This window comes from Kitasatospora sp. NPDC058046 (genome assembly GCF_042885595.1).
GTDB lineage: Bacteria > Actinomycetota > Actinomycetes > Streptomycetales > Streptomycetaceae > Kitasatospora.
This window is the reverse complement of record NZ_JBHVRS010000006.1, coordinates 166,648-224,318: the sequence shown is the minus strand read 5'-3', so window position 1 is coordinate 224,318 and position 57,671 is coordinate 166,648. Positions and strand designations below refer to the sequence as shown.

General features: G+C 74.9%; 35 protein-coding genes (2 of these 35 only partly in view). 19 read left to right on the top strand and 16 right to left on the bottom strand.

Annotated features, from left to right (window positions below):
• The 4 genes from ACFVU7_RS15555 to ACFVU7_RS15540 form a co-directional block, all read left to right on the top strand.
• Window positions 1-19,413: the 3' portion of a non-ribosomal peptide synthase/polyketide synthase gene (locus tag ACFVU7_RS15555; RefSeq protein WP_388045400.1), read on the top strand. 456 nt of this gene lie to the left of the window's left edge; only the last 19,413 of its 19,869 coding nucleotides appear in the window; the start codon falls outside the window, past its left edge; it ends in the stop codon at window positions 19,411-19,413.
• An 80-nt stretch (window positions 19,414-19,493) separates the two neighbouring features.
• Window positions 19,494-19,697: an MbtH family NRPS accessory protein gene (locus ACFVU7_RS15550; protein WP_049649584.1), complete on the top strand. Its 204-nt coding sequence runs from the start codon at window positions 19,494-19,496 to the stop codon at window positions 19,695-19,697.
• Between the two features lie 93 nt (window positions 19,698-19,790).
• Window positions 19,791-20,303: a GNAT family N-acetyltransferase gene (locus ACFVU7_RS15545; protein WP_375873067.1), complete on the top strand. Its 513-nt coding sequence runs from the start codon at window positions 19,791-19,793 to the stop codon at window positions 20,301-20,303.
• An 81-nt stretch (window positions 20,304-20,384) separates the two neighbouring features.
• Window positions 20,385-22,445, top strand: coding sequence for a DUF2264 domain-containing protein (locus ACFVU7_RS15540; RefSeq protein WP_388045399.1), 2,061 nt, complete (start codon window positions 20,385-20,387; stop codon window positions 22,443-22,445).
• Window positions 22,446-22,482: 37 nt separating this feature from the next.
• Here ACFVU7_RS15540 and pip read toward each other — a convergent pair whose 3' ends face one another.
• Window positions 22,483-23,442, bottom strand: a complete 960-nt coding sequence (gene pip / locus ACFVU7_RS15535) for a prolyl aminopeptidase (protein WP_380775505.1) — start codon at window positions 23,440-23,442, stop codon at window positions 22,483-22,485.
• Window positions 23,443-23,531: 89 nt separating this feature from the next.
• Window positions 23,532-23,975: a hypothetical protein gene (locus tag ACFVU7_RS15530; RefSeq protein ID WP_380775507.1), complete on the bottom strand. Its 444-nt coding sequence runs from the start codon at window positions 23,973-23,975 to the stop codon at window positions 23,532-23,534.
• Between the two features lie 363 nt (window positions 23,976-24,338).
• Between ACFVU7_RS15530 and ACFVU7_RS15525 the strand changes: the two genes are divergently transcribed.
• Window positions 24,339-25,394: a hypothetical protein gene (locus ACFVU7_RS15525; protein ID WP_143204548.1), complete on the top strand. Its 1,056-nt coding sequence runs from the start codon at window positions 24,339-24,341 to the stop codon at window positions 25,392-25,394.
• Between the two features lie 321 nt (window positions 25,395-25,715).
• Here the strand turns inward: ACFVU7_RS15525 and ACFVU7_RS15520 are convergent, their stop codons facing one another.
• On the bottom strand, window positions 25,716-26,906 hold the full coding sequence (locus ACFVU7_RS15520) for a lipase (protein WP_074002746.1): 1,191 nt from the start codon (window positions 26,904-26,906) through the stop codon (window positions 25,716-25,718).
• A gap of 167 nt (window positions 26,907-27,073) precedes the next feature.
• On the opposite strand from ACFVU7_RS15520, the gene ACFVU7_RS15515 reads away from it, so the two are divergent.
• Together ACFVU7_RS15515 and ACFVU7_RS15510 are read left to right on the top strand one after the other, a co-directional pair.
• Window positions 27,074-28,225, top strand: coding sequence for a sensor histidine kinase (locus ACFVU7_RS15515; protein ID WP_388045398.1), 1,152 nt, complete (start codon window positions 27,074-27,076; stop codon window positions 28,223-28,225).
• Complete coding sequence (locus ACFVU7_RS15510) at window positions 28,222-28,911, top strand: response regulator (protein WP_388045397.1); 690 nt, start codon at window positions 28,222-28,224, stop codon at window positions 28,909-28,911. The genes ACFVU7_RS15515 and ACFVU7_RS15510 overlap by 4 nt, the downstream gene beginning before the upstream one ends.
• 122 nt (window positions 28,912-29,033) lie before the next feature.
• Here the strand turns inward: ACFVU7_RS15510 and ACFVU7_RS15505 are convergent, their stop codons facing one another.
• Complete coding sequence (locus ACFVU7_RS15505) at window positions 29,034-30,785, bottom strand: peroxidase family protein (RefSeq protein WP_074002744.1); 1,752 nt, start codon at window positions 30,783-30,785, stop codon at window positions 29,034-29,036.
• A 599-nt stretch (window positions 30,786-31,384) separates the two neighbouring features.
• Here ACFVU7_RS15505 and ACFVU7_RS15500 point away from each other — a divergent pair.
• The 4 genes from ACFVU7_RS15500 (at window position 31,385) to ACFVU7_RS15485 (ending at window position 33,264) form a co-directional block, all read left to right on the top strand.
• Window positions 31,385-31,621 (top strand): hypothetical protein, encoded by a 237-nt coding sequence (locus tag ACFVU7_RS15500; protein ID WP_143204547.1) that lies wholly within the window; start codon window positions 31,385-31,387, stop codon window positions 31,619-31,621.
• A 37-nt stretch (window positions 31,622-31,658) separates the two neighbouring features.
• Entirely contained in the window at window positions 31,659-31,973 is a 315-nt protein-coding gene (locus tag ACFVU7_RS15495; RefSeq protein WP_380738304.1) for a hypothetical protein, read from the top strand.
• Window positions 31,967-32,698, top strand: coding sequence for a hypothetical protein (locus ACFVU7_RS15490; protein WP_388045396.1), 732 nt, complete (start codon window positions 31,967-31,969; stop codon window positions 32,696-32,698). The genes ACFVU7_RS15495 and ACFVU7_RS15490 overlap by 7 nt, the downstream gene beginning before the upstream one ends.
• A gap of 269 nt (window positions 32,699-32,967) precedes the next feature.
• Window positions 32,968-33,264: a hypothetical protein gene (locus ACFVU7_RS15485; RefSeq protein WP_074002741.1), complete on the top strand. Its 297-nt coding sequence runs from the start codon at window positions 32,968-32,970 to the stop codon at window positions 33,262-33,264.
• 139 nt (window positions 33,265-33,403) lie between these two features.
• Here the strand turns inward: ACFVU7_RS15485 and ACFVU7_RS15480 are convergent, their stop codons facing one another.
• Window positions 33,404-33,553 carry a hypothetical protein gene (locus ACFVU7_RS15480; protein WP_198959359.1) on the bottom strand — a complete coding sequence of 50 codons (150 nt, stop codon included), beginning with the start codon at window positions 33,551-33,553 and terminating at the stop codon, window positions 33,404-33,406.
• A 106-nt stretch (window positions 33,554-33,659) separates the two neighbouring features.
• On the opposite strand from ACFVU7_RS15480, the gene ACFVU7_RS15475 reads away from it, so the two are divergent.
• On the top strand, window positions 33,660-34,745 hold the full coding sequence (locus ACFVU7_RS15475) for a DUF5937 family protein (protein ID WP_388045583.1): 1,086 nt from the start codon (window positions 33,660-33,662) through the stop codon (window positions 34,743-34,745).
• Between the two features lie 18 nt (window positions 34,746-34,763).
• Here ACFVU7_RS15475 and ACFVU7_RS15470 read toward each other — a convergent pair whose 3' ends face one another.
• The 5 genes from ACFVU7_RS15470 to ACFVU7_RS15450 are packed head-to-tail and all read right to left on the bottom strand — an operon-like array spanning window position 34,764 to window position 40,209.
• Complete coding sequence (locus tag ACFVU7_RS15470) at window positions 34,764-35,768, bottom strand: ABC transporter ATP-binding protein (protein ID WP_388045395.1); 1,005 nt, start codon at window positions 35,766-35,768, stop codon at window positions 34,764-34,766.
• Complete coding sequence (locus tag ACFVU7_RS15465; RefSeq protein ID WP_388045394.1) at window positions 35,765-36,787, bottom strand: ABC transporter ATP-binding protein; 1,023 nt, start codon at window positions 36,785-36,787, stop codon at window positions 35,765-35,767. Before ACFVU7_RS15465 ends, ACFVU7_RS15470 begins: the two co-directional genes overlap by 4 nt.
• Window positions 36,784-37,701 (bottom strand): ABC transporter permease, encoded by a 918-nt coding sequence (locus tag ACFVU7_RS15460; RefSeq protein WP_388045393.1) that lies wholly within the window; start codon window positions 37,699-37,701, stop codon window positions 36,784-36,786. The genes ACFVU7_RS15465 and ACFVU7_RS15460 overlap by 4 nt, the downstream gene beginning before the upstream one ends.
• On the bottom strand, window positions 37,688-38,656 hold the full coding sequence (locus ACFVU7_RS15455; protein ID WP_388045392.1) for an ABC transporter permease: 969 nt from the start codon (window positions 38,654-38,656) through the stop codon (window positions 37,688-37,690). Before ACFVU7_RS15455 ends, ACFVU7_RS15460 begins: the two co-directional genes overlap by 14 nt.
• Entirely contained in the window at window positions 38,653-40,209 is a 1,557-nt protein-coding gene (locus ACFVU7_RS15450) for an ABC transporter substrate-binding protein (protein WP_388045391.1), read from the bottom strand. Before ACFVU7_RS15450 ends, ACFVU7_RS15455 begins: the two co-directional genes overlap by 4 nt.
• 247 nt (window positions 40,210-40,456) lie before the next feature.
• On the opposite strand from ACFVU7_RS15450, the gene ACFVU7_RS15445 reads away from it, so the two are divergent.
• From ACFVU7_RS15445 to ACFVU7_RS15435, 3 genes are all read left to right on the top strand, one after another.
• Window positions 40,457-41,056: a TetR family transcriptional regulator gene (locus tag ACFVU7_RS15445; protein WP_388045390.1), complete on the top strand. Its 600-nt coding sequence runs from the start codon at window positions 40,457-40,459 to the stop codon at window positions 41,054-41,056.
• Window positions 41,057-41,166: 110 nt separating this feature from the next.
• Window positions 41,167-41,922: a tyrosine-protein phosphatase gene (locus tag ACFVU7_RS15440; RefSeq protein ID WP_388045389.1), complete on the top strand. Its 756-nt coding sequence runs from the start codon at window positions 41,167-41,169 to the stop codon at window positions 41,920-41,922.
• Entirely contained in the window at window positions 41,916-43,691 is a 1,776-nt protein-coding gene (locus ACFVU7_RS15435; RefSeq protein WP_388045388.1) for a glycoside hydrolase family 3 protein, read from the top strand. The genes ACFVU7_RS15440 and ACFVU7_RS15435 overlap by 7 nt, the downstream gene beginning before the upstream one ends.
• Before the next feature lie 53 nt (window positions 43,692-43,744).
• Here ACFVU7_RS15435 and car read toward each other — a convergent pair whose 3' ends face one another.
• The 3 genes from car to ACFVU7_RS15420 form a co-directional block, all read right to left on the bottom strand.
• Window positions 43,745-47,287: a carboxylic acid reductase gene (gene car, locus ACFVU7_RS15430; protein ID WP_388045387.1), complete on the bottom strand. Its 3,543-nt coding sequence runs from the start codon at window positions 47,285-47,287 to the stop codon at window positions 43,745-43,747.
• Window positions 47,288-47,380: 93 nt separating this feature from the next.
• Window positions 47,381-48,091, bottom strand: a complete 711-nt coding sequence (locus tag ACFVU7_RS15425; protein ID WP_049649562.1) for a FadR/GntR family transcriptional regulator — start codon at window positions 48,089-48,091, stop codon at window positions 47,381-47,383.
• A gap of 69 nt (window positions 48,092-48,160) precedes the next feature.
• Window positions 48,161-48,688 carry a hypothetical protein gene (locus tag ACFVU7_RS15420; protein ID WP_380780876.1) on the bottom strand — a complete coding sequence of 176 codons (528 nt, stop codon included), beginning with the start codon at window positions 48,686-48,688 and terminating at the stop codon, window positions 48,161-48,163.
• A gap of 112 nt (window positions 48,689-48,800) precedes the next feature.
• On the opposite strand from ACFVU7_RS15420, the gene ACFVU7_RS15415 reads away from it, so the two are divergent.
• Window positions 48,801-49,667 (top strand): GNAT family N-acetyltransferase, encoded by an 867-nt coding sequence (locus ACFVU7_RS15415; protein WP_387825240.1) that lies wholly within the window; start codon window positions 48,801-48,803, stop codon window positions 49,665-49,667.
• 120 nt (window positions 49,668-49,787) lie between these two features.
• On the opposite strand, the gene ACFVU7_RS15410 is transcribed toward ACFVU7_RS15415, so the two are convergent.
• Complete coding sequence (locus tag ACFVU7_RS15410) at window positions 49,788-50,627, bottom strand: helix-turn-helix domain-containing protein (protein WP_387825243.1); 840 nt, start codon at window positions 50,625-50,627, stop codon at window positions 49,788-49,790.
• Between the two features lie 231 nt (window positions 50,628-50,858).
• On the opposite strand from ACFVU7_RS15410, the gene ACFVU7_RS15405 reads away from it, so the two are divergent.
• The 3 genes from ACFVU7_RS15405 to ACFVU7_RS15395 all read left to right on the top strand — a co-directional run bounded on the left by ACFVU7_RS15405 (window position 50,859) and on the right by ACFVU7_RS15395 (window position 55,788).
• On the top strand, window positions 50,859-52,325 hold the full coding sequence (locus tag ACFVU7_RS15405; RefSeq protein ID WP_388045386.1) for an MFS transporter: 1,467 nt from the start codon (window positions 50,859-50,861) through the stop codon (window positions 52,323-52,325).
• 233 nt (window positions 52,326-52,558) lie between these two features.
• Window positions 52,559-54,547, top strand: a complete 1,989-nt coding sequence (locus ACFVU7_RS15400; protein ID WP_388045385.1) for a hypothetical protein — start codon at window positions 52,559-52,561, stop codon at window positions 54,545-54,547.
• Between the two features lie 356 nt (window positions 54,548-54,903).
• Complete coding sequence (locus ACFVU7_RS15395; RefSeq protein WP_388045581.1) at window positions 54,904-55,788, top strand: aminoglycoside phosphotransferase family protein; 885 nt, start codon at window positions 54,904-54,906, stop codon at window positions 55,786-55,788.
• Between the two features lie 54 nt (window positions 55,789-55,842).
• Here ACFVU7_RS15395 and ACFVU7_RS15390 read toward each other — a convergent pair whose 3' ends face one another.
• Window positions 55,843-56,520 (bottom strand): response regulator transcription factor, encoded by a 678-nt coding sequence (locus ACFVU7_RS15390; protein WP_049649771.1) that lies wholly within the window; start codon window positions 56,518-56,520, stop codon window positions 55,843-55,845.
• A protein-coding gene (locus tag ACFVU7_RS15385) for a sensor histidine kinase (RefSeq protein ID WP_074002941.1) crosses the window boundary here: on the bottom strand, window positions 56,517-57,671 show its 3' portion. The gene runs 120 nt beyond the window's last position; only the last 1,155 of its 1,275 coding nucleotides appear in the window; its start codon lies off the right edge, out of view; its stop codon occupies window positions 56,517-56,519. Before ACFVU7_RS15385 ends, ACFVU7_RS15390 begins: the two co-directional genes overlap by 4 nt.

The window sequence follows — 57,671 nt, the reverse complement described above, 5'->3', positions numbered from 1 at the left end:
TTCGACCTCGAACGGGGGCCGCTGCTGCGCGCCCTGCTGGTCGCCGAGGCGCCGCACGCCCACGTCCTGCAGCTGACCGCCCACCACATCGTCACCGACGGCTGGTCGATGGGCGTCGTCCTGGACGAGCTGTGCACCGCCTACGAGGCCCTGGCCCGCGGCGCCGACCCCGCACTGCCCGAAGTCGCCGCCCAGTACCCGGACTTCGCGGCCTGGCAGCGCGAGCAGCTCGCCGGTGACCGGCTGGAGCGGCAGCTCGCCCACTGGCGGGAGAAGCTGGCCGGCGCCGTGCCGTCCGACCTGCCGCTGGACCACCCGCGGCGCGGCGAGGAGGCCGGCCCCGGCGGCCTGCACACCTTCACCGTCCCCGCGCCGCTCACCGCCCGGCTGCGCGCCCTCGCGACCGAGCAGCAGGGCACCCTCAACACCGCGCTGGTGGCCGGCACCCAGGCGCTGCTCGCCCGCTGGTCCGGCCAGCAGGACGTCACCGTCGGCTCGCTGATGGCCGGGCGCACCCGCACCGAACTGGAACGGGCCGTCGGCTGCTTCGTCAACACGGTGGTGCTGCGCACCCGGGTGGCGCCCGACGCCTCCTTCCGCGAGCTGCTCGCCGCCGCCACCGAGACCGGCAACGACGCCCTCGCGCACGGCGACACGCCCTTCGAACGGATCGTCGAGGCGGTCGGCGCGCCCCGCGAGGCCGGCCGCAACCCGCTGTTCGACGTCCTGGTGCTGCTGCACCCCGCCCCGCCCACCGCCGGGGACCGGCCCGGACTCGCCACCGCCCCGGTCACCGTGCCCCGGCAGGCCGCCACCTTCGACCTCAGCGTGGAGTTCGTCCCCGACGGCGAGGCGCTCACCGGCGTCCTGGAGTACCGCGCCGACCTGTTCGACGCCCCCACCGCGGGCCGGATGGCCGAGCAGCTGCTGCGCCTGCTGGAGGGCGCCGCCGCCGAACCGGACCGCCCGCTCGCCACCCTGCCGCTGCTCTCCGCGCGGGAGACCGAGCAGGTCACCCGGGGCTGGAACGCCACCGAGCTGCCCGTCGAGGCCGTCAGCCTGCCGGAGCTGCTCCGGCGCCGGGCCGAACGGACCCCGCACGCCCTGGCCCTGGTCGCGGGGGAGGAGCGCCTCGACTACGCCGAACTGGACGCCCGCGCCGAACGGCTCGCCCGCCGACTGGCCACCACGGGCGCCGGCCCCGAACGGCTGGTCGCGCTGCGACTGCCGCGCACCGCCGACCTGGTGGTGGCCGTCCTCGCGGTCTGGAAGGTCGGCGCCGGCTACCTGCCGCTCGACCCGGCGCTGCCCTGGGAGCGGGTCGTCTACGTGCTCGAGGACGCCGGGCCGGCCCTGTTCCTGGACGAGGACACCCTGCGCGACCTGCTGGGCAACGACGACCCGGTCGACGTCGTCCTTCCCACGCCGGACCTCGCGACCCCCGCGTACGTGCTCTACACCTCCGGCTCCACCGGCCGCCCCAAGGGCGTCAGCGTCCCGCACCGCGCCCTGGCCCACCTGCTCGCCGCCCACCGGGCCGGCTTCGTCGCCGACGCGGGCGGCGGCCCGCTGAACGTCGCCCTGACCGCCTCCTTCTCCTTCGACACCTCGCTGGAGGGCCTGCTGCTGCTCGCGGACGGCCACCCGCTGCACCTCGTCGACGAGACCACCCGGATGGACCCGGCCGCCCTGGTCGAGTACGTCGTCCGCCACCGGATCGACTTCCTCGACCTCACCCCCTCCTACCTGCGCCAACTGCTGCCCGCCGGGCTGCTCGACGACCCCCGCCACCGCCCCCGGGTGCTGATGCTCGGCGGCGAGGCGGTCGCCCCCCGGCTCTGGCGCGAACTCGCCGCCCGCCCGGAGACGGCCGCCTACAACTACTACGGCCCCACCGAGTGCACCGTCGACGCCATCGCCTGCCGGATCGACGGCGGGGACCGGCCGCTGATCGGCCGCCCGCTGCCCAACGTCCGCGCCTACGTCCTGGACGGCCGGCTCCAGCCCGTGCCGCCCGGGGTCAGCGGTGAGCTCCACCTGGCCGGCGAGCAGGTCGCCCGCGGCTACGACGGCCGCCCCGGCCTGACCGCCGCCCGCTTCACCGCCGACCCGTACGGCCCGCCCGGCACCCGGATGTACCGCACCGGCGACCTGGCCCGCTGGACGGCCGACGGGCGCCTGGAGTACCTCGGCCGCGCCGACGACCAGGTCAAGGTGCGCGGCCACCGGATCGAACCCGGCGAGATCGAGGCGGCCCTGCTCGACCTGCCCGAGGTCCGCGCCGCCGCCGTGGCCGCCGTCCCCGACGCCCACGGCCACCACCGGCTGGCCGCCTACCTGGTCTTCGCCGACGGCGCCGCCCGCCCCGCCGCCGACCTGCGCGCCGCCCTGCGCCGGGTGCTGCCCGACCACCTGGTGCCGTCCTCCTTCACCGTGCTCGACGCCCTGCCGCTCGGCACCAGCGGCAAGCTCGACCGCCGCGCCCTGCCCGCCCCCGAAACCGACGTCCGGGAAGGGGAGTTCACCGCCCCGCGCACCCCCGAGGAGGAGACCCTCGCCGCCATCTGGGCCGAGGTGCTGGGCGTGCCCAGGGTCGGCGTCACCGACAACTTCTTCGAACTCGGCGGCGACTCGATCCTGAGCATCCAGGCCGTCTCCCGGGCCCGCGCGGCGGGCCTGCGGATCGGCTCCCAGGACGTCTTCCGCCACCAGACCGTCGCCGACCTGGCCGCCGCGGCCCGCACCGCCGAGCCGCCTGCCGCCCCCGCGCCGCGCCACCACCAGGACGGGCCCGCCCCGCTGACCCCCGTCCAGGAGTGGTTCTTCGCCGCCCACGGCCCGCTGCGGCACTTCACCATGTCGATGCTGCTCGACCTGCCGTACGGGCTGGACGAAGCCGCGCTGGACCGGGCGCTGGGCGCGCTGGTGGCCGCCCACCCGGCGCTGCGCACCCGCTTCACCCGTACCGGGGACGGCTGGCGGCAGGAGCCGGCCGCGGACGCCGGAGCGCTGCTGACCGCCCTCGACCCGGCCACCGACCCCGCCGACGAGCGGGAGGCGGAGCGGGAGGCGGCCGCCGAGGCCGCCCGCGCCGAGCTGGACCCGGCCACCGGGGCGCTGCTGCGCGCCGTGCTGTTCCGGCCCGCCGACGGCGCCCGGCCCCAACTTCTCCTGACCGCCCACCACCTGGCCGTCGACAGCGTCTCCTGGCGGGTCCTGCTCGCCGACCTGGCACAGGCCTACCGGCAGGCCGCCGAGGGCCGCACCCCCGACCCGGCGCCCGAGCCCACCGCCTTCACCGACTGGGCCCACCGGCTCGCCGAACTCGTCCGGACCGGCGGCCTGGACGCGGACCTGCCGTACTGGACCGCCGAGACCGCCGCCCCCGCCGGGCCGCTGCCCGTCGATCTGCCCGGCACCCCCACCGCCGGCTCGGTGCGCATCCTGCGCCACCGGCTCGACCGGGCCACCACCGAGGCGCTGCTGCGGAAGGTCCCCGAGGCCTACCGGACCCAGGTCAACGACGTGCTGCTCAGCGCGCTGGGCCGGGCCCTCGCCGACTGGACCGGCACCGGGCGGGTCGCCGTCGCCCTGGAGGGCCACGGCCGCGAGGACCTCTTCGACGGCCTCGACCTCTCCCGCACCGTCGGCTGGTTCACCACCCAGTACCCCGTCACCCTGGACCTGCCGGAAGGGACGGACTGGGCCGCCACCCTCAAGCGGGTCAAGGAGCGGCTGCGCGCCGTGCCCCGCCGGGGCCTGGGCTACGAGGCCCTCGCCCGGCTCGGCTCGGCCGCCGCGCTGAGGGACCGTCCGCTGCCGCAGGTCTGCTTCAACTACCACGGCCAGTGGACCGCCCCCGAGGGCGGCGACTTCGCCCCCGCCGGGCAGGCCCCCGGCCGCGACCTCGCTCCCGACGAGCCGCTGGACCACCTGCTCGACGTCTCCGCCGTCGTCGCCGACGGCGAGCTGGAACTCACCTGGCACTACAGCGACCGGGTGCACCGGGAGGAGACCGTCCGGGCCCTGGCCGAGGCCACCGCCGCCGCGCTCACCGGCATCGTCGAGCACTGCGCGAGCCCCGGCGCCGGCGGCCGCACCCCCTCCGACTTCCCGCTGGCCGGCCTCGACCAGGCCGCGCTGGACCGGCTGGTCGGCGACGGCCGGGACGTGACGGACCTGCTGCCGCTCACCCCGCTCCAGGAGGGCATGCTCTTCCACCGCCTGGTCGGCGGCGAGGACGACGTCTACCTCGACCAGGCCGCCCTGCTGCTGGAGGGCGTCGCCGACCCGCACGCCCTCGCCCTGGCCTGGCAGCGGGTCGCCGACCGCACGCCCGCGCTGCGCACCTCCGTGGTCTGGGAGGGCGTGCCCGCCCCGCTCCAGGTGGTGCGCCGGGGCGTCCGGCTGCCGGTGACCCACCTGGACCTGCGGGCCGTCGACCCGGCCGAGCGCGCCGAACGGCTGGAGCGGCTGAAGGCCGAGGACCTCGCCCTCGGCCTGGACATCGCCACCGCCCCGCTCACCCGGCTCACCCTGGTCCGGCTGCCCGAGGCCCGGGTCCAGCTGCTGTGGACCTCCCACCACCTGGTCCTGGACGGCTGGAGCCTCGCCCAGGTGCTCACCGACGTGTTCGCCGAGTACGCGGCGCTCACCACCGGTGGCGCCCCCGCCCCGGCGGTGCGCCGGCCCTTCGCCGACTACGTGCACTGGCTGGCCGGGCAGGACGCCGGGGCCGCCCGGGCCCACTGGCGGTCCGTCCTGGACGGCTTCGCCACCGCCACCCCGCTGCCCGCCGACCGGGCGCGGCGCGAGGCCCACCGGGCCCGCTCGGCGGGCAGCCTCAGCGCCGCCCTGTCCGAGCAGGTATCCGAGCAACTCGCCCGCACCGCACGGCAGTCCGGGCTGACCCTCGGCACCGTGGTGCAGGGCGCCTGGGCGCTGCTGCTGTCCCGCTACAGCGGCGAGCCGGACGTGCTGTTCGGCACCACCGTCTCCGGCCGGCCCGAGGAGCTGCCCGGCGTCGAGTCGATGATCGGCATGTTCATCAACACCCTGCCCACCCGGGTCCGGGTGGACGGCGAGCGCACCGCCGCCGACTGGCTGCGGGAGCTCCAGGCGGACCAGGCCGAGGCCCGCCGGCACTCGGCGGTCTCGCTCGCCGAACTCACCGGCTTCAGCGACGTCCCCGCCGGCAGCGCGCTGTTCGACAGCATCGTCGCCTTCGAGAACTACCCCTTCGACGACGCCCGCGCCGCCGGCACCGGGGTGCGCCTGGCCGAGGTCTCCTCCCGGGACGCCACCAGCTTCCCGCTGGTGCTGCGCGCCTACCAGGGCGGGCAGGTCGGCTTCGACCTCGCCTACGACCCGGAGCTGTTCGACGCCGCGACGGTGGACGCCCTCGCCGGGCGGCTGCGCCTGCTGCTCACCGAGCTGGCCGCCGGGCTGGACCGCCCGCTGCGCGCGCTGGCCTGGACCACCGAGGAGGAGCGCCGCCGGCTGCTGGTCGACTGGAACGGCACCGCGCAGGGCCGGCCCGCGCGCACCCTGGTCGACCTGTTCGAGGAGCGGGCCGCCCGCACCCCGCGGGCCGAGGCCGTCACCTGCGGCGGGGAGCACCTCGACTACGCCGAGCTGGACGCCCGGGCCGACCGGCTCGCCCACCGGCTGGCCGGGTTCGGCGCCGCCCCCGAGCGGTACGTCGCCCTGGCGCTGCCCCGCACCGCCGAGCTGGTGGTGGCCGTCCTCGCCGTCCTCAAGACCGGCGCGGCCTACCTGCCGCTCGACCCGGGCCTGCCCGCCGAACGCCGCGCCGAACTGCTGCGCGACGCCGCCCCGGTGGCCCTGGTCACCCTGGAGGCCCCGGCCGATCCGACCGGCGTCGAGGTGCCCGTCCTCGCCCTGGCCGACCCCGGGGTGCGCGCCGACCTGGCCCGCCGCCCGGCCGGCCCGCTCGGCGCCGGGCACCGCCCGCTGCCCGACAGCCCCGCCTACGCCATCTTCACCTCCGGCTCCACCGGCCGCCCCAAGGGCGTCGTGGTGCCGCACGCCAACGTGGTCCGGCTGTTCGAGCAGACCCGGGAGCTGTTCGACTTCGGCGCCGAGGACGTCTGGACGCTCTTCCACTCCTACACCTTCGACTTCTCGGTCTGGGAGCTGTGGGGCCCGCTGCTGCACGGCGGCCGGCTCGTCGTGGTGCCCGAGGACACCGCCCGCTCCCCGGAGGACTTCCTGCGGCTGCTCGCCGAGGAGCGGGTCACCGTCCTCAACCAGACCCCGTCCGCGTTCCACCAGCTGGCCCGCGCCGACGCCGAACTCCCGGACATATCCGCCCGGTTGGCGCTGCGCACGGTGGTCTTCGGCGGCGAGGCGCTGGACGTCACCCGGCTCGCCGACTGGTACCGGCGCCATCCCGAGGACGCGCCGCGCCTGGTGAACATGTACGGCATCACCGAGACCACCGTGCACGTCACCCACACCGCGCTGGACCCGGCGACCGCCACCGCCGGCGGCCCCGGCCCGATCGGCACCGGCATCGCCGACCTGCGGCTGTACGTGCTCGACGGCGACCTCGCCCCGGTGCCCCCGGGCGCCGTCGGCGAACTGTACGTGGCGGGCGAGGGGCTGGCCCGCGGCTACCTCAACCGGCCCGGCCTGACCGCCGGCCGCTTCCTCGCCGACCCCTTCGGCGCCCCCGGCACCCGGATGTACCGCACCGGCGACCGGGCCCGCTGGCAGGCCGACGGCACCCTGCGCTACCTGGGCCGCGCCGACCAGCAGGTCAAGATCCGCGGCTACCGGATCGAACCCGGCGAGATCGAGGCCGCCCTCCAGACCCACCCGGGCGTCGCCCTGGCCACCGTCGGCGTCCACGAGGACGCCACCGGCACCCGCCGGCTGGTCGCCCACCTCGTCGGGGAGGACCCGGCCCGGCCGCCCGGCGCCGCCGAGCTGCGCGCCCACCTGGAACGCCTGCTCCCCGCCTACCTGGTGCCCGCCGCCTACGTCCCGCTGGCCGCCCTGCCGCTCACCCCCAACGGCAAGCTGGACCGGCGCGCCCTGCCGGTGCCCGGCCCGGACGGCTTCGCGGCCGGCCGCGAGCGCACCGCGCCCCGCACCCCCGCCGAGCGGCTGGTCGCCGAGGCCTGGGCGGAGGTCCTGGACACCGGCGCGGTCGGCGCCGAGGACGACTTCTTCGCCCTCGGCGGGGACTCCATCCTCGCCGTACGGGTCACCGCCCGGCTGCGCGCCGCCTTCGGCGCCGCCGACCTCTCGCCCCGGGTGCTGTTCACCCACCCCGTGCTCGCCGACCTGGCCGAGGCGCTCGGCGCCCCGCGCCCCGGCGCCGCACCGGCCGTCATCCCCGCCGCCGACCCGGCGGCCGAGGCGCCGCTCTCCTACGCCCAGCAGCGGCTCTGGTTCCTCGACCGCTTCGAGCCCGGCAGCACCGAGTACACCTCGCTGTCCGTGCTGCGGCTGCGCGGCGCCCTCGACCGGGCCGCCCTGGGCGCCGCCCTGGACGCCCTGGTCGAGCGGCACGAGGCGCTGCGCACCACGTACGCCGAACGGGACGGCCGGGCCCGGCAGGTGGTGCGCCCGCCGCACCCCGTCGAGCTGCCCTGCGCGGACGTCCCGGCGGCGGAGCTGGACGCCCACCTGGAGCGGATCGCCACCGCCCCCTTCGACCTCGCCGAGGGCCCCGTGCTCCGCGCCCTCCTGGCCCGGACGGCCGCCGAGGAGCACGTCCTCGCCCTGGCGGTGCACCACATCGCCACCGACGGCTGGTCGATGGGCGTACTCGGCCGCGACCTCGGCGAGCTGTACGCCGCCGCCCTCGAACGGCGGAGCCCGCACCTGCCCGCGCTGCCCGTCCGGTACACCGACTACGCGGCCTGGCAGCGCACGCGCACCGCCGCCGCCGAGGCCGACCTCGACCACTGGCGCCGGGCCCTGGACGGCCTGGCCCCGCTGGAACTGCCCACCGACCGGCCGCGCCCGGCGGTGCGCACCCGTGAGGGCGCGCTGACGACCTTCACGCTGCCCGCCGAGCTGACCGCCCGGCTGCGCGAGCGCGGCCGCGAGGCCGACGGCACCCTCTACACCGTCCTGCTGGCCGCCTGCCAGGTGCTGCTGGCCCGCTGGTCCGGGCAGCGCGACGTCGCCGTCGGCACCGTCACCTCCGGCCGCGAGCAGGGCGAACTCCACGACGTGGTCGGCATGTTCGTCAACACCCTGGTGCTGCGCGGCGACATCCGCCCCGAACTGACCTTCCACGAGCTGCTGACCGCCGCCCAGCACACCGTGCTGGACGCCCTGGCCCACCAGGAGGTGCCCTTCGAACGGCTGGTGGACGCCCTCCAGCCGGAGCGCGACACCAGCCGCACCCCGCTGTTCCAGGTGATGGTGGCACTGCACAACCTCGGCGCCGAGACGCCCCCGCTGCCCGGCCTGACGGTCGAACCCGTCACCCCGCCGGTCCGCAGCGCCGCCTTCGACCTCTCCTTCGACTTCGCCGAGCACGACGGCGGCCTGACCGGCTACCTGGAGTACAGCACCGGGCTGTTCGACGCGCGGACCGCCGAGCAGCTGGCCCACCGGCTGACCACCCTGCTGGCGGCCGTCGCCGAGGCGCCTGGGACGGCCGTCGGCGAGCTGCCGCTGATGAGCGGGGACGAGCGGCGGCAGGTGCTGCGCCAGGGCCGGGGCGAGCCGCTGCCCGGGCCGGACACCACCTTCACCGCCCTGTTCGAGGAGCAGGCCGCCCGCACCCCGGACGCCACCGCGCTGGTCGCCCGGGACGCCACGCTGGACTACGCCGCCCTCAACGCCCGGGCCAACCGGCTCGCCCGCCACCTGACGGCCCTCGGCGCCGGCCCGGAGCAGGTGGTCGCCGTCCGGCTGCCGCGCACCTCCGACCTGGTGGTGGCGCTGTTCGCGGTGCTCAAGGCCGGGGCCGTCCTCCAGTTCGTCGACCCGGACCTGCCCGAGGAGCGGGCCGCCCTGCTGCTGGCGGACACCCGGCCGCGCACGGTGCTGACCGAGCGGGACCTGCGCGAGGTGCCCTGGGACGCCCTGCCCGGCCACGACCTGACCGACGCCGAGCGGACCGCCCCGCTGCTGCCCGGGAACGCCGCCTACCTGATCCACACCTCCGGCTCCACCGGCCGCCCCAAGGGCGTGGTCGTCGAGCACCGCCAGCTGGTCAACCTCTGCCGCGACCACCGGGAGGGGATGCTCGCCCCGCACACCGCCGACGGCGCCCGGCTGAAGGTCGCCCTCAGCGCCTCCCTCTCCTTCGACACCAGCTGGGAGGGCCCGCTGCTGCTGGTCTCCGGCCAGGAGCTCCACCTGATCGACGAGGACGTCCGGCTGGACCCGCAGGCCTTCTGCGCCAGGATCGTCGAGCAGCGGCTCGACGTCGTCAACGTCACCCCCTCCTACCTGCGCGAACTCACCGCCGCCGGACTGTTCGGCCCCGCCCCGCACCACCCCCGGCTGCTCCAGCTCGGCGGCGAGGCGATCCCCGCCGCCACCTGGCGGGAGCTGGCCGAGGCCCGGGCCCGACTCGGCGTCACCGTCTACAACCTGTACGGGCCCACCGAGTGCACCGTCGACGCCGCCTACGCCCGCTGCGCCGACCACCCCGGGCGCCCGGTGATCGGCCGGCCGGGCCGCGGCGTCACCGCCTACGTGCTGGACGGCGCGCTGCGCCCGGTGCCGCCCGGCATGCCGGGGGAGCTGTACCTGGCCGGTCGGCAGGTCGCCCGCGGCTACCTCGGCCGGCCCGGGCTCACCGCCGGCCGCTTCCTCGCCGACCCGTACGGCGCCCCCGGCACCCGGATGTACCGCACCGGCGACCTCGCCCGCTGGGACGCCGCCGGGCAGCTGGAGTTCCTCGGCCGGGCCGACGACCAGGTCAAGATCCGCGGCTTCCGGATCGAGCCCGGCGAGGTCGAGGCCGCCCTGCTGACCCACCCCGACCTCGCGGACTGCGCCGTCGCCGCCCGCGAACAGGGCGGCCGCACCCTGCTGGTCGGCTACCCGGTGCCGGCCGGCGACCGGGTGCCGCCCGCCGAGGAGCTGCGCGCCTGGCTGCGGCGCACCCTGCCCGACCACCTGGTGCCCACCGCCTTCGTCCCGCTCGCCCGCGTCCCGCGCACCACCAGCGGCAAGACCGACCGGCGCGCCCTGCCCGCCCCGCCCGCCCAGCCGGACCGCACCACCCCGTACGTCGCCCCGCGCCCCGGCACCGAGGAGCGGCTCGCCGCGATCTGGGCCGAGGTGCTGGGCGTGCGGCGGGTCGGCGCCCGGGACAACTTCTTCGCGCTCGGCGGCGACTCCATCCTCAGCATCCAGATCGTCTCCCGGGCCCGCGCCGCCGGACTCGCCCTCACCACCAAGGACGTCTTCCGCTACCAGAACGTCGCCGAACTCGCCCTCTGCGCCGGGGAGTCGACCGTACGGACGGAAGCGGACGAGGCCGAGCCCGCCGAGGCCCCGCTCACCCCGATCCAGCACTGGTACCTCGACGGGCGCCGCCCCGGCGAGGCGCTGCGCTTCACCATGACCCAGCGGCTGGTGCTGGCCCCGGACACCGACCCGGCCGCGCTGCGGCAGGCGGTGCTCGCGCTGGTGGAGCACCACCCGGCGCTGCGCACCCGCTTCCGCCACGGCGAGGGAGGCTGGCACCAGGAGGTCCGGGAGCAGGCACCGGACGGCGTCTTCACCCACCACCGGACCGTCCTGGAGACGGAGGTGCAGCGGGCCGCCGAGGAGGCCCAGCGCTCCCTCGACCCGCTCCAGGGCCGGATGCTGCGCGCCCTGTACTTCGACGGCGGCGCCGGCCGGCCCGGCCAGCTCGTGCTGACGATCCACCACCTGGCCGTGGACGGCGTCTCCTGGCGCATCCTGCTGGCCGACCTCGAAGCCGCCCACCACGCCGCCCGCGGCGGCGCGCCCGTCCGGCTGCCGGAGCCGGGCACCTCCTACACCCGGTGGGCCGCCCGGCTGGAGCGGCACACCCGCTCCGGCGCCCTGGACGGCGACACCGCGTACTGGGCCCGCACCGGCGAGGCCCCGGCCGGACTGCCCGCCGGGCGCCCGGGCGCCAACACCCACGGCGCCGCCGCCACCGTCACCGTGACGCTGGACGAGGCGACCACCGGGGCGCTGCTGCGCCGCGTCCCGGAGGTCTACCGCACCCAGGTCAACGACGTCCTGCTCAGCGCCCTCGGCCGCACCCTGGCCCGCTGGTGCGGCCGGGACACGGTGCTGATCGGGGTGGAGGGCCACGGCCGCGAGGACCTCTTCCCCGACCAGGACCTCTCCCGGACGGTCGGCTGGTTCACCGCCGAGTTCCCGCTCGCCCTGCGCGTCGACCCCGAGGCCGGCTGGCACCACACCCTGCGCTCGGTCAAGGAGCAGCTGCGCGCCGTCCCGCTGCGCGGACTCAGCCACGGCGCGCTGCGCCACCTGCTCCCGTCCGCCCTCCCGCAAGGCGCGGCCGCGCCGCAGGTCGGCTTCAACTACCACGGCCAGTGGGACACCCGCACCGGCGCCGACGGGCTGCTGCGCGGCTCGCTGCCCCCGGCCGGGCGCGACACCGACCCCGACGAGCCCCGCCCCTACCTGCTCGACGTCATCGGGGCCGTCCAGGACGGCCGGCTCGAACTGGGCTGGACCTACCCGGCGGAGGTCTACGAGGAGGCCACCGTCCGCGCCCTCGCCGAGCAGACCCTCCAGGCGCTGCGCGAGCTGGCCGAGCACTGCGCGGGCCCCGGCGCCGGCGGCCGCACCCCGTCCGACTTCCCACTGGCCGGCCTCGACCAGGAACGGCTGGACGGCCTGGTCGGCGACGGCCGCGAGGTCGCGGACCTGCTGCCGCTGACCCCGCTGCAGTCCGGCATGCTCTTCCACGGCCTGGTCGACGAGGACGGCGCCTACGTGGACCGGATCGCCGTCCGGCTGGCCGGCGTCGGCGACCCGGCGGCCTTCGCCGCCGCCTGGCAGCAGGTCGCCGACCGCACCCCGGCGCTGCGCACCGCCGTGCACTGGCGCGGCCTGCCGCACCCCGTCCAGCTGGTCGCGCGCCGCGCCGCCCTGCCCGTCCGCCACCTCGACTGGCGCGCCCTGACGCCCGAACGGCGGGCCGAGGAGACCGAGCGGCTGCTCGCCGAGGAGCGGGCCGCCAGCCTCGACCTGGGCACCGCGCCGCTCACCCGGCTCGTCCTGGCCGCGCTGCCCGGCGACGAGGTGCTGCTGCTCTGGTCCACCCACCACGTGATCCTGGACGGCTGGAGCACCGGCCAGCTGCTCACCGAGGTCTGCGAGGAGTACGCCGCGCTGACCGGCGGCCCGCAGGCGCCCCGCCCCGTCCGCCGCCCGTTCGCGGACTTCCTGGCCTGGCTGCGCGAGCAGGACGGGCGGGCCGCCGAGGAGCACTGGAGCGCCGCGCTCGCCGGGTTCACCGAACGGACCGCGCTGCCCTACGACCGCCGCCCCGCCGGCGCCCACCGGGCCCGCTCCACCGCCGCCGTCCACCGCGTCCTGGACGAGGCGGCCTCCGCCCGGCTGCGGGAGAACGCCGCCGCCGCCGGACTGACCGTCAACACCCTGGTCGAGGGTGCCTGGGCGCTGCTGCTGGCCCGCTACGGCGGCACCGCGGACGTCGTCTTCGGCACCACCGTCTCCGGGCGCCCGGCCGAACTGCCCGGCGTCGAGACGATGATCGGGCTGTTCATCAACACCGTGCCCGCCCGGGTCCGGATCCCCTCGGGCGGCGTGCTGCCCTGGCTGCGCGACCTCCAGGACCGGCAGAGCGAGGGCCGCGGCCACGACCACCTGGCGCTGACCCGGATCCAGGGCCTGAGCGAACTGCCCGCCGGGGAGCCGCTGTTCGACAGCATGCTGGTGTTCGAGAACTACCCCGTCGACGAGTCCGCCGCGGACCGCACCGGCGTCCGGGTGGTCGAGGTGCGCGCCGACGACGCCACCACCTTCCCCTGGTGCCTGCGCGCCCACCTGAGCGGACAGCTCGCCTTCGACCTGGCGTACGACCCCGCGCTCTTCGACCAGCGCACCGCCCGGGACGCCGCCGACCGCCTCGCCCAGCTGCTGACCGCCCTCGCCGACGGCCTGGACGGCGACCTCGCCGCACTGGACCCGCTCACCCCGGCCGACCGCGAGCTGCTCGCCTCCTGGCACGCCACCGCCCGCCCGCCGGAGCCGCGCAGCCCGCTGCGGATCTTCGCCGAACAGGTCCGCCGCACCCCCGACGCCCCCGCCGTGCGCGAGGGCGGGCGCGAGCTGAACTACCGCGGGCTGGACGACTGGTCCGACCGGCTGGCCGCCCGGCTGCTCGCCGACGGCCTGGCCCCCGAGGACCGGGTCGCGCTGGCGATGGACCGCGGCACCGAACTCGTCGTCGCCCAGCTGGCCGTCCTCAAGGCCGGCGGCGCCTACCTGCCCGTCGACCGGCGCGCCCCCGAGGAGCGCCGCCGCACCCTGCTGGAGCGGGCCGGCGCGGCCGCGACCCTGACCGCCGGACAGGTCGCCGCCGCCCGCGACGGAGCGGCCGCCCCGGACCTGCCGCCCGCCGACCCGGACCGGCTGGCGTACGTGATGTACACCTCCGGCTCCACCGGCGAGCCCAAGGCCGTCGCCGTCCGCCACCGCGACGTGGCCTCGCTCGCCACCGACAGCCGCTTCACCGGCGGCCGCTGCGCCCGGGTGCTGCTGCACTCGCCGGTCGCCTTCGACGCCGCCACCTTCGAGGTCTGGGCGCCGCTGCTGAACGGCGGCTGCGTCCTTGTCGCCCCCGACGGGCCGGTGGACGCCGCCCTGCTGCGCCGCCTCGCCGGCCCCGACGGGCCGACGGCGCTCTGGCTCACCGCCGGGCTGTTCCGGCTGCTCGCCCAGGACGCGCCGGACTGCTTCGGCGGCCTGCGGACCCTGTGGACCGGCGGCGACGTGGTGCCCGCCGCCGCCGTGCGGCGCGTCCTGGCGGCCTGCCCCGGGCTGACCGTGGTGGACGGCTACGGCCCCACCGAGACCACCACCTTCGCCACCGCCCACGCCCTGTCGGACGCCGCCGCGGTGCCCGACACCGTCCCGATCGGCCGCCCGCTGGACGACCGCCGGGCGCACGTCCTGGACGCCCGGCTGCGGCCCGTCCCGCCGGGCTGCGCGGGTGAGCTCTACCTGGCCGGCGAGGGCCTGGCCCGCGGCTACCTGGGCCGCCCCGGCGCGACCGCCGCCCGCTTCCTCGCCGACCCCGCCGGCCCGCCCGGTGCCCGGATGTACCGCACCGGGGACCTCGCCCGGCGCCGCCCCGACGGCACCGTGGAGTTCCTCGGCCGCGCGGACGACCAGGTGAAGATCCGCGGCTTCCGGGTCGAGCCCGCCGAGGTGGAGGCGGCCCTCGCCGCCCACCCGCTGGTCGCCGATGTCGCCGTGGTCGTCCGCGAGGACCGGCCCGGCGCCCGCCGGCTGGTCGCCTACGCCGTCGGCACCGACGGCGCCCCCGACCCCGGCGAACTGCGGGACTTCGCCGCCCGCGCCCTGCCCGACTACCTCGTCCCGGCCGCCTTCGTCCCGCTCGACGCCCTGCCGCTGAGCCGCAACGGCAAGGTCGACCGCGCCGCCCTCCCGGCCCCCGAGGAGCGGACCGGCGGGCGCCGCGAGCGGGTCGAGCCGCGCACCGCGGCCGAACGCCGCACCACCGAGCTCTTCGCCGAGGTCCTCGGCATCCGCCCGCCCGGCACCGACGAGGGCTTCTTCGACCTCGGCGGCGACTCCATCCTCAGCATCCGGCTCGCCGCCCGCCTCGCCGAGGCCTTCGGCACCGAGCTCGGCCCCCGCGCCGTCTTCGACCACCCCACCCCGGCCGGCCTGGCCCGGCTGCTCACCGAGGAGTCCGCCGCCCCGGCCCGCCCGCCCGTCGTCCCGGTGCCCCGCACGGGCGCCGCCCCGATGTCCCACGCCCAGCAGCGCCTCTGGTTCCTGGAGGAGTTCACGCCCGGCGTCTCCGAGAACGTCGCGCTCGCGCTGCGGCTGCGCGGCACCCTCGACACCGGCGTCCTCGGCGCGGCCCTGGACGCCCTGACGGCCCGGCACGAGTCGCTGCGCACCACCTTCGACAGCGTGGACGGCCACGGCGTCCAACTCGTCCACCCGCCGCACGCCGTGCCGCTGCCGCTGCACGACCTCTCCGGGCGGCCCGCCGACGAACGGCCGCGGGCCCTGCGCGACCTGCTCGCCGCCGACCGCGCCCGCCCCTTCGACCTGCGCCGCGGACCACTGCTGCGCGCCACCCTGGCCCGGCTGGCCGACCGCGAGCACGTGCTGGCGCTGACCCTGCACCACATGGTCACCGACGGCTGGTCCACCGGCGTGCTGCTCACCGACCTGGCCCACCTCTACCGCGCCGAACTCGGCTCCACCGAAGCCGAGTTGGCGCCCCTGCCGGTGCAGTACGCCGACTACGCCCACTGGCAGCGCACCGCCGGGGCGCCCACCGGGGAGCAGCTCGCCTACTGGAAGGGCCAACTGACCGGTGTGGTCCCGCCGCAGCTGCCCACCGACCGGCCCCGGCCCGCGGTGCGCACCGCCAACGCCGCCAACGCCGCCACCGTCCGACTGGAGCTGCCCGCCGACACCGCCCGCCGGCTGGCCGAGGTCGGCCGGCGGCGCGGCGCCACCCTGTTCACCACCCTGGTCGCCGCCGCCCAGGCCTACCTGGCCCGGCTCTGCGGGGACACCGACATCACCGTCGGCACCATCACCTCCGGCCGGCACCGGCCCGAGGTCCAGCGGCTCGTCGGGTTCTTCGTCAACACCCTGGTGCTGCGCTCCCGGGTCGAGCCCGGACAGCCCTTCGACGCCCTCCTCGCCGAGGTGCGGCAGACCGTCCTCGACGCCTTCGCCCACCAGGACGTGCCCTTCGAGAAGGTGGTCGACGAGGTCCAGCCGGTGCGCGACACCAGCCGCAGCCCGCTGTTCCAGGTCCACGTGGTGCTCCAGAACGCGCCGTCCGCCGAACCCGACCTCCCGGGCCTCGACGTGACCGGCATCGAGCCCGACGCCGTACGGACGCCCTTCGAGCTGGTGCTGGAGTTCGTCGAGACCGCGAGCGGCGCCCTGCACGGCCTGTTCACCTACGACACCGACCTGTTCGACCCGGCCACCGTGGAGCGGATGGCCGGCCAGCTCGCCACCCTGCTCACCGCCGTCGCCGAGGACCCGTCCCGCGCCGTCGGCGCGCTGCCGCTGGCCGGCCCGGAGGAGTCGCCCGCCGAGCCGCACGGCGGCTTCCGCCCCGTCCCCGAGGCGACCCTGCCCGAGCTGTTCGAGCGCCGGGCCGCCGCCACCCCCGGGGCACCGGCCCTGCTCGACGGCGAACGGGAGCTGAGCTACGCCGACCTCGACCGGGCCGCCAACCGGCTGGCCCACCAGCTCATCCGGCGCGGCGTCGGCCCCGAGCGGCTGGTCGCCCTCGCCCTGCCCCGCTCGGCGGCCATGGTCGTCGCCCAGCTCGCCGTCGCCAAGGCCGGCGGCGCCTTCCTCCCCGTCGACCCCGACTACCCGGCGCCCCGGCGGGAGTTCATGGTCCGCGACGCCGCCGCCCACCTGCTGCTCGACGACCCGGCCCAGGTCTGGGCCGCCGAGGGCCCGGACACCGCGCCCACCGACGCCGACCGCACCACCGCCCTCACCCCCGCCCACCCCGCCTACGCCGTCTACACCTCCGGCTCCACCGGAACGCCCAAGGGCGTCCTGGTCACCCACCGCGGCCTCGCCGTCTTCGCGGCCGCCGCCGCCGAGCAGTACGCCGTCGGCCCCGGCGACCGGGTGCTCCAGTTCGCCTCGCCCAGCTTCGACGCCTCCGTCCTGGAACTGTGCATCTCGCTGCTCTCCGGCGCCGCCCTCGTCACCGGCGAGGAGGGGCCGCTGGTCGGCGAACGGCTCGCCGAGGCCCTGACCGCCCGCCGGATCAGCCACACCCTGATCCCCCCGGCCGCCCTGGCCACCCTGGAACCGGAGACCGCCGCGGCCCTGACCGGGCTGCGCACCCTGGTCGTCGGCGCCGAGGCCTGCCCGGCCGACCTGGTCGACACCTGGGCCCCCGGCCGGCGCATGGTCAACTCCTACGGCCCCACCGAGGCCACCGTCGTCGCCACCTGGACCGGCCCGCTCGCCCCCGGCAGCGGCAGCCCCGCGATCGGCCGCCCCAGCGGCGCCACCCGCGCGTACGTCCTGGACACCGCCCTGCGGCCGGTGCCGCCCGGCGTCACCGGGGAGCTCTACCTGGCCGGCCCCGGCCTCGCCCGCGGCTACCTCGGCCGCCCCGGCCTCACCGCCCGGAGCTTCCTCCCCGACCCGTACGGCGCCCCCGGCGAGCGGATGTACCGCACCGGGGACCTCGCCCGCCGCGCCGCCGACGGCCAGCTCCGGTTCGCCGGACGCGCCGACGAGCAGATCAAGCTGCGCGGCTTCCGGATCGAACCCGGCGAGATCGAGAGCGCCCTGCGCCGCAGCCCCCTGGTGCGCGACGCCGTCGTCACCGTCCGCGCCGACGGCCCGGGCGGCGGCCGGCTGGTCGGCTACGTCGTCCCCGCCGACGCCACCGCCGGCGCCCCCGCCCTCGACCTGCGGCTCCACCTCGCCGAGTCGCTGCCGCCGCACCTCGTCCCCTCGGCCTTCGTCGCGCTGGAGCGGCTCCCGCTCACCCCCAACGGCAAGCTCGACCGGCGGGCCCTGCCCGACCCCGGTCCCGCCCAGGCCGCGGCCGGCCCCGGCCGGGCGCCGGAGACCGACCTCGAACGCCGGATCGCCCGGATCTGGGCCGACGTCCTCGGCCTCGACGAGGTCGGCGCCGACGACAACTTCTTCCTCCTCGGCGGCGACTCCATCCTCAGCATGCAGGTGGTCTCCCGGCTGCGCCGCGACGGCCTGCACCTGGCCACCCGCGACCTGTTCAGCCACCAGACCGTGGCCGAACTGGCCACCGTCGTACGCACCGCCACCGAGCGCGCCGACGACGGCCCGGTGACCGGCGGCGTGCCGCTCACCCCCATCCAGGAGTGGTTCCTGACCACCCCGCGCGCCGCCCACCACCACTTCAACCAGTCCACCCTGCTCGAACTCGTCGCCGACCCCGACCCGGCGGCGCTGCGCACCGCGCTCGACGCCCTGCTGGAACACCACGACGCCCTGCGGATGCGCTTCACCCGCGACGAGGCCGGCTGGCACCAGTTCAACCCGCCGCCCGCCCCCGCCGAGGAGCTCCTGGTCCACCACGACCTGACCGGGCAGGACGCCGGGGCCGCCGACGCGGCCATGGCCAAGGCCGCCGACGAGCTGCACGCCGGCTTCGACCTGGCCCGCGGCCCGCTGCTGCGCGCCGCCCTGTTCACCGGCCACCCGGAGCACCCGGCCCTGCTGCTCCTGGTCGCCCACCACCTGGTCGTCGACGCCGTCTCCTGGCGGGTGCTGCGCGACGACCTGGAGAGCGCCCACCGCCAGGCCGTCCAGGGCGGGCCGGTCACCCTGGGGGAGCGCGGCACCTCCTTCCGGGACTGGGCGCAGCGGCTCGCCGCCCATGTCGCCGAGGGCGGCCTGGACCACGAACTCCCGTACTGGGAGGAGGCGGTGAGCGCCCGGGCGGCCCTGCCCGGCAGCCCGTCCGGGACCGATGGTCCTTCCGGGACCGGCGGTGCCGAGACCGCGGCGGTCACCGTCGAACTCGACGAGGCCGACACCGAGGCGCTGCTGCGCGCCGCCCCCGCCGCCTACCGCACCCGGGTCAACGACGTGCTGCTGGCCGCCCTCGCCCTCGCCCTGGCCCGCTGGAGCGGGCAGCAGCGGATCGGCCTGGACCTGGAGGGGCACGGCCGCGAGGACCTGCTGGACGGCGTCGACCTGTCCCGTACGGTCGGCTGGTTCACCACCGTCCACCCCGTCACCTTCCACGTCCCCGACCCGGCCGAGCCCGGCCCGGACCGCGACTGGCGCGCCCTGGTGAAGTCCGTCCGCCGCCAGCTGCGCGCGGTGCCCGGCAACGGCCTGGGCTTCGGCGCCCTGCGCACCTTCGGGACGCCCGAGGTCCGCGAGCGCCTCGCCGCCGGCGGCCACGGCCAGGTGGTCTTCAACTACCTCGGCCAGTGGGACGCCCGGCCCGAGGCCGCCGGCGACGGCCTGGTCCGCGCCGAACTCGGCTCCTTCGGCCAGGACCACGACCCCCGGGACGGCGGCTCCCACCCGCTGGAGGTGGTCGGCGCGGCCCAGCACGGACGCCTCGCCTTCACCTGGCACCACCGGCCCGCCGTCCACGGCACCGGGGCCGTCCGCCGGGCCGCCGAGGACTTCGCCGCCGCCCTGCGGCAGATCGCCCGGCACGCCCGGGAAGGACGGTGACGACCCCGCCTACCCGTACCGAGCCCGCCCACCCGTACCGACCCCGCCGAGACCGACCGACGATGACGAAGGAGCCCGACATGGACGAGAACACCCGCTACCAGGTGCTGCGCAACGACGAGGAGCAGTACTCCCTCTGGCCCGCCGACCTCGACGTCCCGGCCGGCTGGCAGCCCGTCGGCACCGAGGGCACCGAGGCCGAGTGCACCGCCTACGTCGACGAGGTGTGGACCGACATGCGCCCGAAGAGCCTGCGCGAGCGCATGGAGAACGCCCGAGCCTGACCGGCCGCGGGGACGGGGCCGCCGGCCGCGCCGACCGGCCCCGCCCCACGGCTGCCGCACCACCGAACCACCACGACCCAAGAGGAGAGCGGCATGACCCCTCAGCTGCGCACCGAGCACCTGGAGTTCATCCCCTACCGGCCCGAGGACGAGGACGCCTTCGTCTCCCTGCTCCGCAACGCGGACGTGTGCCGCTGGATGGGCCAGGACCTGGTGCCCGAGCCGGACATCCGCACGCTGTTCCGCGCGATCCTGACCGACGTCTACCCGCAGCACCTCTTCGACATCTGGGGCCTCTGGCTGGACGGCGCGTACGCCGGCCACGCCGAGGTCAAGCGCACCGGGAACGTCGACGGCCACGAGCTGGTCACCGCGCTGGCCCCGGAGTTCTGGGGCCGGGGCCTGGGCGCCGAGGTGGTCCGCGGCCTGATCCGCTACGCCGGCGACGAACTGGGGCTCAAGGAGGTCTACGGCATGGTCGGCGCGGAGAACACCCCGAGCCTGGCGATGTGCCGGCGGCTCGGCTTCCGCCACCTGCGCGACGTGGTCGGGGACGACGGCTCGGTGACGAAGCTGCTCGCCGTCTCCACCGCCGACCCGGCCTGAGCCGCCCGGGCCCGCGGCGCGCCCGGCCGTACGGTGAGGGTGCCGGAGCCGCCGGCACCGTCGCCACCAGGAGGCCGCCGTATGCGGGACCGACCGACCGCGGGGCTCGACCTGCCGCCCGAGGACCGGGCGGGCGCGCCGGTGACGGGCTGGACCCGTCGGCACTGGATCGCCGTCGCGGACCACCTGCTGGCGTCCCTGCGGCCCTACCGCAGCCCGCTCGGGGCGCGGATCTCGCCACCGGGCCGCGGCAGTTGGTCGGGCGGCGACACCGACGGCCTGGAGGGCTTCGCGCGGACGGCGGTGCTGGCCGCCGTCCGGCTGGCGGCCGGGGACGAGCCGGCACGCGGCCGCCTCGGAGAGCTGGCCGACCAGGTCACCACCGGGCTGCTCGCCGGCACGGACCCCGGCGGGCCGGAGCGCTGGCCGGCCGTCACCGACTACTCCCAGCAGATCGTCGAGGCCGCGTCGCTCGCGGTGGCCCTGCACGAGTCCCGCCCGTGGATCTGGGAGCGGCTGACCCCCGGTCAGCGCGAGCAGGTGGCGGGCTGGCTCGGCGGGACGGTCGGCCGGGGCGTCCGGGAGAACAACCACGTGCTCTTCCAGGCGGTGGTCGGCGAGTTCCTCGCCTCCGTCGGCGCCGGGCACGACCGAGGCGAGATCGAGGACCGGCTGGACCGGATCGAGCCGTGGTACTCCGGCGACGGCTGGTACTTGGACGGGCCGGAGACCCGCCACGACTTCCGCTCGGGCGGCCCGCGGGAGTTCGCCGTCGGCCCGGAAGCGGCCTACGACGCCGGCCGCCGCTTCGACCACTACAACGCCTGGGGGTTCCACCTCTACCCGCTGCTCTGGGCGCGGATCGCCGGGGAACGCGCCGGGGCCAGGGCGGCGCTGTACCGCGAACGGCTGCACCGCTTCCTCGCCCAGTACCGCTGGCTGTTCGGGCCGGACGGCGCGGTGCTCCACCAGGGGCGGTCGCTGAGCTACCGCTTCGCCTGCCTGGCCCCGTTCTGGCTCGGGGCGCTGGACGGCGCGACCCCGCTCACCCCGGGGCAGACCCGCCGCCTGGCCTCCGGCGTGCTGCGGCACTTCACCGAGCGGGGCGCGCCCGACCCGCGCGGCCTGCTCCCGCTCGGCTGGTACGGGGAGCAGAGCGCGGCCGCCCAGGTCTACAGCTCGCCCGGCTCCCCGTACGCGGCGGCCATGGGGTTCCTGGGGCTGCTGCTCCCGGCCGGCCACCCGGTGTGGACGGCGCCCGAGGAGCCGCTCGCGGGGGAGCGCGCCGACCTGACGGCCGCGCTGCCCGTCCCCGGCTTCCTCGTCCACCGGACCGCCGCCGACGGGCTCGTCCGGGTGCTCAACCACGGCTCCTGCTACCTGACCGCCCCGCCGGCCGTCGAACGCGACGAGCCGCACTACGCCAGGCTCGCCTACTCGACCCGCACCGGGCCGGTGATCGGCCCGGAGGCGCCACGGATCGACAACCACCTGGCGCTGCTCCTGCCCGACGGCACCGCCACCCGCCGCGAGCGCATCCACCCGCTCGCCGTGACCGACCGGTACGCCGCCTCCTGGCACCGGCCGCTGCCCCCCGGCGGGCCCGTCCCCGGCGCGGCCCCGCCGCCCGTGGTGAGCGTCTCGGTGCCGGCCGGGCCCTGGGAGATCAGGGTGCACGGGCTGCGCCGGCCGCCCGGCTGGGGCCTGCGCGAGGGGGGTTACGCGCTGGCGGCCGAGGCGGAGCCGGAGACGGTCCTGCGGGAGCTTCCGGGCGCGGCCGTCCGGACGGCACCCGGCGCGAACGGGCCGGGGCTGGTCAGCGCGGTGCTCGGGCTGCACGGCTGGACGGCGGCGGAGGTGCACCGCCGCGAGCGGGCGAACGCCTTCGGCCACCGCTGCGCCGTGCCCCTCCTCGTGCTCCCGCCCGCTCCGGCACCGGTATGTGACGACTCGTCAGAACAGTTCGAGGTGGTGGTCGGCGCCGTGCTGCTGACCGGTGCGCCGGGGGCGCCCCCGGCACCGGAGGTGACGGTCCGGGTGGCGGGCACCGAGGTCCGACTGACGTGGCCGGACGGGCGGACACTGCTGGTCCGCCCGGTCCTGCCGTGGCAGGCTCCGGTCGACCGCGGTCCGGCGACCTGAGTTCGGGGCCGGCGAGGTCGCCTCCGAGGCCTGGGGGTCAGCGGTTCTTGAACTCCTCGATGGCGGTCCGGGTCGCCTGCCCCATCGCCTCGCTGCCGGCGTGCCCGGAGTCCTCGATGATGTGGAGCCGTGCCCCCGGCCACGCCTTCGCGAGCTCCCAGGCCGTCTGCACCGGGCAGCCCATGTCGTGCCGGCCGTGGACGAGCACACCCGGGATGCCGGCCAACAGGTGGGCGTCGCGCAGCAGTTGGTCCTCCTCCAGCCAGGCGCCGTGGCTGAAGAAGTGGGCGCAGATCCGGACGAAGGCGATCCGTTCGTCCACCTCGCGGTCGCTGTACATGCCGGGTGAACCGTTGGGCTCGTTGGAGACGACCGCGTCCTCCCAGGCGAGCCAGTCGGCGGCGGCCTTCTCCCGGACGGCGCGGTCGGGGTTCTCCATCAGCCGCGCGTACGCCGCCAACAGGTCGCCGTCCCGCTCCTCCTCCGGGACGCCGTCGCGGAACCGGTCCCACGCCTCCGGGTGGAACCGTCCGGCACCCCGGTAGAGCCAGTCGATCTCGGCCCGCCGGGCCGTCGTCACGGCCGGGATGACGATCTCGGTGACCCGCTCGGGATGCCGCTGCGCGTAGGCCAGGACGAGGGTCGACCCCCAGGAGGCGCCGTTCAGCAACCACCGCTCCACACCGAGGTGTTCGCGCAGCCGCTCCATGTCGTCGATCAGATGCCGCGTCGTGTTCAGGCTCATGTCCGCCGCCGGGTCACTGGCGTGCGGGGTGCTGCGGCCGCAGTTGCGCTGGTCGAAGCGGATCACCCGGTAGCGCTCCGGGTCCCAGGCCCGGGTCGGCCGTCGCGGCGCCCCCGCACCCGGGCCGCCGTGGACGTTCAGGGCGGGCTTGCCGTCCGGGTTGCCGAGCTGCTCGTAGTAGAGGCGGTTGCCGTCTCCGGTATCCAGGACCCCGGTGTCGTACGGCTCGGTCGGAGGATAGAGGTCAACCATGAGCGCCGATCGTACGCGGGGGCCGCAACGGGCGGAAGGCACCGCTGGCGCTCCGCCCCGGGGCCGGTTCGCACTCGACTGGCTTCGGGTCAGGTCCGCTTGCGGCTCGCGATCTCGTCGGAGAGCCGCTGCACGTGGGCGGGGTCCGCGTCCCGGGCAAGGGCGACGTAGTGGTCCATGACGGCCGGCCGGTAGCGCACGGGAAACGTCTGCCCCGGGGCGAGTCGGGCGATCTCGGTGATCGTGAGGTTCTCGTCCGCGATACCGCGGAACGAGATGCCGCCGATGGTCTCCACGTCGAGCATCAGGGCCACGCGTGGGCTGCCGCCGCTGCTGATCTCCCGCCAGTCGACGAGAACGCCGAGCGCGAGCGCCCCCGTGCGCAGTTCCGCATTGCGCTTCCGTGCGTCCCTGCTCAGGACCGGGTTCGGGGCGATGCCCGGGAAGTCCGGCCCGACGCCGAGCGCTTCCCGACTCAGGTCGGGCCTGAGCCGCGCCGCCATGTCGTTGAGCTTCTTCTCCGAACCGAACATCCTGTCCCCTCCCTCACGCCGGTGCCGGAATCCCGGCCTGGCGCTTCGTTTTCGCCGCGATTGTACGTCGCGGCCGTTCCCGGCCTCCGGCGCATCACCCCGTCCCGACGGGGTCACCGTGGACGCGACACATCAACATGCGAGCTCACCAGTCTCGACCCCCGAGGACCGGAGGCCTCAGCGGGGGCCGCATCGGCTCGCGGCCCTCGGCGAGGGGGCGCTGTCTGGTGACGGTGACCGGCATTCATCCGAACAGGTGGTTTGAATGTGCCGTGATCTAGTGGGCGGGGTTCCGCACCGCACACTCGACGAGCCCCCCGGCTAGGGAGGGCGTCGTTTTCAGTGGCACGTGAAGGGGCTCGAATGATGCACGGGATCCGCCTCGCCCTCGCAGGGGTGCTGGCAGCCGGCGCGGTGTTAGCGGCAGGGCCGTCCGCCGGGGCGGTGGACGGGCCCGCCCCGGCAGTGAAGATCGTGGCCTCCGCCTGGTCGCAGGACGGGTGGATCGCCAAGGCCACCTGTCCCAGCGGCTACGGCCTGGTCGGCGGCGGGCAGGACGCCAACCTCTACGCCAACGCGACCTTCAAGACGGTCGTCGACAGCGTCGAGGCCAACGGGCCCGCCCCCGACAGCGCCAACACCTGGATGGTCCAGGCCAGCAGGGGCCAGGCCCGCGCCTTCGCCGTGTGTGCCCAGGGCGCGCCCGTGCCCACCGTCGTCGCCTCCGACTGGTCCCAGGCCGGATGGATCGCCAAGGCCACCTGCCCGGCGGGCCAGCGTCTGATCGGCGGCGGCCGGGACACCCGGCTGGAGACACTGATCAACGGGGACGTCAACGACGACATCGAACTCAACGCCCCCGACGCGACCGTCTCCGACACCTGGTCCGCGCAGGCCAAGAAGGGCCAGGCACGCGCGATGGCGCTGTGTGCCGCCGGAGCCCCCGCGCTGACCATCGTCGCCTCCGACTGGTCCCAGGCCGGGTGGATCGCCAAGGCCACCTGCCCCAGTGGCTACGGGCTGGTCGGCGGCGGCCAGGACGCCCGCATCGGAACCAACTTCACCGGCGCGCTCAGCGACGGCGTCGAGGCCAACGGGCCCGCCCCCGACAGCGCCAACACCTGGATGGTCCAGGCCAAGAGCGGCCAGACCCGCGCCTACGCCATGTGCGCCCAGGGCGCGCCCGTGCCCACCGTCGTCGCCTCCGACTGGTCCCAGAAGGGCCAGGTGGCCCGCGCCACTTGCCCCCAGGGCACACAGATCGCAGGCGGCGGACGGGACAGCCGTCTGGGCCTCGACGGTTTCGGCGCCATCGACGACGAGATCGAGCTGGACGCCCCCGACCCGCAGAACGCCAACTCCTGGACAACCCGCTCCCACATCGGCCAGAGTCGCGCCCTGGTCATGTGCAGGGCCTGACCAAGCCCACCCTCCGCCCCTCTGTGACACCACTCCGTCAACAGGAGTGGCGCCGCAGAGGGGCGTTCCGGTGCGGAGGCGTAGCCACATCTCCGCCTCCGCGCTCAGCCGCCGCCTCGCCGCCCACCACATCCCCGTGAGGCCGGGTCGCACCACTGCGCTGGTCCAGCTCGCCCAGGACCTGCCCCCGACCGTCCTCGCCCCGACGCCGAAGCCGCCGGGCAGGCGTCCTTCCGGCACAAGGACTGACCCCGGCCCGCATTCGCCGCCCCGCGGGATTCCCCGGATCGTGATCCCCGTGCGAGGCCGGCGCCAAGGCGTTCACCGGGCGTAGTCGACCTCGGGGAAGTCGGGGGAGGGGCCGTCGAGCAGCCGCCCCTGGTCGCGGAGGTGGAGGTCGAAGAAGGCTCGCGGGTAGGCGCGTTGGAACGCCTGCGCCCGGTGCCCGGGAATCGTCCCGACGTCTTCCTCCAGATCGGACGCCGACCTGCCCAGGAGGGGGGCGATCAGCGGCAGGATCAGCACGTCGTCGCCGAACGACTGGTGCGCGGCTCCCCGTACGGTCAGGTGCAGGCGCCAGCCGCGCAGGTGCGACCAGAACGCGCGCAGGGCGGGGTTGTTCTCCATGCCGCCCTTGCCGGGGGTGTCCACGACCAGGAACGGACGGTCGAGCCCGGCGTCCACCACCGGGCCCGCCGCGCCCCCGTCCAGGCTCATGCCCGCCGTGATCCGCCCGTCGGTGAGCATCGTCGCGGCGGTGGTGGCGCCGCCCAGGGAGTGGCCGAGCATCCCGACGCGCCGCGGGTCGAGCGCCCCGCGCAGGCCGGCGGGCAGCGGGGTGCGGCAGACGCCGGGGTGGCCACCCGCGCGGAGGACGGCGAGCCGGTCCAGGACGAAGCGGATGTCGTCGGTACGGACCGCGAGGGCCTTGGCGTAGTCGCTGATCCCGCCCGTCGGGTTCGTCTCCACGCGTCCACCGGGGAAGGCGACCGCCGCCGCGTCGTAGGTGTGGTCGACGGTGACCACCACGAAGCCGTGGCTGGCGAGGTCCTCCACGACGCCGGTGCCGAACGACCGTGACGCGTCGGCGCCGGGGGAGTAGAGCACGACGGGCAGGGGGCCGGGTGGGCCGCCGACGGGAGCGCCCTCGTGGCCGTGGGTGGCTCCCAGCCGTACCCGGCCGGGAGGCAGGCCGAGGATGCTCAGGTACCGGTCGGCCGCCGCCGGAGGCATCCAGGGAACGGTGGGGCGGTCCGCGCGGCCGCGGGCGGGGTACCAGATGCTGATCATCAGCTCACGGCAGGGGCGGGAGGGCACCCAGGGGTCCGGCCGCGTGGTGTCGGCCAGGTGCAGCGCGACCGTACCCAGCGGGTACGGGCCGTTCGGGGCGGGCAGCTGGAACCGCACGGGTTCCTCCTGCCCCGCTTGCGCGACGGCCGCCGGCGCGAGCGGACCCGGGATCAGGGCGGCGGCCAGTGCGGCGCCCGAGGACAGCAGTGTTCTCCGATTCATGCGTTCCACTGTTCCGGCCGACGAGCCGGGCGGCTTCGCCCCCGGGGAGGAACCCGGTGTCAGCCCAGGAGGGTACGACGGGCATCGGTCGTGCGGATGACTCAGCCCGTGAGATGACGTCCTCCGGGCTGACGGGCCCTGGGCCCCGCTTGGATAGCGTGGCCGGCATGGGTGACGGTAAGTCACGGCCGCTGGTGGCCGGACGTCTGCGGGACGGACAGTGGCAGGGCGTGGACACGGTCGCGGCCGTGCTCCTCGCCCTGGCGTTCGGCGTGAGCGAGACGCTGAGCGGTGGCTGGGGCGCGGGGGCCGTGGCGGCGGTGGTCTGGCTGCCGGTCGCGGTACGGCGCAGGTGGCCCGTCCGGGTTCTGTACACGGTTCTGGCCGGAGCGGTCCTCGCCGTGTTGTCCACCGGATGGGAGGCGTCCTGGGTCCCGGTCGGGACCGCCCTGTACACGGTGGCGGCGCGGGAACCGCGGCGCCCGTCCGCGACGGCGCTCGGCTGCTCGCTGGGCGCCGTCGCGGCGGCCATGGCCCTCGGGCCGCGACCGGTCCCGGCCTCCGAGGTCGCGGGGGGCGTCGTCTTCGCGTCCCTGATGATGGCCCTGCCCTGGCTGGTGGGCACCGCGCTGAGGGAGCAGCGGTCGTACGCGGAACTCGCCGCCCGGCAGGCCGTGACGGACGAGCGCCTGCGGATCGCCCGCGAGCTCCACGACGTGGTGGCCCACCATCTGACCGTCATCACGGTCCGGGCCGAGGTGGCCCGCGCGGTGGCCTCCACCAACCCGGAGGAGACCGAGCGGACCCTCGCCCTGGTCGGGACGGCGGGCCGGACGGCGCTCACCGAGATGCGCCGCATGCTCGGCGTGCTGCGCTCACCCGGTGACGGAGCCGAGCTCGGGGCCGCCCCCGGTCTGGCGGACCTGCCCGCGCTCGCGGCCGGCGCGGGCCCGCGCGTGGAGCTGTCCGTCGACCCGGATCCACCGCTCCCCCCGGGGGTGGAACTGGCGGTCTACCGGATCGTCCAGGAGGCCCTCACCAACGTCGTCAGGCACGCGGGGGCGGCGGACTGCCGGGTGAGCCTGTCCCGGGTGGATCCCGAGGCGGTCGAGATCGAGGTCGTCAACGACGCGCCGGCCCGGCTCCCGTCTCAGCTCCCGTCCCGGTTCCCGTTCCGGCGTCTCGGCGGCGGGCACGGACTCGTCGGGATGCGGGAGCGGGCGGCCATGTGCGGCGGGACCCTCTCCGCCGGCCCCCTGGAGACGGGCGGGTTCCGGGTGCACGCGCGGCTGCCCTGCGGATCGGAGGCGGCACGGTGAACCCGCCGGTCCGGGTCCTCATCGCCGATGACCAGGCGCTGTTGCGGACGGGCTTCCGCCTGCTCATCGAGAGCGTGTCGGACCTCGCCGTCGCGGGCGAGGCCGCCGACGGGGAGCAGGCCGTCGAACTCGCCCTGCGGCTGCGGCCCGACGTCGTGCTGATGGACATCCGGATGCCCGGCATGGACGGTCTGGAGGCCACCCGGCGCATCTGCGCGGACCCGGACGCCGTCGGCACCCGCGTGCTGGTCCTCACCACCTTCGACCTGGACGAGTACGTGTACGCGGCACTCCGCGGCGGAGCCAGCGGATTCCTCCTGAAGGACATCCTCCCCGCCGACCTGCTGGCGGCCCTGCGGGTGGTCGCCGCCGGCGACGCCCTGCTCGCGCCCGCCGTCACCCGCCGTCTGATCCACGAGTTCGCCGGACGCCACGAGCCGCGCCCGCGGCTCGCCCGGGAGCTGGCGGGCCTGACCCCACGGGAACGGGAAGTCCTCCGACTGGTGGCCCGGGGACTGCCCAACCGCGGGATCGCCGACCATCTGGGGCTGAGCATCGCGACCGTCAAGACCCACGTCCGGCGGCTGCTGGCCAAGCTCGACGCCCACGACCGGGCCCAGCTGGTCGTCATCGCCTATGAGACGGGCGTGGTCACCGCGGGTGGGAACCCCCCGTCCACAGGCTGACGCCTCACCCGCCGGGACGGTGGACCTGATCTTCATCAAGAGCTCCGACCCGTTCCTCGCAGCCGACCACGAGCACCGTCGACGTGAGGACCTTCCCGGCGGCCGGGCCCGGGGGCCTGTCGTCACACGAGTCCGGCGATGCGCACGAGGTCCGCCATGTAGAACGTGCCGGGGTCCTTGCCGAACGTCGGCTTCCACGGGTTCGCCGAGTTCCTGCTGTTGTGGCTGAGGTACGAGCCCGGGTCGGCCTTGATCAGTGCGGCGATCACCTCGCCGACGATGGCGCTGCCCAGGGTGCCGAGTTTGAGGCTGCCCACGTCCGACTTCTCCTCGAGCGCGCCCTCGCCCAGGACGTAGTACCAGGGCGGTACGTGGTCGAAGTCCTGCAGCCCGAAGTCCTTCGGCGTGTAAGGATCGTGGCCTGAGCTGTACTTCGCGTACACCTCCTTGGCGAGGTCCTCCCCGGAGGGCAGCCCCTTGGTGCCGTCCTTGCGGACGAAGGAGTTCGCGCGGCGCAGGTTCCGAATGGCGATGGAGAGCAGCGGCGAGTAGAGCTGGCCCTGGTACGGGTTTCCGTCCGGGAGCCCTTCCTTCTCCGTGGAGTCCTCCAGCCACGTCAGGGGGCTGTCGATGGGCGGCGGCATCTGGAGGAAGGCGTGGATGATCTTCCGGTCGAACCTCTTCGCGTACTGGGGTTGCTGCGTGGCCCCCGGGATCACGAAGAACTGGTGCCAGTCGATGACCTGTTCGGTGCGCAGCGGTGAGAACGGTCTGCGGAAGTTGAAGAGGTGGCCGGTCGTGGTGTTGTTGAGGCGGTACTCCTCGACCGGCAGCGAGTGCAGCCGGTAGGCGGCGGTGGTGAATTCGAGGGGCAGTGCGACCGGCTTGTCCTGCGGGGGGTTGAAGAGGAGGAAGGGGGCTTCCTTGTTCTCGGCCACCGCCTTGACCTTCGCGTACACCGAGTCCTTCACGATCCTGGGAAGCCAGTCGTTGAGGATCATCCACTGGTAGTGCCAGACGACCTGTTGCTTGGCCGTGTCGAAGAGGGCGACGTCCGGGACCGAGCCCTTCAGCATGTCGACCACGGCGTTGTGGAACAGCATGAAGGCGTGGTGGATCTGGATCGAGATGATGGTGTTGTCGTTGCGCGGGTCGGCGATGACCGGGACGCCCTGGGGGTTGCGGGGCACGTCGTAGTCGCGGTTCGGGTCGATCCAGAACTTTCCGACGTCGAGGTTGTCGTAGAACGCGAACGACTGGGTCTTGGGACCGAGTCCGTAGACGTGGGAGAGGTCGACCCTGGCGCTGCGGAAGTTCGTCGTGTCCCCGATGGTGTTGCTGTCGAAGGTCACGTCGGCCTGGAAGGTGATGTTGTGGTCGAGGAACTGGCCGAGGTAGGTGTAGCCCGCCGGGATGCCGGCCTCGGCCGGGGCCGTCGACGGCTTCGGCGGCTTCGCCAGGTACTTGTCGTCGATCTTCTCGCCGAGTTCGGCGCACTGCCGCTTGTCGAACGGGAGCGGGGGGTTGAGGTCCATCTGGCCGCCGGGCGCGCCGAGTTCCTCGATCAGATCGTCGCCGGGCACGTACCCGTCCAGTGCGGGGAACAGCCACGTGTAGGTGCCGGTCTCCACCACCGTGTCCCGGAACGCGACCGGGGTGTGCGGCTCCGCGGGGCGGGTGCCGTCGCCCAGGTCCAGGCGCAGCGGACAGCCGTGGCCGGTGAAGGTGGGGTCGGCGACCCGGAGGCCGTCCGGATTCAGCGCTGCTTGTCCGTCGTGGCCCAGGAGTTGGTCGAGGAGCCGGGCGCGGGCCTCCTCCCGTCGGGTGGCGACGTCGTCGGCGGGCGTGTCGGCCGTCGTGGTGTCCGTGGTCATCGGAGGACTCTTCCTTCCGTCGTCCGGGTGACGGCGCCGGGGGCGCTCTCACCCGGGGGCTTCACGGCCGACTCGGTCACGGCCGCCCCGCACGCATGCCCGCACTCCGCCGTGCGGGTAACCCCGGCCGCCGAACACCACCGCAAAGGCCCGGTGCCTTGACCCGGGCAGCCCGCCCGGGGTGGTGGGCGGTCACCTGTCGGCCCACGATCGGACCGGACACGGCACTTCGGTCCGGAGTTCCTCGGGGCGTGAGCCCGTGGGCCGGTCGCTCCGGGTAGTCGTGCCGCACCGGGTTGCGATCGTGGACGGGATGGTGTGCGCTGGGAAGTGTGCGAACCGTTGGCCGGCCGGGCCGGACCCTCGCTCCGGGCCCCGGCGGCGCCGAAAGCGGGACGAGGGCGAAGGAGGCGACGGACACCTCGAACGGGGGCAAGCCGGCCGTGACGGACTGACCGGCCGGCGGTCAGGATCCGCAGGGCGAGTCCGGAGATCAGATCATGGGAATAGAATTCACGGTCGTCGATGCCGTCCCATATGAGCACGGCCGCAGCACGGAGCCATTGATATGGCATGGTACTGCCACCTTCAGTCACCCCGTGAAGAATGCCGAAGCCGCTATCCAGGCGTTCTCCCTTGAATTCCTGAGGGGGCCCTACAATCCCGGTGAAGCCCCCTACGGCAAGGAGCACGTCGATTGCTCCGTGGGGAAGCTGACCGGTAATACCGCCGCGGTCCAGGTGACATTCCTGCTGCGTCCGCGGGACGCTGGCCCCGACTACAACTTCCAGGCCTCGGCGCGGATCCTGGTCATCGCCGAGACGGGTGGGATGTAGCGGGAAACGGGAAGGGAAGACAGTGGCCGGAGTGAGTGTGGCGCCGATCATCCAGGTCGAGCAGTGCCATTTCGAGTTTCCGCGGTCCGGCGACGCATCCGTCAGGACCCTGACGCAGCAGTTCTCGTTCGAGCAGTGCGTCAACAGGGCGGTCGCCTTCGTGTCCGGCTACTCCGGGCACTACACCGATGCCCAGTTCCAGAATATCGGAAGGATCCATGTGAAGGCGGAGGCCAGCCTGGAGGACGCCCAGAAGGGTGGGGTCCTGGTGACGTGTGAATGGGCATTCGATCCCCAGGTCAACGGCTATCCGTCGGCCGGGGAGGTCTGGGTGACCGTGCTGGGATGGTGAGCGGTGTGGAGACCGGAGGCGGCGGCGGCCGGCTGGACGTGACGGCCGAGGACGTCCCGGCCGACCCGGGTTCCGTGGTCACCGCCGCGTTCCGGGTGGTCGACGCGCGGGAGGGGGTCGCGGGCGCGGACCTCGTCCTCACCGCCGATCCGGGGCTGACGTTCGAGGAGGACGTCGTGGGGTTCAGCCGGAACGGAGGCCGGCCGGGGACCTTCCGGGGCGAGCGGTCGCCGGGGAATTCCACCCTGAGGTGCGCGGGCGCCCACCTCGACGTCTACGACAGCGGGGACCGGATCGATCTCGATGTCGCCGTCCGCGTCGGCAGCGGGCTCTCCTCCGGCGATCCCAAGGTTCGGCTGGCCGTCACGAGCCCGCCGGACTGCCCACCGGAGACCTACGGGTCCGGAGACGTGACCGTTCACGTCAAGCGACTCGTTCCCCGCATCGACAGGGTCGACCCCCCTGACGTGGAGGAACGGGGGCCGGTCACTTTCGAGGGCAGCAATCTCGGCCTGGTGCGCTGGGCGGTGTTCGCGGACGAAGACGGCAGGACGGTCATCACGGATGCCAAGGGTAGCGATGTCGGCTACCTGGCGACGTCGAGGCGCCCGCCGGGGCTGGCCAACGGGTGCGGAAAGGTCTGGCTCTCCACTGCCGATGCGCAGAACGAGATCGCGCCGGGCAACACGAGCAACAGTCTGGACATCGTCTTCGAGAATCCGTAGCGGCATCGCGTGTCCCGCCGGATCGGGTTTCTCCCGGGCCGTGCGCAAAGGGGAGTGCTGCGCCCACGTCCCGACAGGGGCATTTTATCAATGATTCGTCAGCGAATCATCTTGGTGGTGATGTTGTTGATGTATCTCCATGAAACCGTGTTTCCCGACCGAATGGGGTTGCCCAGCCGCCGGTGGGCTTTTAGATTGGATTCAGGTCTTGCTCCACCGGGGCTAATTCCGACCGACGGCACACGTGAGAGAAGAGGAGGCGAGACAGGATGGGCATGCACATTACCACCGTTTACCCGACCCAGGTCGAGGCGGGCGGACCGGTTCATCTGGAGGGCAGTGACCTCGGCCTGGTGCGCTGGGCAGTGTTCACGGACGAAGACAGCAAGCACAGCCTGACCGTGCCCGCGAATGGGGTGGACGTCGGCAGGGCGGCAGACTCGGTATGCCCCGACGGTCTGAATACGAGTGAGGGGACGATCGCCCTCTCGGACGCCAAGACGAAGGACAAGGTCAATTCTTCGAACACCAGCAATTCGGTGCCCCTCGGCTTCGTCGGGCGGTGACACCGCGCGCCTGCGTACGAAAAGCGCAGGAGCGACACGAATCCGCCCGCCATCCTGTGATGACGGGCGGATTCGACCTCGGACCCGTGTCCAAGGCATCGGCAAGCCGAGGTGCTCGTAGAACCGCGCGTACGCCTCGCTAGGCCCGCCGGAGTCCGAGGGCCGCGCGGATGCGGCCGACGACCGCCCGCAGGACGGCGAGGTCGTGGGTGCCGGGCAGGGGCGGGGCCGGTTCGCCGCGCTGGGTGGCCCGGTGGCTGTCGAGGAGGTGCTGCTGCAGTGCGTTCATGCCCTCACCCTGCGCCCGGCGCGCCCCTCCCGTCCCGCCGATTGACGGTACTGGTCAAACGACGGGACGGCGCCGCCGCCCGATCCGGCACCATGGTGGGGTGAGCGTGACCATTGACATCACCGGACTGCCGCACGAGCGGATCATCTTCTGCCCCTCGCCGCTGGCCGAACTCGGCAACGCCCTGCACGCGCTGGCCGAGCCCGCTCACCACGCACGCCTGCACGCCTGGACGACGGCGACCTCCGCCACTCTCGAACCGGAGCTCGCCGACCGGCTCGTCGAGGCCGACTTCATGTGGCGCTCGACCCGCTCCGACTTCCTGATGCCGCCCCGGCCCCGGGAGACGCTCGCCGAGGAACTGGACGACCTCGACCAGCTGGACGACGAGACCTTCGTCGGCTCGGCCCTGGAGATCTCCTGCAACAGCAGCCGCTACTCACAGGGCATGCCCTCGCCGCTGACCGACGGCCGGTCGCGGCGCCGCGCGCTCGACCTCGCCGCCGCGCGCGGCCCGCGCCAGGCGGCCTTCGTCGAACGGACGCTCGCCGACCCCACCGGCACCCGCGCCTGGATCCGGCGCCTCCTGGAGGACTGCGACCGCGCGTTCTTCGCCGACGCCTGGCGCCGCGTCCAGGTCCAGCTCGCCGCCGACGCCCGGCACAAGACCGACCTGCTGCGCCGCAAGGGCCTGGCGGAGGCGCTCGCGGCGACCTCCTCCGTACTGAGCCTGGAGGAGGACGGGCACGGCACCCGCATCGTCGTCGACAAACTGGTGCACGGCCGCACCGAGGCCGGCAGCACGGGCGTCACCCTGCTGCCGACCGTCTTCGGCTGGCCGCACTTCTTCGCCCTGTACGCGCCGGGCTGGCAGCCCGTGATCCAGTACCCGGCCGCCGCCCACGAGGTCGGCGGCGCCGAGTCGGTGGAGACGGTGAAGCTGCGCCTGGAGGCGCTGACCCACCCGATGCGGATGAACCTGTGCCGCCACCTCGCGCGCGGGGCGTACTCGACGAGCGAGCTGGCCGACTCACAGGACATCACCGCACCGGAGGTCTCCCGCCACCTCGCCGTCCTGCGCAAGGCCGGGCTGCTCACCACCCGCCGCCGGGGCCGCTACGTCCTCCACCAGCTCGACCTGTCGGTCGTGGCCCGGATCGGCAGCGACTTCCTGGAGTCCGTCCTGCGCTAGGTGTGCTGTCCCGGGAGGTCAGGCCCGGGCGGCGCCGACCAGCGGGCGGTGGCAGGCCACCGTGCGGCCGGGTGCCACTTCCCGGTGGCGGGGCTCCTCGGTGGCGCAGCGGGAGTCGGCCAGGGGGCAGCGGGTGCGGAAGCGGCAGCCGCTGGGCGGGGCGAGCGGGGAGGGCGGGTCGGCGGGGAGCAGGCCGGTGTCGCGCAGCGGGCGGCCGGGTTCGGGGACGGCGGCGAGCAGGGCGGCGGTGTACGGGTGGGCGGGGGCGGCGAGCACGGCCTCGGTGGGGCCGCGCTCGCAGACGCGGCCGAGCTGGAGCACGGCCACCTCGTCGCTCACCGCCCGGACCACGCCGAGGTCGTGGGAGATGAACAGGCCGGCCAGTCCGCGCTCCTCGGTGAGCCCGCGCAGCAGGTTGAGCACGGTGGCCTGGGCCGAGACGTCGAGCGCGGAGACCGCCTCGTCGGCGATCAGGACGCGCGGCCCGGCCGCCAACGCCCGGGCGATGGCGACCCGTTGGGCCTGTCCGCCGGAGAGCTGGTGGGGCCGGCGGTCGCCGAACAGGGCGGGCGGCAGGCCGACGGCCTCCAGCTGCCGGGTGACGGTCTCCTCGCGGTCGCGGGCCGGGTCGGGGTGGGCGTCGAGGGGTTCGGCGACGAGGTCGCGGACCCGGCGGCGCGGGTTGAGGGAGGAGAGCGGGTCCTGGAAGACCATCTGGAGGCGGGGCCGGACGGCCCGCAGGGCGCGCGGGGAGAGCGCGGCGAGGTCGGTGCCGTCGAGGGTGACGGTGCCGGTGGTGGGCGGGGGCAGCCGTAGCAGGGCCTTGGCGATGCTGCTCTTGCCGGAGCCGGACTCGCCGACCAGGGCGAGGGTGCGGCGCGGGTACAGGGCCAGGTCGACGCCGCTGACGGCGTGCAGCGGGCCGGAGCGGGTGCGGTGGACGACGCTCAGGCCGGTGGCCTCCAGGACGGGCTGTCCCGGTGTGGCGGCGTCGGGGCCCACGGCTTCGGGGGAGGTGGTCATGCCGCGGGCTCCAGTTCGTCGGGCGAGGGTACGTCGGCTTCGGTGAGCGGGAAGTGGCAGTCGGCGGTGTGGCCGTCCGCCGAGGCGTGGGTGGGCGGCGCGGTCGTGGTGCAGAGCTCCGTCGCCCGTTCGCAGCGCGGGGCGAAGGGGCAGCCGGGGGTGGGCCGGGTGAGGTCGGGCGGCGAGCCGGGGATGGCGGGCAGGGTGCGGCGCAGCGGGCCGGTGACCCGGGGGACGGAGCGCAGCAGGGCCGCGGTGTAGGGGTGCCGGGGGGTGCGGGTGACGGCCTCGGTGGGGCCGGTCTCGATGATCCGGCCGCCGTACATGACGGCGATGCGCCGGGCCCGCCCGTACAGCAGGCCGATGTCGTGGGTGATCAGCAGGGTGGCCAGGCCCCGTTCGACCCGGTGCTGGTCGAGCAGGTCGAGGACGGTGCGCTGGACGGTGACGTCGAGGGCGGTGGTGGGTTCGTCGGCGAGCAGCAGCGCGGGTTCGCCGGCCAGGGCGGCGGCGATGCCGACGCGCTGGCGCAGGCCGCCGGAGAGCTCGTGCGGGTGGGCGCGGGCCCGCCGGGCGGGGTCGGGGACGTCGACGGCGGCGAGCAGTTCGGCGGCGGTGCGCAGCCGTTCGCGCCGGGAGAGGCGGCGCCGGTTGGTGATCGACTCGGTGACCTGGTCGGCGATCCGTACCACCGGGTTGAGCGAGGTCATCGGGTCCTGGTGGACCATGGCGATGCCGGTGCCGAGCAGTTCGGCGCGGCGGGCGGGGGTGGCGGCGAGCAGGTCCTCGCCGTTCAGCCGGATCTCGCCGGTGGCGACGGCCCGGGTGGTGCGGGAATCGACGCCGAGGACGGTGCGGGCGAGCACGGACTTGCCGGAGCCGGACTCGCCGACCACGCCGAGGCACTCGCCGGCCGCGATGCTCAGGCCGACGCCGTGCAGGACGTGCAGGGCGCGGCCGTCGGGGGTGTGCAGGACGGTGTCCAGCGAGCGGACGTCGAGGACGGGGGCGGAGGTCATCCGCGCACTCCCTTCGTGGCGGGGCGCTTCGGGGCAGTGGGCTTCGGGGTAGTGGGCTTCGCGGCGGCGGGAGTGCCCGAACGCAGCTGCTCCCCGAGGTAGTTGAGGGCGAGGACGGTCAGGCAGAGCACCGCCGCGGGCGCCAGCGAGATCCACGGCGCGCTGCCGAGCGCGGTGCGGCCCTCGGCGATGATGCCGCCCCAGGAGGGCTCCGGCGGGCGCAGCCCGAAGCCGAGGAAGCTGAGCGAGCCCTCGGCGACGATGGCGACGGTGGTGGCGGTGAAGGCGAAGGTGAGGGCGACCGGCACGACGTGCGGGACGATCTCGCGGCGCAGGATCCGCGGCGGGGCGGTGCCGATCATGCGGGCGGCCTGGACGAAGCCGCGCTCGCCGAGCGAGAGCACGACGGCGCGCACCACCCGGGTGAAGTGCGGGACGGTGAACAGCCCGATGAGGGTGCCGATCACGGTGAGGCTCGGGCCGCGCAGCGAGACCGTGATCATCACCAGGATCAGGCTGGGCACGGACATCAGCAGGTCCGTCGCGAAGCCGATCGCCTTGTCGACCGGGCCGCGGAACCAGCCGGCGGCGAGGCCGAGCGCGCCGCCGCCGAGCAGGCCGACCAGGATGGTCAGGGCGGCGACGGTGAACGAGGCGCGGGCGCCGGCGACGGTGCGTTGCAGGACGTCCCGTCCGGCGGCGTCGGTGCCCAGCCAGTGGCCGGGGCCGGGGGCGGCGGAGGGGTGGGCGAAGTCGCCGTGCAGCGGGTCGAAGCCGGGCAGCAGGGGCAGCAGCAGGGCGGCGAGGGCGACCAGGGCCAGCCAGGCCGCGGCGGCGAGCACACCGGCCGGGGGCCGGCGCCGGGCGGTGCGGGCCTGGAGAACGGTGACGACGGTGGTCTCAACGGTGCTCATGGGCGATCCTCGGGTCGATCGTGCGGTACAGCAGGTCGACCGCGAAGGTGGCCGCGACCACGCCGAGGGCGCTGACCACCACGACGGCCTGGACGACCGGGAAGTCCCGGCCGGCGATGGCGGCGGAGGCCAGGCTGCCGACGCCGGGCACCGCGAACAGCGACTCGACCAGCACCGACCCGCCGAGCGAGGTCCCGATGCCGATCCCGATCAGCGTCACCAGCGGCAGGCTGGACGGCCGCAGGGCGCGGCGCAGCAGCAGCCGGGTGGTGCCCATGCCGCGGCTGCGGGCGGCGGCGATGTACGGCTGGTCGAGGGTGTCGAGCAGTTGTCCGCGCAGGGTGCGGGTGAACACGGCGGCCTCGGTGAGGCCGAGGGTGAGTGCGGGCAGCACCAGGTGGCGGAGGTTCTCGGCCGGGTCCTCGGTGAACGGGGTCCAGCCGGTGGCGGGCAGGACGCGCAGCTGGACGGCGGCGATCCAGATCAGCAGCAGGCCGAGGGCGAAGCCGGGGACGGCGAGCCAGCCGAAGGTGCCGGCGGTGGCGATCCTGTCGAAGGTGCCGCCGGGCCGCCAGGCGGAGAGCAGGGCGACGGGCACGGCCAGGCAGAGCGCCACCAGCTGGGCGGCGAGGAAGAGTTCGAGGGTGACGGGGATGCGGTCGGCGAGTTCGGTGGTGACGGCGGCTCCGGTGGACAGCGAGTGGCCGAGGTCGCCGTGCAGGGCGTCGCCGATCCACTGCCAGGCGGCGGCGAACAGGTTGCGGTCCAGGCCGAGCCCGGCCTCGTAGGCGGAGATCTGCTCGGGGGTGGCGGTGGGGCCGAGGGCGGCGACGGCGGGCGAGCCGGGCATCAGGTGGGGCAAGGCGAGGGCGGCGACGGTGACCAGCAGCAGGACGGCCGCGGCGCGGCCGACCCGTCCGCCGTACCGCAGGGCGGTCCGGGTGCCGGGGGTCATCGCTTCACCCACAGGGTGGCGGGGGAGACGTTGAGGACGGTGCGCTTGGAGAGGTCGGGCAGGCCGCCGACCTTGGCGGTGGAGAGGAAGCCGACGGTGTTCTCGGTGAGGAAGGCCATCGGCGCCTCGTCGACGACCCGCCGGGCGGCCTGGCCGTAGGCGGCCGAGCGCTTGGCGGGGTCGGTCGAGGCGCGGCCCTCGGTGATCGCCTTGGCGGCCTCCGGGTCGGTCCAACCCATGAAGTTGTACGGCGAGTTCGGCAGGTAGAGGCTGCCGAGCGCGGTGTCGGTGTCGCCGAACATGCTGGTGATGAAGTCCAGGACCTGGAACTTGCGCTGGAGCATCGCGGTGCCCAGGCTCGCGTTGTCCATCGGCTTGATGGTCATCCTGATCCCGGCCTCGCCGAGCATCTGCTGGAGCACGGTGGCGCGCTGCTGGGCCTCGGGGCGGCTGTCGACGAGGTAGTCGAAGGCGAGATCGGGGTGGCCGGCCTCGGCGAGCAGGGCGCGGGCCTTGGCCGTGTCGTGGGCCGGGTACGCGCCGGCGGTGCGGTACGGGGAGCGGGAGCCGATCGGGCCGTCGGAGACGGCGCCCTGGCCGAGGAAGACGACCTTCTCCAGGGCCTCGCGGTCGATCGCGTACTGCACGGCCCGGCGGACCCGGACGTCGTCGAAGGGCGCGGCCTTGGTGTTGAAGACGACGGTGCTGGTGGAGCCGGGCCCGGTGGCGGTGCGCAGCCCGTCGGCGGCGGCCTGCTTGAGCTGGCCGGGCGTCTCGGTCCAGATCAGGTCGGTGTCGCCGGAGCGCAGCGACTGGTAGCGGCTGTCGGCGTCGGACAGCACCCGGTAGACGAGCTTGTCGGCGTGGCCCTTGGTGCCCCAGTAGGCGGGGTTGCGGGCGAGGGTGACGGAGACTCCGGGCTGCACGCTCTCCACGGTGTACGGGCCGGAGCCGACGGCGGGGGAGTCGCCGGCCGGCGCCTCGGAGACGTACCCGAGGGAGCGGGTGAACAGGTTGGGGAAGGCGGCGTCGGGGGCCTTGAGGGTGAAGGCGACGGTGGTGGGGCCGGTGACGGCGGTGGTGGCGATGGCGGCCGCGTCGAGGGCGCAGGCGCACTTGCTCTCCGGCTTGGCGAGCCGGGCGACATGGTCGGCGACGGCCTGGGCGTCCAGCGGCTTGCCGTCGCTGAAGGTCACGCCCTCGCGCAGGTCGAGGGTCCAGACCGTGGCGTCCGCGTCGGGGGTGAAGGACTTGGCGAGGTACGGCTGGACGGTGCCGTTGTCGCCGTTGACCATCAGCGGGTCGTACAGGGCGTTGGCGAGGACCATCATCGGCATCTGGATCAGGGTTCCGTCGGCCGGGTCGAGCTTGGCGAACGGCCGGTCCAGGCCGATCTTGAGCGTGCCGCCGTCCACGGCCGGCCCGTCGGCCGCCGCGCCGGTGTTCCCGGCGGCGCCGCCGGTGCCGGACAGCGCGTCGTCGGAGGCGGAGCAGGCGGTGAGGGTGAGGGCGGCGGCGAGGGCCGCCGATGCCAGGAGGTAGTGCCGCTTCATGGTTCCTCGGTTCGGGGGAGTGGGGGCGGCCAGGGGGAGTGCGGCCGCCGACGCGACACACCATTCCGGAAGTGGCAGGACTGCCAAAAGGCAGTTGTGCAAATTCCGGATGACGAAACCCGGAAGAGTCGGCGCTCGCCTTGAGCGGGCGCGGCCGGACGTGGTTCCGTACTCATGGCGGCCCCCTCGGCGGCCCCACCCACCGACACGACCGACACTCAACTCACCGAACGGGAGCGGAAGAACGATGCAGGGGACGGACACCGCGGCGGAGCAGGGCATGCGCGACCGGAAGAAGGCGCGCACCCGCGACAGCATCCGCAGCGCGGCGCTCGACCTCTTCGAGGAGCAGGGCTACGAGCGCACCACCGTGGACCAGATCTGCCGCCGCGCCGACGTCGCCCACCGCACCTTCTTCCGCTACTACCCGGCCAAGGAGGCGCTGCTGTTCGGCTGGGACTTCGGCCAGGTCGTCCTCGACGCCTTCGCCGCCGCCCCCGCCGAACTCCCGCTCTGGGCCGCGCTCGACCACGCGCTGACCGTCACCGGCGGACGGCTGGAGGAGCCCGTCGAGCACACCGAGCGGCGCCGCCGGCTGCGCCGGGGCCTGCTCGACGTGCACTCCGTGCACAACTACGCCCTGGTCGTCATCGACGCCTTCACCGAACGCACCGTCACCATCGCCGCCGAGCGGCTCGACGTCGACCCGGCCACCGACCTGCGTCCGACCGCGCTCGGCGCGATGTTCGGCGGCATGGTGCGGCGCCACGTCCTGATCGGTTCGGAGAGCGGCACCCTGACCGACTGGGTCAGGGCCTACCGGGACGTGCTCGCCACCGCGGGCTGACCCGACCCCGTACCCCGTCCTTCCCGGGCGCGCCGCAGGCCGCCCGGACGGCACCGCACGCCCTCTTCCCCTTTTGCACACCCCCCCCGCACGACCCGAAAGGCCTCCGCATGTCCCTGGTCAACTTCCGCGACCCCGCAGCGCTCGCCGACCCCGCGAGCCGCTGGATCCGCCCCGGCGCCCTGTTCCGCTCCGCCCAGCCCTTCCCCGCCGCCGACGCGGACGTCGTCGCCCAGCTGCGCGAGCACGGCATCACCACCGTCGTCGACCTCCGGGGCGAGGCCGAGACCGGCCCCGAGGACTGGGCCGCCGCCGAGGCCGCCGGCATCGCCGTCGTCGCCGCCCGGATCGAGCCGACCAACGACGAACTCGCGCGGGCCATGCGGACCATGACCACCGCCGAGGACCTCGGCGCCTTCTACCTGCTGATGGCCGAGTCCGCGCCGCGGGCCCTCGCCGCCGCCGTGGAGGCCACCGTCCGCCCCGGCGGGGTGCTGGTGCACTGCGCCGCCGGCAAGGACCGCACCGGGCTGCTCACCGCGCTGCTGCTGGAGCTGCTCGGGGTGCCGGCCGAGGAGATCGTCGCCGACTACGCCCGCACCAACGAGGCGATCCAGCAGATCTGGGCCGGGCTCGCCGAGCGCAATCGTGCCGCCCTCAACGAGGTCGAGGCCGGCCGGATGGTCGTCCCCGCCCCGCTGCTGGAGGCCCCCGCCGGGGCGATGAGCGCCTTCCTCGACCTGGTCCGGGCCAGGCACGGCGGCGCCGCCGGCTTCCTGGCCGCCTGCGGGGTCACCGCCGAGACGATCGAGGCCTTCCGCGCCAAGGCCGCCGCGTCGAACACCGCCGAGGTGACGGCATGCTGACCGTCCTGCACCACACCGACGGCACGCCCTTCCGCGACCTCAACCACAACGGCACCATGGAGCCCTACGAGGACCCGCGGCTGCCCGTCGAGGAGCGGGTCGAGGACCTGCTGGCCCGGATGACCCCGGAGGAGAAGGCCGCGCAGATGCTGCACGGCCGGATGCTTCCCGGCGACCAGGGCCCGTTCCCCTCCGGCGCCGGCCTGATCACCGAACGCGGCCTCACCCACTTCGCCATGATGGCCGTCCCCGACCCGCGCGCGATGGCCGCCTGGAACAACCACGTCCAGGACCTCGCCGCGGCCGCCCGGCTGGGCATCCCCGTCACCCTCTCCTCCGACCCCCGGCACGGCTTCACCGCCAACCCGGCCACCGCTCACACCGGCGGCGGCTTCAGCACCGGCCCCGAGCCGATCGGCCTCGCCGCCACCGACGACCCCGACCTGGTGCGCCGCTACGCTGACCTGATCCGCCGCGAGCTGTGCGCCGTCGGCATCCGGGTCGCCATCCACCCGATGGCCGACCTCGCCACCGAGCCCCGCTGGGCCCGGATCAGCGGCACCTTCGGGGAGGACCCGGAGCGCGCCTCGCGGATGATCGCCGCCTACATCGAGGGCCTCCAGGGCGGGCCGATCGGCCCGGACAGCGTCGCCTGCATGACCAAGCACTTCCCCGGCGGCGGCCCGCAGGCCGGCGGCGAGGACTCGCACTTCGCCGCCGGACGCCGACTGGTCTACCCCGGCGGCGAGTTCGAGACCCACCTGCGCCCCTTCGAGGCGGCCTTCGCCGCGGGCACCGCGCAGATCATGCCCGCCTACGCGATCCCCTCCGGCAGCGGCCTCGCCGAGGTCGGCGCCAACTTCAACCGGGACGTCATCACCGGCCTGCTGCGCGGGCGTTACGGCTTCGACGGCGTGGTCTGCACCGACTTCAACGCCATCACCGGCATGGACGTCCCCGGCGTGGTCACCCTGCCCCCGCGGCACTGGGGCGTCGAGGAGCTGTCCGTCGCCGAGCAGGTCGCGCTCACCCTGGACGCGGGCGCCGACCAGCTCGGCGGCGAGACGGACCCGGAGCTGATCCTGGCGGCCCTCCGCTCCGGCGCGGTCACCGAGGCCCGGCTGGACGAGTCCGTCCGCCGCATCCTGCGCGACAAGTTCCGCCTCGGCCTCTTCGACGACCCGTACGTCGACCCGGACGCCGCCGCCGAACTGGTCGGCGCCCCGGAGGGCCGGGCGCTCGGCCGCGAGGTCCAGCGCCGCTCCGTGGTCCACCTGGCCGGCGAGCCGCGCAGCGCCACCCGGCTGTACGTGGAGGGTGTCGACCCGGCCGTCGCCGCCCGGTACGGGAACGTCGTCGAGGACCCGGCGCGGGCCGACCTGGCCGTCGTCCGCCTCGCCACCCCGTACGAGCGGCGCGAGGGCCTGCTGGAACAGCACTTCCACAGCGGCTCGCTGGAGTTCGAGCCGGCCGAGGCCGACCGGCTCGCCGCGCTGGCCGCCGTCGTCCCCACGGTCTTCGCGGCCCAGCTGGAGCGGCCCGCGGTGCTCACCCCGCTCGCCCCGCACGCGGCCCTGCTGATCGGGGAGTTCGGCGCCGCCGACGAGGTCGTCCTGGACGCCGCGCTCGGCCGCGCCCCGATGACCGCGACCCTGCCGTTCGACCTGCCCGCCTCGGACGCCGCCGTGGCCGCGGCCCGCGAGGACGTCCCCTTCGACACCCGCGCCCCGCTCTTCCGCCACGGCCACCGCGCCGGCGACGGGAGCTGAGCCGGGCCCGCCGCGGGGCCGGTGCCGGCCCCGCGGCGGCCACGGAGGCGCTGTCAGACCAGGCGGTGCGCCCGGAGGTCGGCCACGTACTTGGTGATCAGGTCCGGTGACAGCCGCGGGATGTCGTTCCCGTCGCCGAGGGCCGCGGCCCGGACCGCCGCCCGGAACCGGTCCGCCGGCAGGGCGGACCCGGCGACCGGCTGGGCCGGCTCGGCGAAGGCGTGCAGCAGCGGGAGCAGCGAGTGCTGCCGCCGGCGGTCGGGCAGGCCGTGCAGGGCGGTCTCGAAGCGCTCGATCCACTCGGCGTGGTCCTGGACACGGGCCAGGGGGTGCCCGGCCGCCGCCAGCCAGTCGACGACGGTGTCGAGCGAGATGCCGTCGTCGTGCGGGTTGACCACGTTGTACGTCCGGTAGCCCTCCCGTGCGTCGTCGCCGAGCGCGGTGACGGCCCGCGCGGTGAAGTCCACCGGGAGCGCGTCGTAGTGCGGGCGGCCGTCGCCGGTGCCCCGGGCGTAGAAGCTGCCGGGTGCGACGCCCGTCGCCAGCAGGCTCAGCACGAGGCGGGTGAAGACGTCCGGGACGTTGAGCTGACCGCGGTAGCGCGGGTGCGCGAGGATCATGTTCGAGCGGAAGACGGCGACCGGCAGGCCGAACCTCTCGTGCGCCTCGCGCAGCAGCACCTCGCCGGCCCACTTGCTGGCCGCGTAGCCGTCGGCGTAGTCACCGTCGAGGTCGCGTACCCCGCCGGCGGTGCGGATGTCCGCCCACTCGTCGGCGGCCGCCGCGTTCCCGAAGACGACGGCGACCGTCGACAGGTAGGTGAACCGCTTGGTCCGGGAGGTGACCGCGAGCCTGATCAGCTCGGCCGTTCCCAGCACGTTGGGGCCGAACAGCTGGCCGTAGGGCAGGACGTGGTTGACCTGTGCCGCCGGGTGGACGATCAGGTCCACGGTGTCGGCCAGCCGCTGCCAGGTCTCCTCGTCGAGCCCGAGACGCGGCTCCCCGATGTCGCCGGCGACCACCCGGAGGTGCCGGGCGGCGGCCGCGCGGTAGCGCTCCACGAGGTCCGGGTCGCCGCTGTCGAAGGCCGCGTCGAGCCGGGCCCGGGCCTCCTCGGCGCAGGAGCCGCGGACCACGCACACCAGCGTGCCGCCGCGCTCCGCCACGCGCTCCAGCCATTCGAGGCACAGGAAGCGGCCCAGGTAGCCGTTGGCGCCGGTCAGCAGGACGGTCCGGGCCTCGGGCAGCGGACCGGCCGGCCTCCGCCCTTCGGCCTGCTCGACGGTCCGCGGGTCGAGGAACGCCTCCAGCCGCAGCTGGGCCGCGTCGAGCCGCGTCGCGTCCGGGCCGTGGACGCTGTCGGCGGTGGGACGGCGGTGGTCCGCCGCGAGCGCCCGCTCGACGTGATCGGCCACCTGCCGCAGCGAGTTGACCGGGTTGACGATCACGTCGACCGGGACGTCGACGTGGAAGATCTCCTTCATCAGCTGGGAGAAGGACAGCGCCGTGAGGCTGTCGCCGCCGAGTTCGAGGAAGCGCGTGTCGGGCTCCACGACACCCTCGTCCAGCCCCAGGAGCGCCTGCGCGGCCCGGAGCACGGTCGCCGGCGGCGGCTGGTCGGTGCCGGCCTGACGCAGCGTCCGGAGTTCCTCGGCCTCGCGGTCGGACAGCTCGGTGTACAGCGCTTCGAGACGCTCGCCGTACCGCTTCGTCAGGGCCGGCCGCAACGGCTTGCGCACCCCGGAGAGCAGCCCGTTCTCCTGGGTGAACGGCTCGGTCTCGACGAGCAGGTCCCGGGGGATCTCGTAGGAGTTCAGCCCCGCCCCGGCGGCGGTCTCCCGCAGGGACTCCCGCAGGACCGCCCTGAGGCGCCGGGCGTCCCCGTCGACGCGGTCGAGGGCGTCCCGGGTCGGCACGACGACCGCGAGCAGGTAGGCGCGGGCGCCGCTGCCGTACAGGAAGACCTGCCGGACGGCCGGGCTGCCGGTGAAGAGCGCCTCCAGGCGGGAGACGGCGACGAACTCGCCCTGGGACAGCTTGATGACGTTGGAGCGGCGGTCGACGTACCGCAGTTCGTCGGGGCCGAGCCGGGCCATGATGTCGCCCGTGTGGTAGAAGCCGTCCTCGTCGAAGACCTCGGAGGTGGCGTCCGGGCGCCGGAAGTACCCCGGGACGAGCCGCTCGGACCTGATCAGCAGTTCGCCCCTGGGGTACGGCGTGTCGGTGCCGAAGTAGCCCAGCTCGGGCACGTCGACCAGCTTGTGGTCGGTCACCGGCGGGCGCTGCACCCGGCCGTCGAGGAAGACGACCCCGCCCTCCGTCGACCCGTAGCCGTCGATCAGCCTGACCTGGAAGCAGTCCTCGACGAAGGCCGTGGTCTCGGCGCTCGGCGGGGCCGAGGCGCTGACGGCCGACAGGAGGCGGCCGCCCATGACCTCCTCCCGCAGCTCCTCCATCACCTGCCCGGCGCTCACCTGCTCGGCCGCGTCGCCGCCGGTCCCGGCCCGGCGGGACAGCTCCGCCCGGTAGTGCCGGAGGAGCAGGTCGGAGATGCGGGGCACCATGAGCAGCTCGGTGGGACGGACCAGGGAGAGGTCCTCGAGGAGCGTCGACAGGTCACTGGACGCCGCGAAACAGGCGAGGCCCCCCTTGGCGAGCGTCCCGAACAGCGCGCCCCGTCCCATCACGTGGCTCAACGGCAGGAAGTTGAGCACGATGGCGGGCCGCACCGGCCGGCCGGGCACGTAGTCGAGCCAGAAGCTCCGGACCAGACGCTCGGTGTACACGGCCCCCTTGGGGGTGCCGGTGCTTCCCGAGGTGTAGATCAGCGAACTCAGCGTGTCGGGCGCCGACCCGTCGGGGACCCGGGGGAGCGGCGGCAGCGCCCTTCCCCGCTCGACGGTCGACGCCAGCGTGTCCAGGGCCACCCCGCGGCCCAGCGCCGCGAGCCGGGTGCGCGCGGACTCCAGCTCCTCCTGGTGGGCGGTGGCCTCGGGCCGGTGGCCGATGACCACGATCCTGCCCAACGAGGCGGCGACCGCCGCGAGTTCGAGCGCGACGTCCAGCTGGTCGACGTCCACCACGAGCAGGCGCGGTGCGGTCTGCTCGACGACGGGGGCCAGGTGCGCCGCCGAGGCCCCCGACTGCAGCGGGACGGACACCGCGCCGGAGCGGACACAGGCCAGGTCCGCCACGGCGTACTCGGCGCTCGTGGGCCCGAGGAGGGCGACGAAGTCGCCGGGGCCCAGCGGATGTTCGGGGTGGTGGCGCCACTCGGAGGCCACCGCGCCCACCCGCTCCCGGAGTTCGCCGTAGGTGAGGGTGTCGAACCGCGGCAGGAGGCGCAGCGTGGTGCGGCCCGTCTCCGGGTCGGTGACCGGCTCGGTGGCGCGCTCGCCCAGGGCGGGGCGGTCGGCGTAGGCCTCCAGCACGGTGGCCACCAGCTCGGCGAGCGGCAGGTCGGGGCGGCGGATCGCCTCGGTGACGGCGTCCAGGGGCGCGGTGTCGCGGAACTGAGGGTCGGTCGCGTACAGGTGGGCGCTTCGTCGGTCGGTACGCGCGTCGAGTTCGTCGGCGGGGAGGTGCGAGAGGGACACGAATGATCTCCTATGCAGCCGAGAAAATCCTGTTCAGGTGGACGGTGGTGCCGTTCGTGCGGGGTGATCGGATCAGTCGGGAGGGCTGCGGGCTCAACGCTCCTCGGCCGCACGCGCGTCGGCGATCTCGTGGTCGCGGGTGAGCCGGACGATCGCGGCGGCGGCCTCGCGGGCGCCGCCCTCGTCCCGGGTCTCGATCGCGTCGACGAGCCGCCGGTGCAGGCCCCCGTGCTCCTCGGCGTGGGCGGCGTTCCAGGTCGGGCCCCCCAGGTGCGAGGTGAGCGCCGTGCCGAGGTGGTCGTACACCTCGATCAGCAGCTCGTTCCCGCTCGCCCGGACGACGGACCGGTGGAAGAGCGCGTCGACGTCCGTGGCCGCGGAGGCGTCCTCGCCGGCGGCGGCCGCCTCGGCGTCGGCCAGCAGCTCCCGCAGCTGCCGCACCTGCCCCTCGCTGCGGCGCAGGGCCGCGGCGCCCGAGGCGTACTCCTCCAGAACGGTCCGCAGCTCCAGCACGTCGTCCCGCTTCGCGGAGCCCGCCCGCCGCACCATCACCGACTGGAGCTCGCTGGAGGAGCGCACATAGGTGCCGTCACCGGCTCTGGGCTCCAGCAGGCCGAGGTGCACCAGCGCACCGATCGCCTCCCGCAGCGTGCTGCGCCCGACCCCGAGCTCCTCGACGAGGGCCTGCTCCGGCGGGATCCGCGTCCCGACCGGCCAGCCCCCCGTCTCGATGTGCGAGCGGAGGCTCTCCACGAGCTGGGCGGACAGGCTGGCCGTGCGCCGCGGCGCGCTGATGCGTGTCATGGGAGGACCATATACAAACATCAGACATTTGAACATCGTCTCTTCGGCCCGAGCCCCGGGCACGGAGCGTCACTCCTGGTAGCAGCACCCGCCGTACTCGTCGCAGTCGTACTCGATCCCGCCGTCGGAGCTGTGGGTGCGACTCAGCTTCCGGTCGTCCACGGGGCAGATCGGGACGAAGGACGGATTGACCTGGAGGAAAGTCGAGTCCTTCAGGGAGAATACGGAATTGACGACGTCGAGGCCGTGTTCGCGGATCCCCTGCTGAATGAAGTCGAATGCGTCGTAGACGTGGCCGCAGCCGCACGTGATCGGGGTGCACCTGAAATTCTTCACCCTGACGCCCAGCTCCACCCTGATCCTTTCGGTTTCCTCGGGGGATATCGGGCGGAGTCCTGTGCGGCGGATCCGCTCCGGAGTCCAGAACCGCTCCTTGACGAGCGCGGCCTGGGCGCGGGTCAGGTAGAACGAGGCCGTGGTGCCACTCGTGATCGTGGCGAGGACGATGTCCGCGACGGCTTCGTCGTTCGCTGAGGTCACCACCTTTCCGGTGGCGACCATTCTGTCGATTTCCGCCAGCAGCTTCATGGTGTCCACTTCCTTATTATCAGTATGCGACCTCCCGCAAGTGCTCACAACCACCAGGAGAATTACCGGCCGGCCGGTAAACGGGTTGCGGAAATCCTGGGCGGGGTGTCAGATGCCGGCTATGACGATTGTGCTGGGAACGCCGACCGCGGGCGGGGTGCGCGAAGCCATGGGCGCGCTGCGGGAGTGGCAGGACGACGGAGCGCCGATGCAGCTGCACGCGGGGGACATCGGCTGGAACTGTCGGTTCGGCACGGCTGAGACGGCCGCGGTGGTGCGGACCTGGAGCCGGGGCGGGCGGATCCTCGCCGTCGGGATGCTGGACTCGCCGACGGTGCTGCGGATGACGGTCGCTCCCGACGCCTTCCGGGACGAGGACCTGGCGCGGCGGCTCGTCGAGGACGTCTCGCTGCCGGAGCGCGGCGCGCTGCCGGAAGGGGCGGTGTCCCTCGAGGCGCCGCCGGGCCTGCTGCTCCACGACCTGCTGACCGAGGAGGGCTGGGGCGTCGACGAGCCGTGGACGCCGCTGTTCCGCGACCTCGCGCAGGCGGTGGAGGACCCGGGCGTACGGATCAGGGCGATCGGCCCGGAGCAGGCGCAGGACTTCGCCGACGTTCTGCGGTCGGCGTTCGGCACCTCGCGGCCGACGCCCGCGTACTGGCACGGGATGTCGGCGGGGCCGTACGCCGCCGACGCCCGCTGCCTGGGCGCCTACGACGACCGGGGCAGCCCGGCGGCGGTGGTGACGGTCTGGTCGGCCGGCCCGGGGAGGCCGGGGCTGGTCGAGCCGATGGGCGTCCACGAGGACCACCGCGGTCGCGGCTACGGCCGGGCGATCACCCTCGCCGGGGCGGCCGCGCTGCGGGAGCTGGGCTCGTCGAGCGTTCGCGTGTGCACACCGAGCTCCAACGTCGGCGGCGTCGCCACGTACCGGGCGGCCGGGTTCGAGGCGCGGCCGGAGATCGGCGACCGGATCCGCAGGGCCTGACACCGCTACGGCCCGGGCCCGGGCCCTTCGGCCGAGGCCGTCGGCCGTCGGCACGCCCGACGAGCCGGCCGGGCGCGCCCTCGTCCTGCCGACACCAACTGGTCCCGGGCGTGGGCCGGTTCAGCGGTCCGCCGCGGCCTGCCGCAGGGCTCGGTGGCTGGGGGAGCCCTCGGCCGCAGTCAGGACGACGAGTTCGAGATTGTGGGTGCCGGGCACGACGTAGGCGGTGTAGTCCAGGTCGAGCCGGCCGGCCCGGGGGTGGTGGAAGCCGTGGCTGCCGGTGGCCGGGCCGCGGACGTCGTGTTCCTCCCAGAAGGCGGCGAACCGGCTGCTGCGCGCCGTCAGTTCGGCCACGAGGCGGGTGCCGCGTTCGTTGTGGGGGTCGGCGGCCAGGGCGTGGCGCAGGCGGTGGACGTTGCCACGTGCCGTCTTCTCCCAGTCGGTGAGGAGCCGGGGCGCCCGGGGGTCGCAGAAGACGAACCAGGCGAAGTTGCGCTGCTCGGGCCGGAGTTCGGCGTAGTCGAGGAGCAGCCAGGCCTCGGCGTCGTTCCAGGCGAGGATGTCGCGCATGGGGGTGACCACGTGGGCGGGCCACGGGGTGATCGAGGCGAGGAGCCGCAGGGTCGCCTCCGGCACGTCCGGGGCCACGGCGGCGGGGTCCGCCTGGTGGACGGGGTTTCCGGTGGCGAGGTGGTGGAGGTGGCGGCGGGCGTCGGCGTCGAGCTGCAGGGCGGTGGCGAGGGCGTCCAGGACCTCGGGGGAGGGGCGGCGCTGACGGCCCTGTTCGAGCCGGGTGTAGTACTCGGGGCTGATGCCGGACAGGGTGGCGACCTCGGCTCTGCGCAGTCCGTTCAGCCGGCGGGTGCTGGTGCGGGGCAGGCCGGCGGCCTCCGGGGTCAGTCGGGCCCGGCGGGTGCGCAGGAAGTGGGCCAGTTCGGGGAGTGCCGCTGATGGTGCCATGCGGCGAGTATCGGTCGCCTGGCGGCGCGGGGGGTAGCCCTGCCAGGGCCACCCCCGGCGGGGCCTGCCCGCGGCGGTGTCTCGTCGCGGTGCGCGCGGCGGCGCAGAGTGGCTGCCGGGGGCGCCGCGCGACGCGGGCGGCCCTGGTCGCCGACGGGCCGGTTCCGGTGTGTCGGCGCGTTCGCGCGTCCGTCGTTCCCGGTGCGCGTCCTTCGTCCTTGGAGTCCGTCCATGCCCGCACGTCCCGGCGAACCGTTCTCGCCTGCCCCGCCCATGCCCGTACGGCCCGGGGGACCGGAGTCCGCCGGCCCGGGGCCCGATGCCCCGCGGTCCGTCCGGTACGCGCCCCTGGCGGTGCTGAGCGCGGCGGCGGGCCTGGACGCCGGTGGTGTCGCCGTCCTCAACAGCGCCCTGCCCTCGGTGGGCGCGCGGTTCGGCACCTCGGCGCAGAACCTGTCCTGGGCGGTGACCGGCTACGCCCTCGCGTTCGCGGGGCTGCTGCTGTGCGGCGGGGCGATGGCGGACCGGCTGCGGCGTCGGCGGGTGCTGGTCGGGGGCCTGGTGACGGTGGCGGCGGGCGCCGCGCTGGCGTTCGCGGCGCCCGCGTTCTGGGCGGTCGTGGTGGGGCGCGTGCTGCAGGGCGCGGGGGCGGCGATCACCATGCCGGCGGCCACCGCCCTGCTGACCTCGGTCTATGCCGACGGGCCGATGCGTTCGCGCGCGCTGGGCGTGTTCTCCGCCGCGCAGGCGGGCTGCTACGGGGCCGGTCTGGTCCTCGGGGGCGTGGTCACCGGCGCCTTCGGCTGGCGCTGGGTGTTCGCGCTGCAGGCCCTGGCGGCGGCGGTCACCGCCGTGGCCGCCGTGCGGTGGCTGCCACCGGGTGAGCGGCACCGCCGGGGCTCCCTGGACGTGACGGGGGCCGGGGCGCTGGTGGCGGCGATCGCCCTGACCGTCTTCAGCGCGGACCTGGCCTCCCGCCCCGGCGGCGGCCCGCTCGCGGCCGCGCTGCTGGCGGCCGCCGTGGCCGGAGGTTGGCTGTGGTGGCGCCGCGGGCGCACCCGGGGCGGGGACGCGGTCCTACTGGACCGGGACCTTCTGCGCACGCCCGGCGTGCGGACCGCGGCGGTGGTGGCCGGCGCGTTCTACTTCTGCGTCACCGGGTCGCTGTTCCTGCTGCCGCTCTACCTCCAGCAGGTGCGCGGCATGCCGCCGGCCGTCTCGGGCCTCGCGGTCCTTCCCGTCAGCCTGGCCGTGGTCGCGGCCGCCCTGGTCTCCGGGCGGCTGATGAGGACCCGCGGACCACGCCCGCTGCTGGCCACGGGCCTGCTGCTCACCGCCGGCGGCGTGCTGCTGTGGTGCGCGGCGGGGGAGCACAGCCCGTACCTCGGGCCGGTGCTGGCCGGCCTGGTCGTCACCGGCATCGGGCAGGGCCTGGCCTTCCCCGCCATCACCGTCACCGGCCTGCGCGACGTGCCGGACCAGGCCCACGGCACCGCCTCGGCGGTCACGGCCACCGCCCTGCAGATCGGCAGCGGCATCGGCCCCACCGTCCTCGCCGGCGTCGCCCAGAGCGTCGGCGCGGCGGGCCACGGCGAGCTGTCCCTGGGCGGCCACCACCTCGCCTACGCGGCGGCGGCCGCACTCCTGCTGCTCGTCGGCCTCCCGGCCACGGCCCGTCTCGGCAGGCGGGGCGGCTGACGGCGCCACGGTACCGGGCGCCGAGTGCCGGGTGAACCCGAGGGGAAGGCCCCGCCCCAGCGCGGTGAAGTCTCGGTGGTCGTGACCCGGGATTTGCATGAACCAGTCAACAGGGCTGTCCGTCAGTGCTATGTTACCCGGCGGTTCGAGAGTCTGTGCGACGACTCCGAGCTGTGCGTCCCGCCACAAGTCACCACTGCCTCAGCACCGTTGACCCCGAAGGGACCCTCCACGTGACCGTGCGCAAGCTGACGCTGTCAGCCGCGGCGACAACCACCGTGCTCCTCCTCTGCGGCGCCGCCCTCACCGGGGCGGCGGCCGCACCGGCCGCCGCGAGCACCACCGCAAGCACCTCGACCACCGCGCCCTCGACCACCGCGCCGACCGCGCCCACCGACCCGTCCGCCTCGTCCGCCGACCCGAGCACATCGGCGACGCTGGCGCCCCCGACGTCCGGCACGGCCGCGGCCACGGTGGCGGCCCCGGCGCAGGGCAGCGCGCCGGCGACCGCCACCACCGCTCCCGTCCTCGCGCTCTCCTCCTTCGACCCGAACAGCGGCACCGCCGTGCTCGCACCGGCCACCGCCGGTCCGCAGTCGCTGTCCGCCCAGGCCACGGCCGCTGACGCCGCGTCCGCCGTCCAGCCCGGGCAGCTGATCGACAGCCCGCCCACCCCGGCGGCCCCGCACGGCGCGCTGGTCGCCGTCACCGGTGTGCAGTCGACCGCCGACGGGAAGGTGGCCGTCACCACCCGCCCGGCCACCCTCCCCGAACTGCTCGGCGGCACCAGCACCAACCTGCGCAGCGCCGTCAGCCCGAGCAGCTTCGAGGTCCACCCGCAGATCGGCGGCGTCAAGGTCGTCACCGACTTCGGAGCGACCTCCGGCCAGGGCTCGGTCTCCGGCAGCCTGGGGCTGAGCGCCGACGCCACCGTCCCGCTGCCCGACGGCAGTTCGGCGAAGCTGTCCGGCTCGGTCTCGCTCCACCCGGCCATCGACTTCTCCTACCAGGGCGGCCTCGGCCTCATCGACCCCCAGCAGGCCCGGGTCGGCTTCACCCTGGGCGCGCACGCCGACTGGCGGGTCAGCGCGAACCTCACCGCGAGCACCGGGCCGGTCCGGATCCCGCTCGCCACGTACAGCGCCAGCCCCGTGGTGATGGTGGGCCCGCTGCCCGTCGTGATCAACCTGGCCTTCACCCTCTCCGCCGACGTCAGCGCCGACGGCACCGTCACCCTCGACGCCGAGCAGGCCTACGACGGCCAGTGGGGCGTCCACTCCGACTACGTCAAGGGCCCGGGCTGGACCACCACCACCGACCCCGGGAACTCCACCGTCTCCCCGCTGCGCCTCGACCTGAGGGGCTCCGCCTCGGCGAAGGCCGGCCTGCTCGCCGAAGGCTCGATCGCCCTGTACGACACGGTCGGCGTGAAGGCCTCCATCGAGCCGTACCTGCGGGCCGCCGTCAACGGCTCCGTCGTCCTCGACGGCACCAGCACCACGCCGACCGTCAACGGCACGGCCGCCCTCTACGGCGGACTCGACATCAACGGGGCGCTGATGGCCCGGCTCGCCATCCTCGGCACCCCGATCCTCGAGGCCGACCTGCCCTTCCTCGCCTTCCACCGCGAATGGCCGCTCGTCTCGGTGGGCGCCGGGCAGTCCCCGGTGCCCCTGGTGAACTGGACCGCGCTCAGCGCCGGCCTGTTCGACGACAACCGCTCCGCCTACCTCAAGACCCGGCCGGACTGGGACCCGCGCGCGCTCAAGGCCTCCTGCCCGGACGGCACCCGGCTGATCGGCCTCAGCCACGGCGGCGACAACGGCCTGTGCACGGACGTCACGAAGCCGGACCTCTGGGATGCCGGCCACGCGTACGTCGTCGACCACGGCGGCACCTACGTGACCACCGACTGGGCACCGGGCTACGCCAAGGCCCAGTGCCCGGCCGGTTCCGTCCTCACCGGCTACAGCCGCAACGGCCGCACCATGGGCGCGCTCTGCGCCAAGTCCGCGGCCCCGCTGGGGACATCGACCCGCACGCTCTGGTTCGACAAGGGCGACAACCGCCCCACCGCGGCCGCCGGCGGCGACTTCTCCTACGGCTTCGCCAAGGGCCAGTGCGCCAACGACGAGGTCGCCGCGGGCCTGGCCTACACCCAGCCCTGGTGGCAGCTCTGGGCGGCCCGGCCCTACGCGCTGCTCTGCCAGAAGCTCGCCTGACGGTGAGGACGTGACGTGGTGATGCCCGCCGGGGCATCCCCACGTCACCCCGCCGTTCCGTGGACAACCGCCCCGTGGTGACACGGGGCGGTTGTCCGGCCTTCAGAGCGGGCGCGACCATCACGGTGATCGACACGTGCGGCAAGGTGGCGCTCGCCGAGCACTCCGAGGTGTGGCCGCCGAACCGCCTCACCGCCGTCCCGGGGCGGCGGTGAGGCCCGAGCCGGAGACGGTGTCCTGACGGGTTGTCGAAGCTGTGTCGGGTGGGTTCTACTCGCGTGGAGCAAGCGTCCGTCCGTTCACACCAGAGCCTGCCAAGGGGGTACCTGTTGAACGATGTTCCGGATCTCGGGCCCATGCCCCGGCGGGTCACCGTCAGTGCCGAACAGGCGGGGCGGCTCGTGGCCGAGCAGTTCCCGCAGTGGGCCGCACTGCCTGTGACGGCTGTGGAGAACGGCGGCTGGGACAACCGGACCTTCCACCTGGGCGAGGACATGGTGCTCCGCCTGCCCAGCGCGGAGGAGTACGCCCTGGCCGTGGAGAAGGAGCACCGTTGGCTGCCCGAGCTGGCAGCCGCTCTCCCGCTGCCGGTCCCGGTGCCGCTGGCGAAGGGGAGTCCTGGTGCGGCCTACCCGTTCGCGTGGTCGGTCTACGGGTGGATCGACGGCACGCCCGCGACGTTCGAGTCGGTCGTCGATCCGATCGGCTTCGCCGGGGGCCTGGCCGACTTCGTCGCCGCGTTGCGGGGCGTCGATGCCTCGGAAGGGCCGCAGCCCGGCAAGCACAACTGGTTCCGTGGCGCGACGCTGCGGACGTACGAGGCGCAGGCGCTCGGTGCGCTGGACGGGCTGCGCGGCCACGTCGACGTCGCGTCGGCGCACGAGCTGTGGACCCAGGCGCTCGAGGCGCGGTGGGACGGGGCCGACGTCTGGTTCCACGGCGACCTCGCCAAGGGAAACCTGCTCCTCGAGGACGGACGGCTCGCCGCCGTCATCGACTTCGGTACGTGTGGCGTGGGGGACCCGGCTTGCGACCTCGCGATCGCGTGGACCCTGCTCTCGGCCGACGGCCGCGACGTGTTCCGGAGGCGGCTGGGCGTCGACGACGCGACGTGGGCGCGCGGACGCGGCTGGGCGCTGTGGAAGACGCTCGTCTCGTGCGCCAACAGCCTGGGCGAGGACGGCGCTGACACCCGCGACGCGCGCCGCGTGCTCTCGGGGATCCTCGCCGATCGGGGCTGAGGGGCCGTAGGGGCCGTAGGGGCGCGCTGGAAGACAGCGCGCGGCGGGCGGGTGTCAGACGGGCGGGTTGGGGCGGGTGAGCCCGCGGTCGTAGGCGAAGATCACGGCTTGGACGCGGTCGCGGGCGCCGATCTTGGCCATCACGCGGCTGACGTGGGTCTTGACGGTCGACTCGGCGAGCACGAGGCGGCTCGCGATCTCGTTGTTGCTCCAGCCCTGGGCGACGGCGACGAGGATCTCGCGCTCGCGGTCGGTGAGGGCGTTCAGTCGGCTGTCCTCGACGGGGGCGGCGCCCGGCGGTCGGGTCGGCAGGTGGTGGGCGTACGCGTCGAGGAGGCGCCGGGTGATGGCGGGGGCGACGACGGCGTCGCCGACCGCGACGGCGCGGATCCCGGAGAGCAGCTCCTCGGGGCGGGCGTCCTTGAGGAGGAAGCCGCTGGCGCCGGCCCGCAGGGCGGAGTGGGCGTACTCGTCGAGGTCGAAGGTGGTCAGCACGAGGACGCGGGAGCGGCCGCCGGTGGCGACGATCCGGCGGGTGGCCTCGATGCCGTCCATGCCGGGCATGCGGATGTCCATGAGGACGACGTCGGGCCGCAGGTCGGCGGTGAGCCGGACGGCCTCGGCGCCGTGGGCGGCCTCGCCGACGACCTCGGTGTCGGGTTGGCTCTCCAGCAGCATGCGGAAGCCGTACCGCTGCAAGGGCTGGTCGTCCACGATGAGGAGGGTGGTCACGCGGGGCCGCCTGTCGGGTCGGGGGTGAGGTCGAGTACGGCCTCCACGGTCCATCCTGCCCCGGGCCCGGGGCCCGCCGTGACGGTGCCGCCGTACAGGGCCGCGCGTTCCCGTATGCCGGCGAGGCCGTGGCCCTCGCGGGGCGGCCGGCCGGGGGCGGACGGCGGGGGGCCGTCGGGCGGGCCGCTGTCCCGTACGCGCACCCGCAGCCGGTCGTCCCCGGAGGTGAGGGTGACGTGGGCCCGGGTGCCGGGGCCGGCGTGCTTCAGGGTGTTGGTGAGCGACTCCTGGACGATGCGGTAGGCCATCAGCTGCACCCCGCGGTCGAGGGCGTCGAGGTCCCCGGCGGCCGTGTACACCACCTGGGGCCCGGCCGCGCGGATGCGGGCGCACAGCCCGTCGACGTCGGCGATGCCCGGCTGCGGGGTGAGTTCGGCGTCCTCGCCCTGGTCGCGCAGGACGCCGAGCATCCGCCGCAGCTCGCCGAGCGCCTGGCGGCTGGTGTCGCCGATCAGCAGCAGCGCCTCGCGTCCGCGTTCGGGGGAGGCCTCGGCCGCGTAGGCGCCGCCGTCGGCGAGGGTGACGATGACGGACAGGTTGTGGCCGATGATGTCGTGCATCTCCCGGGCGACCCTGGTGCGCTCGGTGACGGCGGCCAGCCGGCTGCGCTGGTCGCGCTCGATCTCCAGCCGGGCCGCGCGTTCCCGCAGCCCGGCGAGCTGGGCGCGGCGGATCCGTACCGCGATGCCGAGGGCGACGGCCGCCGTCGCGGCGCTGAACAGGAAGAACAGCGCGTCGCCGACGGGCAGCCCGGAGGACACCTCCGCGGCGACCAGGGTGCTCGCCGCGGCCATGGCCGCGCACGCCCAGGCCAGGTGCCGCAGGCTCCCGTGCAGGGCCAGGCTGTAGAGGGCGACGAGCAGGGCGGCGTCGGCCCGCAGTGCCGCGCCCGTGGACCACTGGACGACGAAGACGGTCATGATGGCCGCGAACGCCGCCGTCGGGCGCCGCCGGCGCCACAGCAGGGGCAGGACGAGGCCGGCCTGGAGGGCGAGGGTCGCGGCCAGGGGCAGCCGGACGAAGTGGATCCGGTGCTCGCGCGCGTGGTCGGCGTCGCCGTGGAGGAGGTCCGGGAGGCCGAACGCCAGGAG

What these genes read in the sequence shown, in the direction of transcription:
- ACFVU7_RS15550 (WP_049649584.1), top strand. Translation starts at nt 19,494, where the DNA reads ATGGACGAGAACACCCGCTACCAGGTGCTGCGCAACGACGAGGAGCAG.
- ACFVU7_RS15545 (WP_375873067.1), top strand. Translation starts at nt 19,791, where the DNA reads ATGACCCCTCAGCTGCGCACCGAGCACCTGGAGTTCATCCCCTACCGG.
- ACFVU7_RS15540 (WP_388045399.1), top strand. Translation starts at nt 20,385, where the DNA reads ATGCGGGACCGACCGACCGCGGGGCTCGACCTGCCGCCCGAGGACCGG.
- pip (WP_380775505.1), bottom strand. Translation starts at nt 23,442, where the DNA reads ATGGTTGACCTCTATCCTCCGACCGAGCCGTACGACACCGGGGTCCTG.
- ACFVU7_RS15530 (WP_380775507.1), bottom strand. Translation starts at nt 23,975, where the DNA reads ATGTTCGGTTCGGAGAAGAAGCTCAACGACATGGCGGCGCGGCTCAGG.
- ACFVU7_RS15525 (WP_143204548.1), top strand. Translation starts at nt 24,339, where the DNA reads ATGATGCACGGGATCCGCCTCGCCCTCGCAGGGGTGCTGGCAGCCGGC.
- ACFVU7_RS15520 (WP_074002746.1), bottom strand. Translation starts at nt 26,906, where the DNA reads ATGAATCGGAGAACACTGCTGTCCTCGGGCGCCGCACTGGCCGCCGCC.
- ACFVU7_RS15515 (WP_388045398.1), top strand. Translation starts at nt 27,074, where the DNA reads ATGGGTGACGGTAAGTCACGGCCGCTGGTGGCCGGACGTCTGCGGGAC.
- ACFVU7_RS15505 (WP_074002744.1), bottom strand. Translation starts at nt 30,785, where the DNA reads ATGACCACGGACACCACGACGGCCGACACGCCCGCCGACGACGTCGCC.
- ACFVU7_RS15490 (WP_388045396.1), top strand. Translation starts at nt 31,967, where the DNA reads ATGGTGAGCGGTGTGGAGACCGGAGGCGGCGGCGGCCGGCTGGACGTG.
- ACFVU7_RS15485 (WP_074002741.1), top strand. Translation starts at nt 32,968, where the DNA reads ATGGGCATGCACATTACCACCGTTTACCCGACCCAGGTCGAGGCGGGC.
- ACFVU7_RS15480 (WP_198959359.1), bottom strand. Translation starts at nt 33,553, where the DNA reads ATGAACGCACTGCAGCAGCACCTCCTCGACAGCCACCGGGCCACCCAG.
- ACFVU7_RS15470 (WP_388045395.1), bottom strand. Translation starts at nt 35,768, where the DNA reads ATGACCACCTCCCCCGAAGCCGTGGGCCCCGACGCCGCCACACCGGGA.
- ACFVU7_RS15465 (WP_388045394.1), bottom strand. Translation starts at nt 36,787, where the DNA reads ATGACCTCCGCCCCCGTCCTCGACGTCCGCTCGCTGGACACCGTCCTG.
- ACFVU7_RS15460 (WP_388045393.1), bottom strand. Translation starts at nt 37,701, where the DNA reads ATGAGCACCGTTGAGACCACCGTCGTCACCGTTCTCCAGGCCCGCACC.
- ACFVU7_RS15455 (WP_388045392.1), bottom strand. Translation starts at nt 38,656, where the DNA reads ATGACCCCCGGCACCCGGACCGCCCTGCGGTACGGCGGACGGGTCGGC.
- ACFVU7_RS15450 (WP_388045391.1), bottom strand. Translation starts at nt 40,209, where the DNA reads ATGAAGCGGCACTACCTCCTGGCATCGGCGGCCCTCGCCGCCGCCCTC.
- ACFVU7_RS15445 (WP_388045390.1), top strand. Translation starts at nt 40,457, where the DNA reads ATGCAGGGGACGGACACCGCGGCGGAGCAGGGCATGCGCGACCGGAAG.
- ACFVU7_RS15440 (WP_388045389.1), top strand. Translation starts at nt 41,167, where the DNA reads ATGTCCCTGGTCAACTTCCGCGACCCCGCAGCGCTCGCCGACCCCGCG.
- ACFVU7_RS15435 (WP_388045388.1), top strand. Translation starts at nt 41,916, where the DNA reads ATGCTGACCGTCCTGCACCACACCGACGGCACGCCCTTCCGCGACCTC.
- ACFVU7_RS15425 (WP_049649562.1), bottom strand. Translation starts at nt 48,091, where the DNA reads ATGACACGCATCAGCGCGCCGCGGCGCACGGCCAGCCTGTCCGCCCAG.
- ACFVU7_RS15415 (WP_387825240.1), top strand. Translation starts at nt 48,801, where the DNA reads ATGACGATTGTGCTGGGAACGCCGACCGCGGGCGGGGTGCGCGAAGCC.
- ACFVU7_RS15410 (WP_387825243.1), bottom strand. Translation starts at nt 50,627, where the DNA reads ATGGCACCATCAGCGGCACTCCCCGAACTGGCCCACTTCCTGCGCACC.
- ACFVU7_RS15405 (WP_388045386.1), top strand. Translation starts at nt 50,859, where the DNA reads ATGCCCGCACGTCCCGGCGAACCGTTCTCGCCTGCCCCGCCCATGCCC.
- ACFVU7_RS15395 (WP_388045581.1), top strand. Translation starts at nt 54,904, where the DNA reads ATGCCCCGGCGGGTCACCGTCAGTGCCGAACAGGCGGGGCGGCTCGTG.